The 57671-nt window shown below is 64.6% G+C and carries 56 protein-coding genes and 3 pseudogenes (1 of these 59 running past the window's edge); 37 read left to right on the forward strand and 22 right to left on the reverse strand.

Features of this window, described 5'->3' with window-relative positions; translation table 11 throughout:
- The 5 genes and pseudogenes from ASG84_RS26925 to ASG84_RS12730 form a co-directional block, all read right to left on the reverse strand.
- Positions 1–537: ATP-binding protein (locus ASG84_RS26925; RefSeq protein ID WP_442970946.1), on the reverse strand; the 537-nt coding region annotated here is incomplete at both ends.
- A 1-nt stretch (position 538) separates the two neighbouring features.
- Positions 539–1260 (reverse strand): annotated as a pseudogene (locus ASG84_RS12725) (biotin carboxylase N-terminal domain-containing protein); the annotation flags it as partial.
- 1 nt (position 1261) lies between these two features.
- Positions 1262–1384: pseudogene (locus ASG84_RS28745) on the reverse strand (biotin carboxylase N-terminal domain-containing protein); the annotation flags it as partial.
- A 14-nt stretch (positions 1385–1398) separates the two neighbouring features.
- Positions 1399–1623 (reverse strand): acyl-CoA carboxylase epsilon subunit, encoded by a 225-nt coding sequence (locus ASG84_RS28195; RefSeq protein WP_235581648.1) that lies wholly within the window; start codon positions 1621–1623, stop codon positions 1399–1401.
- 102 nt (positions 1624–1725) lie between these two features.
- Positions 1726–3316: pseudogene (locus ASG84_RS12730) on the reverse strand (acyl-CoA carboxylase subunit beta); the annotation flags it as partial.
- A gap of 238 nt (positions 3317–3554) precedes the next feature.
- Between ASG84_RS12730 and ASG84_RS12735 the strand changes: the two are divergent.
- The 4 genes from ASG84_RS12735 to ASG84_RS12750 are packed head-to-tail and all read left to right on the forward strand — an operon-like array spanning position 3555 to position 7075.
- Positions 3555–4382, forward strand: coding sequence for a biotin--[acetyl-CoA-carboxylase] ligase (locus ASG84_RS12735; protein ID WP_057477734.1), 828 nt, complete (start codon positions 3555–3557; stop codon positions 4380–4382).
- A gap of 47 nt (positions 4383–4429) precedes the next feature.
- Entirely contained in the window at positions 4430–5029 is a 600-nt protein-coding gene (locus ASG84_RS12740; RefSeq protein ID WP_057477447.1) for a PH domain-containing protein, read from the forward strand.
- A gap of 39 nt (positions 5030–5068) precedes the next feature.
- Positions 5069–5749: a response regulator transcription factor gene (locus ASG84_RS12745; protein ID WP_032378125.1), complete on the forward strand. Its 681-nt coding sequence runs from the start codon at positions 5069–5071 to the stop codon at positions 5747–5749.
- A gap of 6 nt (positions 5750–5755) precedes the next feature.
- Positions 5756–7075, forward strand: a complete 1320-nt coding sequence (locus tag ASG84_RS12750; protein ID WP_057477448.1) for a sensor histidine kinase — start codon at positions 5756–5758, stop codon at positions 7073–7075.
- Positions 7076–7081: 6 nt separating this feature from the next.
- On the opposite strand, the gene ASG84_RS12755 is transcribed toward ASG84_RS12750, so the two are convergent.
- Complete coding sequence (locus ASG84_RS12755; RefSeq protein ID WP_057477449.1) at positions 7082–7642, reverse strand: GtrA family protein; 561 nt, start codon at positions 7640–7642, stop codon at positions 7082–7084.
- Positions 7643–7788: 146 nt separating this feature from the next.
- Here ASG84_RS12755 and ASG84_RS12760 point away from each other — a divergent pair, with 146 nt between their 5' ends.
- From ASG84_RS12760 to ASG84_RS12770, 3 genes are all read left to right on the forward strand, one after another.
- Entirely contained in the window at positions 7789–9042 is a 1254-nt protein-coding gene (locus ASG84_RS12760; RefSeq protein ID WP_057477450.1) for a 5-(carboxyamino)imidazole ribonucleotide synthase, read from the forward strand.
- Between the two features lie 76 nt (positions 9043–9118).
- Positions 9119–9592 carry a 5-(carboxyamino)imidazole ribonucleotide mutase gene (gene purE / locus ASG84_RS12765; protein ID WP_057477451.1) on the forward strand — a complete coding sequence of 158 codons (474 nt, stop codon included), beginning with the start codon at positions 9119–9121 and terminating at the stop codon, positions 9590–9592.
- Positions 9589–9978 (forward strand): hypothetical protein, encoded by a 390-nt coding sequence (locus tag ASG84_RS12770; RefSeq protein ID WP_057477452.1) that lies wholly within the window; start codon positions 9589–9591, stop codon positions 9976–9978. The genes purE and ASG84_RS12770 overlap by 4 nt, the downstream gene beginning before the upstream one ends.
- Before the next feature lie 31 nt (positions 9979–10009).
- On the opposite strand, the gene ASG84_RS12775 is transcribed toward ASG84_RS12770, so the two are convergent.
- Both ASG84_RS12775 and ASG84_RS12780 read right to left on the reverse strand, forming a co-directional pair.
- The gene (locus ASG84_RS12775) at positions 10010–10729 is read right to left on the reverse strand and encodes a TIGR03089 family protein (RefSeq protein WP_442970933.1); all 720 of its coding nucleotides are present in this window, start codon (positions 10727–10729) and stop codon (positions 10010–10012) included.
- A gap of 67 nt (positions 10730–10796) precedes the next feature.
- Positions 10797–12197 (reverse strand): LCP family protein, encoded by a 1401-nt coding sequence (locus tag ASG84_RS12780; protein WP_442970947.1) that lies wholly within the window; start codon positions 12195–12197, stop codon positions 10797–10799.
- 474 nt (positions 12198–12671) lie between these two features.
- On the opposite strand from ASG84_RS12780, the gene rfbD reads away from it, so the two are divergent.
- From rfbD to ASG84_RS12795, 3 genes are read left to right on the forward strand one after another with little or no spacing between them, the layout of a single operon-like run.
- Positions 12672–13517: a dTDP-4-dehydrorhamnose reductase gene (gene rfbD, locus ASG84_RS12785; RefSeq protein ID WP_057477736.1), complete on the forward strand. Its 846-nt coding sequence runs from the start codon at positions 12672–12674 to the stop codon at positions 13515–13517.
- 43 nt (positions 13518–13560) lie between these two features.
- The gene (locus tag ASG84_RS12790) at positions 13561–14472 is read left to right on the forward strand and encodes a glycosyltransferase family 2 protein (protein WP_057477454.1); all 912 of its coding nucleotides are present in this window, start codon (positions 13561–13563) and stop codon (positions 14470–14472) included.
- Positions 14462–15556, forward strand: a complete 1095-nt coding sequence (locus ASG84_RS12795; protein ID WP_032376891.1) for a sugar phosphate nucleotidyltransferase — start codon at positions 14462–14464, stop codon at positions 15554–15556. Before ASG84_RS12790 ends, ASG84_RS12795 begins: the two co-directional genes overlap by 11 nt.
- A gap of 16 nt (positions 15557–15572) precedes the next feature.
- Here ASG84_RS12795 and ASG84_RS12800 read toward each other — a convergent pair whose 3' ends face one another.
- From ASG84_RS12800 to cofD, 3 genes are all read right to left on the reverse strand, one after another.
- Positions 15573–16034 (reverse strand): NUDIX hydrolase, encoded by a 462-nt coding sequence (locus ASG84_RS12800; RefSeq protein ID WP_156399517.1) that lies wholly within the window; start codon positions 16032–16034, stop codon positions 15573–15575.
- Positions 16035–16140: 106 nt separating this feature from the next.
- A complete protein-coding gene (locus ASG84_RS12805) occupies positions 16141–17493 on the reverse strand; it encodes a coenzyme F420-0:L-glutamate ligase (RefSeq protein ID WP_057477737.1) in 1353 nt (450 codons plus the stop codon).
- Between the two features lie 23 nt (positions 17494–17516).
- The gene (gene cofD / locus ASG84_RS12810) at positions 17517–18491 is read right to left on the reverse strand and encodes a 2-phospho-L-lactate transferase (protein ID WP_057477456.1); all 975 of its coding nucleotides are present in this window, start codon (positions 18489–18491) and stop codon (positions 17517–17519) included.
- Positions 18492–19208: 717 nt separating this feature from the next.
- Here cofD and ASG84_RS12815 point away from each other — a divergent pair.
- On the forward strand, positions 19209–19442 hold the full coding sequence (locus ASG84_RS12815) for a WhiB family transcriptional regulator (RefSeq protein WP_027496498.1): 234 nt from the start codon (positions 19209–19211) through the stop codon (positions 19440–19442).
- Between the two features lie 36 nt (positions 19443–19478).
- On the opposite strand, the gene ASG84_RS12820 is transcribed toward ASG84_RS12815, so the two are convergent.
- On the reverse strand, positions 19479–19964 hold the full coding sequence (locus ASG84_RS12820; RefSeq protein WP_057477457.1) for a metallopeptidase family protein: 486 nt from the start codon (positions 19962–19964) through the stop codon (positions 19479–19481).
- Positions 19965–20036: 72 nt separating this feature from the next.
- Between ASG84_RS12820 and ASG84_RS12825 the strand changes: the two genes are divergently transcribed.
- From ASG84_RS12825 to secA, 14 genes are all read left to right on the forward strand, one after another.
- The gene (locus ASG84_RS12825) at positions 20037–20444 is read left to right on the forward strand and encodes a DUF3499 domain-containing protein (protein ID WP_170944848.1); all 408 of its coding nucleotides are present in this window, start codon (positions 20037–20039) and stop codon (positions 20442–20444) included.
- Positions 20445–20628: 184 nt separating this feature from the next.
- Positions 20629–22011, forward strand: coding sequence for a phosphomannomutase/phosphoglucomutase (locus tag ASG84_RS12830; RefSeq protein WP_057477458.1), 1383 nt, complete (start codon positions 20629–20631; stop codon positions 22009–22011).
- A gap of 70 nt (positions 22012–22081) precedes the next feature.
- The gene (locus ASG84_RS12835) at positions 22082–23224 is read left to right on the forward strand and encodes a hypothetical protein (RefSeq protein ID WP_057477459.1); all 1143 of its coding nucleotides are present in this window, start codon (positions 22082–22084) and stop codon (positions 23222–23224) included.
- A complete protein-coding gene (gene manA / locus ASG84_RS12840; protein ID WP_057477460.1) occupies positions 23224–24453 on the forward strand; it encodes a mannose-6-phosphate isomerase, class I in 1230 nt (409 codons plus the stop codon). Before ASG84_RS12835 ends, manA begins: the two co-directional genes overlap by 1 nt.
- A 164-nt stretch (positions 24454–24617) precedes the next feature.
- A complete protein-coding gene (locus ASG84_RS12845; protein ID WP_057477461.1) occupies positions 24618–26126 on the forward strand; it encodes an amino acid permease in 1509 nt (502 codons plus the stop codon).
- A gap of 253 nt (positions 26127–26379) precedes the next feature.
- A complete protein-coding gene (locus ASG84_RS12850; RefSeq protein WP_235581649.1) occupies positions 26380–27483 on the forward strand; it encodes an alkane 1-monooxygenase in 1104 nt (367 codons plus the stop codon).
- 102 nt (positions 27484–27585) lie between these two features.
- The gene (ahcY, locus tag ASG84_RS12855; RefSeq protein ID WP_057477462.1) at positions 27586–29070 is read left to right on the forward strand and encodes an adenosylhomocysteinase; all 1485 of its coding nucleotides are present in this window, start codon (positions 27586–27588) and stop codon (positions 29068–29070) included.
- Positions 29071–29076: 6 nt separating this feature from the next.
- Positions 29077–29742 carry a dTMP kinase gene (locus ASG84_RS12860; RefSeq protein ID WP_057477463.1) on the forward strand — a complete coding sequence of 222 codons (666 nt, stop codon included), beginning with the start codon at positions 29077–29079 and terminating at the stop codon, positions 29740–29742.
- A gap of 4 nt (positions 29743–29746) precedes the next feature.
- Positions 29747–30424, forward strand: a complete 678-nt coding sequence (gene mtrA / locus ASG84_RS12865) for an MtrAB system response regulator MtrA (protein WP_027496508.1) — start codon at positions 29747–29749, stop codon at positions 30422–30424.
- Complete coding sequence (mtrB, locus tag ASG84_RS12870; protein ID WP_057477464.1) at positions 30421–32121, forward strand: MtrAB system histidine kinase MtrB; 1701 nt, start codon at positions 30421–30423, stop codon at positions 32119–32121. The genes mtrA and mtrB overlap by 4 nt, the downstream gene beginning before the upstream one ends.
- A complete protein-coding gene (gene lpqB, locus ASG84_RS12875) occupies positions 32118–33899 on the forward strand; it encodes an MtrAB system accessory lipoprotein LpqB (protein WP_057477465.1) in 1782 nt (593 codons plus the stop codon). Before mtrB ends, lpqB begins: the two co-directional genes overlap by 4 nt.
- Positions 33900–33943: 44 nt before the next feature.
- Positions 33944–34627: a ComF family protein gene (locus ASG84_RS12880; protein WP_200936570.1), complete on the forward strand. Its 684-nt coding sequence runs from the start codon at positions 33944–33946 to the stop codon at positions 34625–34627.
- 200 nt (positions 34628–34827) lie between these two features.
- The gene (gene hpf / locus ASG84_RS12885; RefSeq protein WP_057477467.1) at positions 34828–35496 is read left to right on the forward strand and encodes a ribosome hibernation-promoting factor, HPF/YfiA family; all 669 of its coding nucleotides are present in this window, start codon (positions 34828–34830) and stop codon (positions 35494–35496) included.
- Positions 35497–35848: 352 nt separating this feature from the next.
- On the forward strand, positions 35849–38755 hold the full coding sequence (secA, locus tag ASG84_RS12890; protein WP_057477468.1) for a preprotein translocase subunit SecA: 2907 nt from the start codon (positions 35849–35851) through the stop codon (positions 38753–38755).
- A gap of 34 nt (positions 38756–38789) precedes the next feature.
- On the opposite strand, the gene ASG84_RS12895 is transcribed toward secA, so the two are convergent.
- Positions 38790–39356 (reverse strand): Rv3235 family protein, encoded by a 567-nt coding sequence (locus tag ASG84_RS12895; protein ID WP_156399507.1) that lies wholly within the window; start codon positions 39354–39356, stop codon positions 38790–38792.
- Positions 39357–39553: 197 nt separating this feature from the next.
- Between ASG84_RS12895 and ASG84_RS12900 the strand changes: the two genes are divergently transcribed.
- From ASG84_RS12900 to ASG84_RS12920, 5 genes are all read left to right on the forward strand, one after another.
- A complete protein-coding gene (locus ASG84_RS12900) occupies positions 39554–40999 on the forward strand; it encodes a WS/DGAT/MGAT family O-acyltransferase (protein WP_057477470.1) in 1446 nt (481 codons plus the stop codon).
- 11 nt (positions 41000–41010) lie between these two features.
- Positions 41011–41535, forward strand: coding sequence for a DUF6912 family protein (locus tag ASG84_RS12905; RefSeq protein ID WP_057477471.1), 525 nt, complete (start codon positions 41011–41013; stop codon positions 41533–41535).
- A gap of 120 nt (positions 41536–41655) precedes the next feature.
- Positions 41656–42771 carry a ferredoxin reductase gene (locus ASG84_RS12910; protein WP_057477739.1) on the forward strand — a complete coding sequence of 372 codons (1116 nt, stop codon included), beginning with the start codon at positions 41656–41658 and terminating at the stop codon, positions 42769–42771.
- A 108-nt stretch (positions 42772–42879) separates the two neighbouring features.
- Entirely contained in the window at positions 42880–44181 is a 1302-nt protein-coding gene (locus ASG84_RS12915) for a fatty acid desaturase family protein (protein WP_057477740.1), read from the forward strand.
- Between the two features lie 122 nt (positions 44182–44303).
- On the forward strand, positions 44304–45554 hold the full coding sequence (locus ASG84_RS12920; RefSeq protein WP_057477472.1) for a fatty acid desaturase family protein: 1251 nt from the start codon (positions 44304–44306) through the stop codon (positions 45552–45554).
- 45 nt (positions 45555–45599) lie between these two features.
- Here the strand turns inward: ASG84_RS12920 and rsgA are convergent, their stop codons facing one another.
- The 3 genes from rsgA to ybaK are packed head-to-tail and all read right to left on the reverse strand — an operon-like array spanning position 45600 to position 48400.
- Positions 45600–46634, reverse strand: a complete 1035-nt coding sequence (gene rsgA, locus ASG84_RS12925; protein WP_200936587.1) for a ribosome small subunit-dependent GTPase A — start codon at positions 46632–46634, stop codon at positions 45600–45602.
- Complete coding sequence (gene aroA, locus ASG84_RS12930) at positions 46586–47902, reverse strand: 3-phosphoshikimate 1-carboxyvinyltransferase (protein WP_057477474.1); 1317 nt, start codon at positions 47900–47902, stop codon at positions 46586–46588. The genes rsgA and aroA overlap by 49 nt, the downstream gene beginning before the upstream one ends.
- A gap of 6 nt (positions 47903–47908) precedes the next feature.
- Positions 47909–48400: a Cys-tRNA(Pro) deacylase gene (gene ybaK / locus ASG84_RS12935; RefSeq protein WP_057477475.1), complete on the reverse strand. Its 492-nt coding sequence runs from the start codon at positions 48398–48400 to the stop codon at positions 47909–47911.
- Between the two features lie 90 nt (positions 48401–48490).
- Between ybaK and ASG84_RS12940 the strand changes: the two genes are divergently transcribed.
- Both ASG84_RS12940 and rsrA read left to right on the forward strand, forming a co-directional pair.
- Positions 48491–49273 (forward strand): sigma-70 family RNA polymerase sigma factor, encoded by a 783-nt coding sequence (locus ASG84_RS12940; RefSeq protein WP_156399508.1) that lies wholly within the window; start codon positions 48491–48493, stop codon positions 49271–49273.
- Positions 49270–49566, forward strand: a complete 297-nt coding sequence (gene rsrA / locus ASG84_RS12945) for a mycothiol system anti-sigma-R factor (RefSeq protein WP_057477476.1) — start codon at positions 49270–49272, stop codon at positions 49564–49566. Before ASG84_RS12940 ends, rsrA begins: the two co-directional genes overlap by 4 nt.
- Before the next feature lie 92 nt (positions 49567–49658).
- On the opposite strand, the gene ASG84_RS28750 is transcribed toward rsrA, so the two are convergent.
- Positions 49659–49733, reverse strand: a complete 75-nt coding sequence (locus ASG84_RS28750) for a 50S ribosomal protein bL37 (protein WP_370878772.1) — start codon at positions 49731–49733, stop codon at positions 49659–49661.
- A 119-nt stretch (positions 49734–49852) separates the two neighbouring features.
- On the opposite strand from ASG84_RS28750, the gene ASG84_RS12950 reads away from it, so the two are divergent.
- Complete coding sequence (locus ASG84_RS12950; RefSeq protein ID WP_057477477.1) at positions 49853–50068, forward strand: biotin/lipoyl-binding carrier protein; 216 nt, start codon at positions 49853–49855, stop codon at positions 50066–50068.
- Between the two features lie 21 nt (positions 50069–50089).
- A complete protein-coding gene (locus ASG84_RS12955; protein WP_057477478.1) occupies positions 50090–51568 on the forward strand; it encodes a sensor histidine kinase in 1479 nt (492 codons plus the stop codon).
- A gap of 112 nt (positions 51569–51680) precedes the next feature.
- Here ASG84_RS12955 and ASG84_RS26935 read toward each other — a convergent pair whose 3' ends face one another.
- Positions 51681–51935, reverse strand: a complete 255-nt coding sequence (locus ASG84_RS26935) for a WhiB family transcriptional regulator (protein ID WP_032366305.1) — start codon at positions 51933–51935, stop codon at positions 51681–51683.
- Positions 51936–52200: 265 nt separating this feature from the next.
- Positions 52201–53154, reverse strand: coding sequence for a diacylglycerol/lipid kinase family protein (locus tag ASG84_RS12960; RefSeq protein WP_057477742.1), 954 nt, complete (start codon positions 53152–53154; stop codon positions 52201–52203).
- A gap of 164 nt (positions 53155–53318) precedes the next feature.
- On the opposite strand from ASG84_RS12960, the gene ASG84_RS12965 reads away from it, so the two are divergent.
- On the forward strand, positions 53319–53750 hold the full coding sequence (locus tag ASG84_RS12965) for a hypothetical protein (protein WP_057477479.1): 432 nt from the start codon (positions 53319–53321) through the stop codon (positions 53748–53750).
- Between the two features lie 10 nt (positions 53751–53760).
- On the opposite strand, the gene ASG84_RS12970 is transcribed toward ASG84_RS12965, so the two are convergent.
- Positions 53761–54237 carry a GNAT family N-acetyltransferase gene (locus tag ASG84_RS12970; protein ID WP_057477480.1) on the reverse strand — a complete coding sequence of 159 codons (477 nt, stop codon included), beginning with the start codon at positions 54235–54237 and terminating at the stop codon, positions 53761–53763.
- Entirely contained in the window at positions 54234–54875 is a 642-nt protein-coding gene (locus tag ASG84_RS12975) for an acid phosphatase (RefSeq protein WP_156399509.1), read from the reverse strand. The genes ASG84_RS12970 and ASG84_RS12975 overlap by 4 nt, the downstream gene beginning before the upstream one ends.
- A gap of 199 nt (positions 54876–55074) precedes the next feature.
- Between ASG84_RS12975 and ASG84_RS12980 the strand changes: the two genes are divergently transcribed.
- Both ASG84_RS12980 and ASG84_RS12985 read left to right on the forward strand, forming a co-directional pair.
- Positions 55075–56541, forward strand: a complete 1467-nt coding sequence (locus ASG84_RS12980) for a DHA2 family efflux MFS transporter permease subunit (protein ID WP_057477482.1) — start codon at positions 55075–55077, stop codon at positions 56539–56541.
- Positions 56542–56600: 59 nt separating this feature from the next.
- Entirely contained in the window at positions 56601–57395 is a 795-nt protein-coding gene (locus tag ASG84_RS12985; protein ID WP_057477743.1) for a ParA family protein, read from the forward strand.
- 42 nt (positions 57396–57437) lie between these two features.
- On the opposite strand, the gene ASG84_RS12990 is transcribed toward ASG84_RS12985, so the two are convergent.
- Positions 57438–57671 carry the 3' end of an Rv3212 family protein gene (locus ASG84_RS12990; protein ID WP_057477483.1) on the reverse strand. Its footprint extends 1020 nt past the window's final position, so 234 of the gene's 1254 nt are visible here — the last part of the coding sequence; the start codon falls outside the window, past its right edge; it ends in the stop codon at positions 57438–57440.

A 57671-nucleotide genomic window follows, 5' to 3' on the forward strand; every position in this document is an offset into this window, starting at 1 on the left:
GATTCGACACCGGAATCCACGCGCACTCCCGGACCGGACGGGGCGGTGAAGGTGGTGACCGGTCCGGGGGCGGGCAGGAACCCACGGCCGGCGTCTTCACCGTTGATCCGGAACTCGAACGAATGCCCCCGCGGTGCAGGGTCTTCGGTGATGGACAGCTCGTCACCGTTGGCGATCGCGAATTGTTGCAGGACGAGGTCGATGCCGGAGGTTTCCTCGGTGACCGGGTGCTCGACCTGCAGACGAGTGTTCACTTCCAAGAACGAGACGAGGCCGTCTTGGCCGACGAGGTATTCGACCGTCCCGGCACCGTAGTAGCCCGCTTCGAGGCAGATGGCTTTGGCGGAGGCGTGGATTTCTTTGCGTTGGGCGTCGGTGAGGAACGGGGCGGGTGCCTCTTCGACGAGTTTCTGGAAGCGGCGTTGCAGGGAGCAGTCGCGGGTGCCGGCGACGATGACGTTGCCGTGCTGGTCGGCGATGACCTGGGCTTCGACGTGGCGGGGCTTGTCGAGGTAGCGTTCGACGAAGCATTCCCCCNTCTTCGACGAGTTTCTGGAAGCGGCGTTGCAGGGAGCAGTCGCGGGTGCCGGCGACGATGACGTTGCCGTGCTGGTCGGCGATGACCTGGGCTTCGACGTGGCGGGGCTTGTCGAGGTAGCGTTCGACGAAGCATTCCCCGCGCCCGAATGCCGCGACTGCTTCGCGGGTGGCGGAGTCGAACAGTTCGGGGATTTCCTCGCGGGTGCGGGCCACTTTCATGCCGCGGCCGCCGCCACCGAACGCGGCTTTGATGGCGATGGGGAGGCCGTGTTCGTCGACGAACGCGAGAATCTCGTCGGCGTCTTYGACCGGTTCGGAGGTGCCGGGGACCGAGGGTGCTTTGGCGCGGGCGGCGATGTGGCGGGCGGTGACCTTGTCGCCGAGGTCGCGGATCGATTGTGGGGAGGGTCCGATCCAGATCAGGCCTGCGTCGATGACGGCTTGGGCGAAGTCGGCGTTCTCGGAGAGGAATCCGTAGCCGGGGTGGATGGCGTCGGCTCCGGAYTTGGCGGCGGCATCCAAAATTTTGTCGATCACCAAATAGGATTCCGCCGAGGACKSYCCGCCGAGTGCGAATGCTTCGTCGGCCAGGCGGACGAACGGGGCATCGGCGTCGGGTTCGGCGTAGACAGCGACACTGGCCAACCCGGCATCAGCGGCCGCCCGGATCACCCGCACCGCGATCTCACCACGATTGGCAACAAGAACCTTGGTGATCTTNGGCGTAGACAGCGACACTGGCCAACCCGGCATCAGCGGCCGCCCGGATCACCCGCACCGCGATCTCACCACGATTGGCAACAAGAACCTTGGTGATCTTCCGATGAGAATTGGACGTAGTCATAGAGTGGAGTTCCTTCACTGGCCGTATCGGGCATTGACGAAAAGAGCTGGGGCGCTGGCGAGTCCATATCGATGCATATCTTCCGGTCGACCCCACAGATCGAGCACCGGCGGAGATTCTTGAACCACGGAAGTCTGCGCAGCAGTCAGCACGGCGACAACCGCGGCGATATCGGCATCGGTCGGACGCCCACTGAACGTCCAACTACCCTGAACAGCAACATGATTCGCTTCGCTCATAGTGGGATGTTTCCGTGTTTCTTGGGTGGGAGGGTGACTTGTTTGCGTTCGAGCAGTCGTAGCGCGGTCACGATCTGCCCGCGGGTGTGACTGGGCGGGATNTGGGATGTTTCCGTGTTTCTTGGGTGGGAGGGTGACTTGTTTGCGTTCGAGCAGTCGTAGCGCGGTCACGATCTGCCCGCGGGTGTGACTGGGCGGGATGACGGCATCGAGGTASCCGCGTTCGGCCGCGACGTACGGGTTGACGAGGGTGTCCTCGTACTCCTGCTGCAACGTCAAACGCAACGCATCGACGTCCTCACCGTTCTTCGCGGCCTCGAGCAACTGCTTGCGATAGACGAACCCGACCGCACCCGAAGCCCCCATCACCGCGATCTGCGCCGTCGGCCACGCCAAGTTCACATCGGCACCCATGTGCTTGGACCCCATCACGTCGTACGCCCCGCCATACGCTTTACGGGTGATGACGGTGATCTTCCCGACCGTCGCCTCCCCGTAGGCATACAACAACTTCGCACCCCGCCGAATGATCCCGTTGAACTCCTGCCCCGTCCCGGGCAGGAACCCCGGCACATCGACCAACGTGATGATCGGAACGTTGAAACAATCACACGTACGCACGAACCGCGCCGCCTTCTCCGAGGCATCGATATCCAACGTCCCCGCGAACTGSGTSGGCTGGTTGGCCACGATCCCCACCGACCGGCCGTCGACCCGCCCGAACCCGACGATGATGTTGCGGGCCCGCCCCTCCTGCACTTCCAAGAATTCGTCGTCGTCGAGGATCCGGCGAATCACCTCGTGCATGTCGTACGGAGTGTTCGGCGAATCCGGAATCAACGTATCGAGCTCGAGATCCTCCGCCGTCAGACAATCCTCGATCGCCCCCACAACCGGGTCCGAGGGCACCGTCCGCGGCGCATCGGCACGATTGTTCGACGGTAGGTACGACAGGAGGTCTCGTACGTACTCGAGGGCGTCGTGCTCCCCGGACGCGACGTAATGCGCGACCCCGGAYTTCTCCATGTGSGTGTGCGCGCCACCGAGTTCTTCCATGGTGACGTTCTCCCCGGTGACGGTCTTGATGACATCGGGTCCGGTAACGAACATCTGGGAMGTGCCGTCGACCATGACCACGAAATCGGTCAACGCCGGCGAATACACGTGCCCACCGGCGGCGGGGCCCATGATCAGCGAGATCTGCGGGATCACCCCGGACGCGCGGACRTTGCGGTGGAAGATCTCCCCGTACAACCCGAGSGAGACCACCCCTTCCTGGATGCGKGCTCCGGCACCTTCGTTGATCCCCACCAGSGGSCGGCCGGTCTTGACGGCCAAATCCATGACCTTGACGATCTTCTCGCCGTAGATCTCCCCGAGGGAGCCACCGAAGACGGTCGCGTCCTGGGAGAACACGCACACATCACGGCCATCGACCGTGCCGTAGCCGGTGACGACACCATCGCCGAGGGGACGGTTGTCGCCCAACCCRAAATTCTGGGACCGGTGCCGCGCCAACGCATCGAGCTCGACGAACGAGCCCTCGTCGAGCAACGCCGTGATCCGCTCCCGCGCAGTCAACTTGCCCTTCGCGTGGACCCGCTCCACCGCCGCCTCACCCGAGGGATGCTCCGCACCCGCGAGACGTTTACGAAGATCGGCCAATTTACCCGCAGTGGTATGGATATCGGGTNTGGACCCGCTCCACCGCCGCCTCACCCGAGGGATGCTCCGCACCCGCGAGACGTTTACGAAGATCGGCCAATTTACCCGCAGTGGTATGGATATCGGGTGTTTCGGCCGACCCGGGTGCAGTGGAATCCTGGACGCTGGTCATGGGGCAACACTTTAACTGCGGGTGTGATCTGCGACCCGACCGAGGGTGGTTCGCCGACGATGTCCGTCGTTGCCGAGCCCATATGCTGGTGCTCATGTGGACAAACCTCGATCGCCCACCCCTCGACGTCCGCGCACTTCGTCGGGCACTGGTGGACGGACCGCAGGCGTCATGGTCACGTCTGGACGTCGTGGCCGAGACCGGTTCGACCAATGCCGACCTGGTGTCCGGGGTAGCGAACTACGCCGACCGGACCGCACTGATCGCCGAGCACCAGGACAACGGGCGCGGTCGGCACTCGAGATCGTTCTCCGGTGCGCCCCGGTCGCAGATCCTTTTGTCGATGCTGCTGAAGTTCCCGGGGATCGATCCAGCGGTACTCGGATGGCTGCCGTTGATGACCGGAATCGCGCTGGTAGACGCGTTGCGGACCGTCGGCGAAGTCGATGCGCGACTGAAGTGGCCCAACGACGTACTCATCGAAGGGAAGAAGGTCTCGGGCATCCTTGCCGAGGTTGCTGCGCACGGACCGTCCCCGACGGTGGTCATCGGGCTCGGAGTCAACGTGTCGATGACCGCGGGCGAGTTGCCGGTGTCCACGGCCACGTCGCTCGCTCTCCAGAACGCAGCGGTTCTGGATCGCGACACGTTGGTGCGCGCGATTCTTCGCGGGGTGGCCGCAGAAGTGGACTCGTGGCGTGACTCGAACTGGACGACCGATGCGCTCGCACACCGGTACCGGGATCGGTGCGGCACCATCGGTCAACGCGTTCGAGTCGATCTTCCCGGCGGCGAGGAGAAGTTCGGCACTGCCGTCGACGTCGACGAGCACGGCAGAATGGTCATCGAGTTGGAGCACCCCGGCGCAGGTCGGCTGGCGGTCGCGGCCGGTGACGTCACTCATCTCAGGCCCGTCACGTGAGACCATCTCAGCTCGACGGATGCAGTAGCGAGTAGTCAGGAGTGCACGTGGGGTATCCACAAAGTGCGTTGGCAGACGAGGAAGAGCTCCTGCTCCATCATCACCCGCACTGGAAGATGCTGATCCTCCCGTCGATCACGTTCGTACTCGTCACAGGCGTCGCCGGTGTGGCGCTGGGCGTCGCGAGTGCGCGGCTCCAATCGACCGCCGCGAACATCGCCATGATCGCGGCAGCGGTGGTGTGGGCGGCAATAGTCGGGTGGCGTTGCTTGGTACCGCTGATCAGTTGGAAGTGCACCCACTTCATCGTCACCGACCGGCGTGTGTTGATTCGCCAGGGCGTGTTGACTCACTCCGGCATCGATATTCCGATGAGTCGAATCAGCAACGTGCAGTTCCGCCACGGCCTGCTCGACCGGATGCTGGGCACCGGAACACTCATCATTGCCTCGGCATCGGACGATCCACTCGAGTTCGACGACATTCCGCACGTCCAACGTGTCCATTCCTTGCTCTACCAGCAGGTATTCGACTCGATGGAGTATCGCCGCGAGTCCGTGCACGGTCGAGAGGCTGCATTCGAGCCGATGGTCGACGATGTGCCCGCAGAATCCAAGCCCGGATGGCGCGTCGGGAAACGCAGGTAACACAGGCTGTTCTCACTTTCGATCCGTAGGGTGACCGATGTGACCGACGTGCTGCTTGCCGAAGACGACGAAGCTATCGCTGCGCCCCTGTCCCGTGCTCTCGGGCGGGAGGGGTACACGGTGACCGTCGAACAGACCGGCCCTGCCACCCTCCAACGCGCCTTGGATGGAAAATTCGATCTGCTGATCCTCGACCTGGGGCTACCGGGTATGGACGGGCTCGAGGTGTGCCGGCAGGTGCGAGCCAACCGATCCGAGCTCGCCGTACTCATGCTCACCGCGCGAACCGACGAGGTCGATTTTGTGGTCGGCCTCGATGCAGGCGCAGACGACTACGTGGGCAAGCCCTTCCGGCTCGCCGAGCTCATGGCGCGTGTGCGTGCGCTACTCCGCCGCCGAGGAGCGGGGGAGGACTCGCCGATCGAGGTCGGAGCCATTCGCCTCGAGCCGGCGGCCCGCCGCGTCCTCGTCGGTGGCACCGAGATCTCGCTCGCGAACAAAGAGTACGAGCTGCTGAAGGTCCTCCTCGATCACGCGGGCCAAGTGGTCTCCCGCGATGTGATTCTGCGCGAGGTCTGGGGCGATGCCGAGCTGCGCGGATCCAAGACTCTCGATATGCACATGTCCTGGTTGCGTCGCAAGATCGGCGACGAGGGACCCGTTGCCGAGCGGCGTATCGCGACGGTGCGCGGCGTCGGATTCCGCATCAACAGCGACTAGTCGTCGATGCGGCGTCGAATTCTGGTCTCGATTCTTGCTGTCGTCGTGATGACGGCACTGTTGCTCGGCTTACCCCTGATGTACACGGCGTGGTTGTGGGTCGAGGATTTCACCCGTAACGACCTGCAGGCCCGTCTCGACCGGATGGCGAACGAGATCATCTCGCAGGAGGGCTCGGCAGGTCTGATCGAAGGCCAACTCGACATCGGGTCACTGCGGTTGGCGATCCCCCAGGGGGGACGGCTGGTGGTCATCTACCCGACCCCCGAGGATGCCGCCTCGCGAGCGGACATCGGTCAGGCCTTCGTGGATCGCCCGCTCGTGGAGTCGTTGTCGATGGGTACCTCTGGTTCACTGAGACTCGAAGTGCCGTCCGACGACATGCGTTCCCTTCAACGCCAGGCGCTCGGAGCGGTGACTCTCGTGGTACTCGCGTCCGCGATGGCAGGCACGGTTGTCGCGGTTCTGACGGCCAAGCGATTGGCCGATCCGCTACAGGACGTGGCCCGGCGCGCCGCTCGACTTGCCGAGGGTGACTTCCGGCCGGACCCACGACGGCACGGGATTGCCGAGCTCGACCGAGTCTCGGAAGTACTCGATTCGGCCACCGTCGAGATCGCCGGCCGTCTGCAGCGTGAACACACGCTGGTCGCCGACGTCTCTCACCAGCTTCGCAGCCGCTTGACGGCGGTCCGGCTACGGCTGGACGAAATCTCCACGTACCCGGATCCGGCGGTGGTGGACGAGGCAAACGAGGCGATGGACCAGGTCGATCGGTTGACGCTCGCCATCGACGAGCTCGTTCGGTCTTCCCGCAGTGACGGTGCGGCCGGCGCACACGAAGTCTCGGTCATCGAGGAACTGACCGGCACCGTCGTCGAATGGCAGCGCAATTTCGAGGACGCTGGCCGCAGCCTGGAGCTCAAGGGCGATACGGACCTCAAGGCGTCGGTGACGGGATCACGCCTGCGAGAGGCGGTCTCGGTGTTGGTCGACAACTCCCTGGTGCACGGCGACGGTACCTGCACAGTCGCGGTGAGGGCAGTCTCGGCGGTCGAAAGCACCGATCGACGGAGGGAACGACTGGTCTGCGTGGAGGTATCCGACGAGGGGCCGGGCGTGAGCAACGAACTCGCGCCCCACATCTTCGATCGCGGATTTTCCGGTGCCGGATCCACCGGTGTCGGGCTGGCGTTGGCCCGGGCTCTGATCGAAGCGGACGGCGGGAGGCTGGAATTGCAACGTCGTCGACCAGCGCTGTTCTCGGTGTTCATACCTGCGTGGCGTGAACCGTCGCCTGCGGTCGCGCGCCGAGAACCGCGTTGAGACCGGTCAGGGCTGGTCGAGTGCGTCTGCAGCGCCGGTAGGGTCATCGTTGCGTTCGGCATCGATCTCGAGGATCGTGCGCGCATTCTCCTCGGGAAATGCGAAACGCCTCAGCGCCCAGAACCGGAACGCCATCTGGAGAAGATTGCCGATGATGTAGTTCAGGACGAAGTCGATGATGACGACCATCGTCAGGGACTCGCTGGTGTCGCGGATGTCGAAGATGTTGTTCGCGATCCACAGGGGACCGGCAGCAATGAGCACACCGACTCCGCTGATGCCGAAGAAGAGCAGGGCTTCGTGGTGTCTCTCGCGTCCGCCGCGGTGTTTGAAGGCCCATTCGCGGTTGAGGAAGTAACTCAGCAGGGTCGCGAGCACGCCCGAGATGATCTTGGCGATCACCGGCTTCTGCTCGAGCACCGTCAGACTCAGCGAGTAGAAGATCACGAGGTCGAAGACCATCGTCGTGCCACCCACGATGGCGAATTTGATCAGCTCGCTGTGCCGAATCGCAAGGTCCCTGATGGGCTTGGGTAAGCGTCGAAGCACGCTGTCGATCGTCGGCACAACGGTGAAGTCTACGAAACGTACGACCGATCCGACGAACCGACGCTCTGATCATCAGGGTTTCCACAGGTCCCCGCCGAGTCGGCACTCTCGTGTCCGGCTGCCGGTTCGGACCGAAGGCGCACGACATGACACCATGGTGAGCCGTGACAGGTACCGAACCTCGCCCCACAGCTGCGCGCCCGTCGTCGACCGGAATGCCAGTGGTCACGATGATCGGCGGCGGTCAGCTCGCACGAATGACCCATCAATCCGCCATCGAGCTCGGGCAGACGCTTCGGGTTCTGGCCGCGGGCTCGGACGAGCCGGCGGCGCAGGTGAGCCCCGATGTCGTATTCGGGCATCACGATGACCTCGACGCACTGCGCACTGCGGCGACCGGTTCCAACGCGCTCACGTTCGACCACGAGCACGTGCCGACCGAGCACCTCGAGACTCTCGTGGCCGAAGGCGTCAACGTACAGCCGCCACCGAGCGCGCTGATCTTCGCGCAGGACAAACTGAGGATGCGGCGCAAGCTGGCAGAATTGGGCGCGCCCGGCCCCGCCTACGAGGAGGTCGCGTGGGCGCAGGACGCCATCGCGTTCGGGGACGAGCACGGGTGGCCGGTGGTCCTCAAGGCCGTCCGCGGCGGATACGACGGGCGCGGTGTCTGGATGCCCGCAGACGCCGAGGAAGCAGAGGCGATCGTCACCGCTCAGCTCGACCTGGGTGTACCGCTCATGGTGGAGGAGAAGGTCGCCATGCGCCGCGAGTTGTCGGCCATGGTCGCGCGATCGCCGTTCGGCCAGGGTGCCGCGTGGCCCGTCGTGCAGACCGTGCAGCGCAACGGCCAGTGCGCCGTCGTGCTGGCACCTGCTCCCGATCTGGACGAGGACGTGGCCACCTTCGCCGGCCGGCTCGCACTCGACATCGCAGGTGCGCTCGGTGTCGTAGGAGATCTAGCGGTCGAGCTGTTCGAGACCACCTCGGGCAAGCTGCTGGTCAACGAGCTCGCCATGAGGCCGCACAATTCCGGACACTGGACCATGGACGGGTGCCGTACCTCGCAGTTCGAGCAGCATCTACGTGCGGTGCTGGACTATCCACTCGGAAACACCGACCCACTTGCTCCGCTGACGGTGATGGCCAACATTCTGGGCGCGCCGGAGGCACCCGAGATGACGATGGACGAACGGCTGCATCACCTGTTCGCCCGCATGCCCGATGCGAAGGTGCACCTGTACGGAAAGGGTGAGCGCAAGGACCGCAAGATCGGCCACGTCAATATTTTGGGCTCGTCGTCCGGTTCCCTCACCGATCCCGCATACGTGGCCGCGGTGCGTGAGCGGGCCGAACGTGCCGCGCACTGGATGTCGCACGCCGAATGGACCGACGGATGGGATCCACACGATGACTGACAACTCCACTATCGCTGAGGCCGGGCCTGCACATGAGGGTCGTTCCGCAGGCTCCACTCCTGCCGTAGGCCTGATCATGGGCAGCGATTCCGACTGGCCGACCATGGAAGCGGCAGCAGAAGCACTGGCGGAGTTCGGTATTCGGTTCGAGGTCGGTGTCGTCTCGGCCCACCGAACCCCGCAGCGGATGCTCGACTATGCCCGCGAGGCCGCCGGTCGTGGCATCAGGGTGATCATCGCCGGTGCCGGGGGAGCGGCGCACCTGCCCGGCATGGTGGCGTCGGCGACGCCACTGCCGGTCATCGGGGTGCCGGTACCGCTGAAGTACCTCGACGGTATGGATTCGCTGCTCTCGATAGTGCAGATGCCTGCGGGCGTTCCCGTGGCCACGGTGTCCATCGGCGGTGCCCGCAACGCGGGGCTGCTCGCTGTACGGATTCTGGGTGCGTCCGATCCCGCGCTGCAAGAACGAATGTCCGCGTTCCAGGCGTCACTCGAGGCCATGGTGTTGGAGAAGGACAAAGCTCTCCGCACCACGTTGTTGGGATGAGTGCGGCTGTGTCTCGGCACGAGCTGATTCGGCGAGCCGGACGGGGCCGGTGGCAGTCGATGCTGGTGACACGGCTGGCGTTGGTCTACGCGCGTGTATGGCGCGGAACCGCGCACTTCGACGACGAGTTCTCGATTTTCGTCTGCACCGGCCTGCGCGGCGGGTTCGGTCGTGGCGGAACGACATTCGGTGGTGCCTACCTGACGAAAGGCAACACCGGCCGTCGGGTGTTGCGGCACGAGGCCGTGCATGCGGATCAGTGGGCGCGTTTCGGGTTGACGTTCCCATTTCGATACCTCGCCGAGGAAACGCGGCATCGTGGGGCCGCGAACAAGTACGAAATCCAGGCGGGTCTCGCAGACGGCGGTTACCGGAAGCCCGGGTGAGTACTGCGCTCGCGCGGTGAGGGCCGGACAATCAGGTCAGGGTTGCGGTGACCTTCTCGGTTTCCGTGCGTCGCTCGGACTTCTCCTCGTCCGCATTGGTCACCTGAACCAGCGAGGCTCCCGCGACGAGCACCGACACCAAACCCTCGATGATCTCGTCGGGGGTGTTCCAGGACGCAGTCGACAGCACCCGATCGGCGGCTGTCCACGAATGCGTGTCGGCGGCCGCGCGGGCGGCAGTGAGCACCTCGTCCACCGAACGACCGTCCAGTGCCGCTGCCCCGCCGTCCGAGATCCGGAACTGATCTCCGTGCACCCGCACCGAGGTTGCGTAATCGGTCATTCCGATCGGCAGGTCGGGTACAGCCTTACCGAACGCGTCGAGTGAGAAGGCCAACACCTCGTCGACATCCGGGGCCTCGGCAAGGCGATCTGCCGCCACCATGGCCAGGTCTGCGGAATCGTCGGCGCCGAGCACCACCTCGCCGCCGGCCCACCATGTACCCAGCAGTACCGCTGCCGTCTGCCAGTGTGCGGGCAACAGCACGCTCACCTTGCCGCCGACCTCGAAGGCGAACTCGTCGCGCAGCAGGTTGGCGGTCTTGGCGGCCCAATTCGCGAGTGTCACCGCCGAGACCTCCACCCGCTCGCCGGTCGCATCGTCGTAGAACGTGATGCGCGGACCGGCCGGGTCAGCGGCGAGAATCGGGTCGAGCAGGGTCTGAGTCAGATTCGAGGCCACACCACGCACCCTAGATGACGACTCTGCGCGCCTTCTCACGCGCCGTGAACAGCCGCCGCCGAAGTCGAAGACCGTGTCAGTTGACGCACATCGGGCCGGTGGAGCCGGCGTCGATCGGAGCCGCCGGCTCCTCGGGAACGGCCGTACCGGATTCGGGTGCAATGGTTTCGGCTGTGGCCGCCTGCCCGGAACCGGGGCCTGCGTAGTCGTCGGCGAGCACCACACGAACGGTGTCCGACCCCAGAGTGTCGTCCGCGGTGATCTGCAGTCCGCCCAGTGCGGCCGACACGGCGCGCGCTGCGTCACTGTCGACGTCGGCGGACTGGATGCGGCTCGCCGAGATGGACGAGCCCTCGTAGTTTCCGATGGTCCCGCCGAGGTAACCCAACGCCGCCAGGGAACCGGCGACGCCGTTGGCGAGTCCTTCGATACCGCTGTCGTTCGCGACGTCCACGGTCACCGTCGACGGATCGACCGCCGGGGCCTCGGCATTTTCGGCATTGGCCTCCGCCGAATTGCCGTCGCCGAGCAAACTCGCGACGTACTTCTTCACCGCGGCAGGATCGACCTGGACGATCGATTCGCCGTAGTCGGTCGTGGCGTTGATGTCGACAGCGGGAATGGTCTCGAACTTGACCTTGCCACCGGCGAGATCCTGGAGTCGAGTAGCGAATTGCAATATGTCCCAGTCGGAATCGAGCGTCACCGAACGCTGTACCGCGGTGCTGAGTTGACCCAGTTTGCTGGGATTGCTCAGGGTCTTGGCGCTCAACACACTCCGCACGAGCGAGGCCATGAACACCTGCTGGCGCACGATACGGTCGAGGTCTCCGCGGGGAAGATCGTGCCGCTGTCGCACGAAGCTCAGAGCCTGTGATCCGGCCAGCTTCTGTACCCCGGCCGGGAAGTTCGCACCCGAGAGTGGTTCTTGCACAGGGTTGTTGAGGCACACCTCGACGCCGCCCACAGCATCGGTCAACAATACGAAGCCGAGCAAGCCCACCTCGGCGTAGTGATCGACGGTGATGCCGGTCAAGTTGGCGACGGAATCGATCAGAGCCTCGCGCCCGGCCTCGGTGGCCTGGGACTCCGCATCGGCGTCGGCGACACCCTGCTCCACCAATTCGAGTCTCTTGTTCTCCTTGGTCGCGCCGTACGCGGCGTTGATCTTCGACATCCCGATGCCCGGTACCTCCACGTACGAATCGCGTGGGATGGAAATGGCCGTGGCCGACGATCCGTCGTTCGGGACGCGGATCAATACGATCGTGTCGGTGTTCGATGCCACCTCTTCACCGGCGTTGAGGGACGCGAGCTCATCTGACGACAACGCGTTGCCGTGGGCGTCGGTGCGGCTGTCGGTGCCGACCATCAGGATGTCGACTGCCCCGTCTGCCGCGCCGCCGAGACCGAGGCCACTCGCAGTGGCGATGTTCGATCGAAGACTGTCGACACTGCGCCACGCGAAACCTGTCACCAGCAGAACAAGTACCGACAGGACTGCTGTCGCGACGTGCGTGGCGGGCCAACGGCGTCCGCCGACGCGGGTAGGGGCGCCGCCCTCGGGTTGTGCTTGCCCGACGGGACCGCGGGGATCACGCTGCCTCGTCCGGTGCGTTCTGGCCGTCGATTCGCCGCGGCTTCGCTCGCGGGACCGGCGCTGACCGCGCTGTTCTTCGTCGGGGTATCGACGCGCGGCACGTGCTTCGAGATCCTCGGAACGGTGGGCACCGCCTGCATCGGAACCGTCGGGTCGCCGGTGAGTGCGCCGCCGCGGCGGGGGAGTGCGCTCACCTCCGGGCGTGCCTGAATCTCGTGGCACCGTTCACGACCCTCTCGTTCCGGCCGACTTCGACAGCCGACTGCTTCGTTCTCCCCCCGCCGTTCGAAGGTTACTTGTCGGCGGTCGCTGCCTCGCCCAACCGAACCCGGCGTGCCACACTTGGCAACCGTGAATGCGATCCTGGTAACCGGTGCACACGGCCAGTTGGGCCGAAGGGTGGTGGCTCTCGCCGCCGAGCGGGGCAGCGGTGCGAAGGTTCTCGCGTATTCGTCCGCCGACCTGGACATCACCGACTCCGCTGCGGTCGCTGCCGTGGTGACCGCAGGAGCAACGGTGATCAACTGCGCTGCTTACACCGCGGTCGACGCCGCCGAAGCCGATGAGGCCAGGGCCATGGTCGTGAACGCGGACGGCCCCCGAAATCTCGCACGCGCCTGCGGGCGTGTCGGTGCCCGGTTGATCCACGTCTCCACCGACTATGTGTTCGACGGCACAGCGACCGAACCGTACGAGGTCGACGCGAAGCCCGCGCCGCAGTCGGCGTATGGACGCACCAAATTGGCCGGCGAGCTCGCCGTGCGCGACGAGTTGCCCGAGGCCGTCGTCGTGCGGACCGCGTGGGTGTACGACAACACGGGTAAGAATTTCGTGACCACGATGCAGCGGCTCGAAGGTGAGCGCGACACCCTGTCGGTGGTGAACGACCAGATCGGGTCGCCCACGTTCGCCCTCGACCTGGCGTCGGGCCTGCTCGAGATCGAAGCCGACCCGTCCGTGGCCGGACGGACCCTGCACTACACCAACGCGGGCCAGGCCAGCTGGTTCGACCTCGCGCGCGCGGTGTTCACTCACATCGGTGCCGATGCAGAGCGAGTGCAGCCGTGTTCGAGCGCCGAATACGTCGTGCCCGCACCCCGGCCGGCCTACTCGGTACTCTCGCCGGCCGCCTGGATCGACGCAGGCCTCACGCCGGCGCGCCCGTGGTCGGCTGCACTGACGGCTGCCTTGACGTAGTCGAGGTGAGGGATTCCGTCACTCTCGGGCTAGTCTTGCCCGCGTGAGTTCCGAGCTGGCCGTAGTGACGGTGACCTATTCGCCCGGCGAATACCTGGATCAGTTTCTGACGTCTCTGCGTGAGGCCACAACGCGCCCCTATCGGGTGATCATGGCCGACAACGGCTCTGTCGACGGCACCCCCGAGGCGGCCGAGGCAGCTTTCGGCGAGGCCGAGTTGCTGCGTACCGGTGCGAACATCGGTTACGGAGCAGCGGTCAACCGCGCGGTGGCCGCCGTCGACCCGGCTGTCGAGTTCGTCGTCGTGGCCAACCCCGACGTCCGCTGGCATCCCGGTTCGCTCGACGGACTCCTCGACGCAGCCGCCCGGTGGCCACGCGCAGGTTCTCTCGGTCCGCTCATCCGCGAGCCCGACGGCTCTCGTTACCCGTCGGCTCGGTCGGTGCCCGATCTGACGTCGGGCGCGGGACACGCGATACTGGGCAAGCTCTGGCCGAAGAACCCGTGGACTCAGCGGTATCGCCAGGAGAACGAGACGGTGACCGAGCGCCCCGTGGGGTGGCTGTCGGGATCGTGCCTACTGCTGCGGCGGTCGGCGTTCGATTCGATCGACGGATTCGACTCGCGCTACTTCATGTACATGGAGGACGTGGATCTCGGTGACCGGCTCGGCAGAGCGGGTTGGCACAACGTCTACGTTCCCGGTGTCGAGGTCACCCATTCGAAAGGCCATGCAGCAGGACGGCATCCGGAGGTGATGTTGCCTGCGCATCACACCAGCGCGTACCGCTTCCAGGCCGACAGACACGCGCGGACGTGGCAGGCTCCCTTACGATTGGCTCTGCGCGGTGGTCTCGGTCTTCGCTCGAAGATCGTTGTGAACTCGGCGCTTCGGGCCCGCGCAGTGGACGGACGACTCACGGACGAGAGAACAGAGGCTGGACATGTCGGATAGTTCCCCATCGGTCGCCGCACGTACCGATGCAGTCATTCTGGTCGGCGGCAAGGGAACTCGGCTCAGGCCCCTGACGCTCTCGGCACCCAAGCCGATGCTTCCGACCGCCGGACTGCCGTTCCTGACCCATCTCCTGGCCCGCATCAAGGCCGCGGGAATCGAGCACGTCGTGCTCGGAACGTCGTTCAAAGCCGAGGTGTTCGAGCAGCATTTCGGAGACGGATCCTCGCTCGGCATCGACCTCGAATACGTCTTCGAGACCGAACCGCTCGGCACCGGCGGAGGCATCAGAAACGTCCTTCCGCGACTGCGCGCCGAGAACGTCATGGTCTTCAACGGGGACGTGCTGGGAGGCACCGATCTGACAGCAGTTCTCGATACGCACCGCACCACCGACGCCGATGTCACCTTGCATCTGGTTCGCGTCGGCGACCCGCGCGCGTTCGGTTGTGTGCCCACCGACGAATCCGGCCGCGTGACAGCGTTTCTCGAGAAGACGCAAGATCCGCCGACCGACCAGATCAACGCCGGTTGCTACGTTTTCAAGCGCGAGATCATCGAGTCGATCCCGGCCGGCCGGCCGGTGTCGGTGGAGCGAGAGGTGTTTCCTGCCTTGCTCGCCGAGGACAAGAAGGTCTACGGACACGTCGACAGCGCGTACTGGCGTGACATGGGTACGCCGGAAGATTTCGTCAAGGGCTCGGCCGATCTGGTCCGCGGCATCGCGCCGTCGCCCGCGCTGCACGGAGATCGTGGTGAGTCCCTGGTTCACCCGAGCGCAGGAGTGGCACCGGGCGCACTGTTGATCGGCGGAACCGTCGTCGGCCGCGGGGCCGAGATCGGAGCGGGAGCTCGCCTGGACGGTGCCGTCGTGTTCGACGGTGCGGTCGTCGAAGCGGGGGCCGTCGTCGAGCGATCCATTCTCGGTTTCGGTTCTCGCATCGGACCCCGCGCCCTCGTGCGTGACGCGGTCATCGGCGACGGTGCGGACATCGGCGCTCGCTGTGAGCTGCTCCGCGGGGCGCGCGTGTGGCCCGGAGTCAAGCTGCCCGACGGCGGAGTGCGCTTCTCCACCGACGTCTGACCCGTTCTGCTCGTCGCTAGCGGCGGCGAGCAGCGAGGGCGACGAGACGGTCGATCGTCTCGTGCTCGGCGTTGTCCGGCAGAGCGTCGACCGGCCACCATCGAAGATCCGTCGACTCCTCGCTGCGCACGGCCCGGGCACCGTCCGGGGCGCGGACCAGGAACCTCAGGTCGAGGTGCCGGGTGGCCTTACCCAGCGAGCACGTGATCGGGTGCGTGTGGGCCGAGAGCAGTACCGGATCGATGACCAGGTCGTCGATCCCCGATTCCTCGGAAGCCTCACGCAGGGCGGCGTCGACCACCGTGTGGTCCGTCGGTTCGCAGTGGCCGCCCAGCTGAATCCACCGGCCGACCTTCGGATGAAGGGTCAGCAGCACATGGGTCCCCGATTCGTTCAGTACCAGCGAGGACGCCGTGAAGTGGCCGGCTTCGTTGGCGCGCAGACATGCATCGAGGTTGCTGTGCAGGAACGCCAGCATGGTGTGGCGGAGCGATTCGTCGTTCGAATCCGACGGTGCCCAGCGGTCGAGTGACGCTCGGACCGAATTCCACAGAGTCGAATGAGGCGGCGTCGACGCTGACACGTCAGAGCTCCAGCAACGACGACCCGGGGAGCACCGGATCTCGAACCGTCGACGGCTCGCTGGGGTGCCCTATTGCAATGGCTCCCATGGCTTTCCAATCTGCACGCAGTCCGAGTTCGGCGCGCACGGTATCGGCGGCGAAAATGGTCGAGCCGATCCAGCAGCTGCCCAGTTCGCGGACCGCCAGAGCGACCAGCAGACCCTGGACGGCGGCACCGACCGCCACGGTGAACATCGTGTCCTCCGCGGCTCGACGCCTCTCGTCGGGGTACGAATGCGCGCCGTCGGGCACACAGAACGGAACGATGATTTCCGGTGCGTCGAACAGAATGTCGCCGCGGCTCAGTCGCGCGGCGATCCGGTCCTCACCGAGGCCGTCGGCGGTCAGGTCGGCGCGCCACTGCTCGCGCATCGTCTCGAGGAGCCGACGCCGCAGCGCCGGAGTCCTGACCCACACGAATCTCACCGGTCGGGTGTGGTGCGGGGCAGGGGCGGTGAGGGCGTCGGCGACCGATGCGCGAACGAGTTCGGGATCGACCGAGTCCGAGGAGAACGAGCGCACCGACCGTCTCAGCAGCAGAGCCTCCTTGCGGCCGCGATCGAGCGCTTCGGCGGTGCCGAGCCAGAACAGGTCGTCCTCGCCGCCGCGCAGGAGAGCGGCCGCAGTGGAACCGTCGTCGACCGGTGCCAAGCCGCGTACGACGGCGATCGGGACACCGCCCAGCTTGCCCTTCACCAGATCGCCTGCGGCCGCGAGTTCGTCTGCGATCGCGACCTCGGTCACCACGAGCTCGTTGCCCTGACCGTCTTCGGCCCCGGCGTAGGCGTGCAGAACCGGCAGGCCCGCAGCGCCGATGGCGGCGTCGGTCTGGCCGATTCGCCACGCCCGCCCCATGGTGTCCGTGACCACCACGGCCACCGTCACTCCCAGTAGGTCGCCGAGAGCTGCGCGCAGGGCCGCGGCACTGGCATCGGGGTCCTCGGGCAGCAAGGCCAGTTCGCCGCCGTCGACGTTGGAGCCGTCGATGCCCGACGCGGCCTGCACGATGCCCAGCCGATTTTCGGTGATGAGGGTTCGGCCCTTGCGCGCGACGATGCGCACAGCTTCCTGCTCCACCAGCACTCTGCGGGCAGCGTCTCGCTCGTCCGCGTCGCGCGGAGCCTGCACCAACCGACCCTCGACCTTGGAGACGATCTTGCTGGTGACGATCAAGATGTCGCCGTCGCGCAACCATGGCGCTCGCTCGGCGATTGCCGACGCCAGGTCGTCACCCGGTCTGAATTCCGGGAGCCCGGTGATCGGCAGCATTTCGATCGAACCGCCCGGTGCATGATCGCTCGGTACCGGAGACATCGAACCGCTCTCGCCCGGATCGATCACAGGTCGAGTCCGGCCGCGAGCAGCGCGGTACGCGCCATCACCGCGGTGGTCTCGGGGTCGGTCATCAGCAACGGGACCGACTGCACGTCCACGCCGTCGACAACCGCGGAGTCGGTGGTGTGTACCAGCCACGCATCGAGAATTCCTGTCCCGCTTCGGCTTCCGTAGTGACGGCCGACCGCCTCTGCCGTGGTGTCGACACCGATGACGGACAGACACTCGTCGGCCATGCCGCGTAACGGCTTACCGTCGACGACGGGGGAGAGGCCGACCACCTTGGCCGCTGTGGTCCGGAGCGCCCCACGAATACCCGGCACCGCAAGGATCGCGCCGACACTCACCACTGGATTGGACGGTGCCAGGACGACCGCGTCGGCTTCGGTGATTGCGTCCACCACTCCTGGTGCCGGAGTTGCCTGTTCGGCACCGATATTGGCAAAACTGTGGGTCGGAATCTGAGCTCGGTAACGAACCCACCACTCCTGGAAGTGAATTGCGCGTTGCTGTTCACCGCTCGGGTCGTCGGGATCGGTGATGACGACGTGGGTCTCCGACCGATCGTCGGTGACGGGCAGCAACCGGACGCCCGGTTGCCACCGGTTGCACAGAGCTTCGGTGACGGCCGACAAGGGAAAACCGGTGCGCAGCATGCGACTGCGAATCAGGTGGGTGGCGATGTCACGGTCTCCGAGTCCGAACCAGTCGGGATCGGCACCGTAGGCCGCGAGCTCGTCGCGAGCGTTCCAGGTCTCGGCGATACGGCCCCATCCGCGTTCGGTGTCGATTCCAGCACCGAGGGTGTACATGCACGTGTCGAGATCCGGGCAGATGCGGAGGCCGTGCATCCACACGTCGTCGCCTACATTGACCACCGCAGTTATCTCGTGCTCGGGGTTGTCGCCGAACAAGGATTTGAGACCCTGAAGGAACCGCGCGCCGCCGACGCCACCGACCAGAACAGTAACTTTCACAACGCACGAGCCTAGTGGGGTTGCAGCAGTGCCGGGCGAGCGCCCACCCGGTGCTGAGCCCGACGAGCGGACCGTGTGCAGGTGCCATAACAGCCGCGACACGCACGGGACGGGCTCCGATTCGGGGAGACAGCCGATTTCGGGCATGGGATGGTATTGGATTTGCGCGATCGGCTTGACCGCGACACACCTGTGCGTGTCTAATCACAGGTATGTCATTCAGTGTTCGCAGCACGAGTTCGATTGCAGCGAACCTGGTTTCGAACACTCGTTCCCTTCCTGCTCGTCCTCGCGTGGACGTCGAGTAGAGGTCGAGAGTTGGACGAGCGCATGTGCGCTCGGACTCGCCAGTTCGACCGAATACCTGCGCGGGGCAAGGTATCCGAGCACACGAAGACCGAAAGTATCTGCGCTACCACAGGTGAGGAGGCGGAAGCGATGTATGACGAGCACGTGACACGTGATCAGCGGGGCGGACCCACTGCACACCTCAGCGCAGTCGACGACGCGCCGCAGACCGAGTCCGTCGACGGGGCAGATTCGAGCGTCACGTCCGACGCGGGTTCTGCGTACGTGGCGCGAACGACCGAGACGCACATCGAGACCGACACCGATACCGACAACGATGTCGAATCCGATGCCGACCTGATGCCGTTCGTTGCCGAGTCGGTTCCGCCGGCCAAGCCGTTCCTCAGTCTCGTTGCAGGTTTCGACGAGATGTTCGAGGAGATCGAGGATCAGTGGCAGGAGCGCGCACTGTGCGCGCAAACCGATCCAGAGGCCTTCTTCCCGGAGAAGGGTGGCTCGACCCGCGAGGCGAAGCGAATCTGTCTCGGCTGCGAGGTCAAGGACGAATGCCTCGAGTACGCACTCGCCAACGACGAGCGGTTCGGAATCTGGGGTGGGCTGTCGGAGCGGGAACGGCGTCGACTCAAGCGCGGTATCGGCTGAGCCCTGCGCAGTCATTCGGTTGTCCTCGGCCCGTAGTCATTCCGGGGCGCTGTTCGGATCCACCTCGTCCGGATCGATCCCGAGATACGTTGCTACTTGCTCCACCAGAACCTCGAACAACAGGTCTTCCAGATCTTCGGGGTGTTTTGCGCGACGTTCGAGCGGTCGCCGGAACAACACCACCCTGGCGCGTGTCGTCTCTCCGCGCTTGTCTATCCCGGCGGGCACCAACCGCGACAGCGGCACCGGACCTTCGGCCACGACTTCGGGTGGCCATGTCACGGACTCCGGGTCCAGCGCTCTGATCTTGGGCACGTCGTCGACGGCGATGTCCAGCTTCGAGAGCTTGTCGTGCCACCGATGATCGATTCGCGCGAACGCGTCGAGCACCAGTCGGTCGAACTTCTCCGCCCGTGAACGTCTGGCCGGGATGTCCTCGGGCAGAACCGGTCCGCGGATGCCGCGGCCGTGCCGTGCCACGGACCGAGAGGTGATCCTGCGCGCGGAGGGGAATCGAGGCATGGGGGGAGGTTATCGCGCGCGTCCGGTGTGTCGGTCGTTCGGTCGGTTGCACCTACCGGATAGTCTGCATTCGTGAGATCACTGCGTGGCTGCTGCAGGCCTGGTTGCAACCGTTCTGCTGTCGCAACGCTCACATATGTCTACTCCGATTCCACCGCGGTCGTCGGGCCGCTGGCCACCGTGGACGAGCCTCATTCGTGGGATCTGTGCGAGATACACGCGTCGACGACCACCGCGCCGAAGGGCTGGGAGCTCGTACGGTACGAGGGCGGCTACTCGACGTCGACACCCGACGAGGACGACCTGACGGCACTGGCCGAGGCGGTTCGTGAGGCCGGCCGCGGCGATCGCGTCCGCTCCGAGGACCGTGAGATCGATCGGTCCGCGTCTCGTCCGTCCGACGGTGAACGTCGATCCGCCCCGGCCGTCCGGACCGGCAGGCGCGGCCACCTTCGAGTTCTTCCCGATCCCACGTCCTGAGCCACCGCGCGCACCGGTGTGGTGTAGCGACGTCCGACTGGCCGGTCCGACTGGCGTCTGGCAAGGTTTTCCAGCAGAACCGAAACGGTCGGTGCCGTTCTGCCGATACTGGTGCGGACGCACCGTCACACGCTCGACGACGCCGGTGTGCGGCGTCGCAAGAACGATCACCAGGAGAATCTTCGTGGCCCGAACCGCAGAGTCCGTCAACGCCGTCATCAAGGCCTACGACGTCCGTGGCGTCGTCGGTGAGCAGATCGACGAGGCGTTCGTGCGAGACGTCGGAGCCGCGTTCGCACGTCTCGTGCGCGACGAGGCGGGGGCCGCACGGTCGGTCGTGATCGGCCACGACATGCGTGATTCGTCGCCCGCACTGTCCCGGGCCTTCGCCGATGGTGTCACCGCCCAGGGTCTCGACGTGGTGCACATCGGCCTGGCGTCCACCGATCAGCTGTACTTCGCCTCGGGCCTGCTCGAATGCCCGGGGGCGATGTTCACCGCCAGTCACAATCCGGCGAAGTACAACGGGATCAAGCTGTGCCGCGCAGGCGCGAAGCCGGTGGGGCAGGACACCGGTCTGGCCACCGTCAAGGCCGAACTGGTGGACGGGGTACCCGAGTTCGACGGCCCGGCCGGAACCGTGACCTCCCGCGACGTCCTCGACGAGTACGCACAGTTCTTGCGAGACCTGGTCGATCTGTCGGGAATTCGCTCCATGAAGATCGCTGTGGACGCGGGCAACGGTATGGGCGGGCACACCGTCCCAGCAGTGTTCGGCCCGTTGCCGGTGACGATCGAGCCGTTGTTCTTCGAGCTGGACGGCAGCTTCCCCAACCACGAGGCCAATCCGCTCGATCCGGCGAATCTGGTGGATCTGCAGCGTTTCGTCGTCGAGACCGGCTCCGCTATCGGGCTCGCGTTCGACGGCGACGCCGATCGCTGCTTCGTCGTCGACGAGAATGGCGACCCGGTGTCGCCCTCTGCCGTCACCTGTCTGGTGGCCGAGCGCGAACTGGCCAAGGAGCCGGGCGCGGTCATCATCCACAACCTCATCACCTCCCGTTCCGTACCTGAGCTGGTCACCGAGCTCGGTGGCACGCCGGTACGAACCCGTGTCGGCCACTCCTTCATCAAGCAGCAGATGGCCGATACCGGAGCCATCTTCGGGGGAGAGCACTCGGCCCACTACTATTTCCGCGACTTCTGGGGTGCCGACTCCGGCATGCTCGCCGCGTTGCATGTGCTCGCCGCTTTCGGTGCACAGGACCGCCCACTGTCGGAGATGATGGCAGCCTACGAGACCTACAGTGCATCGGGCGAGATCAACTCGACCGTCGACGACGCGGCAGGTCGCACCGAGGCCGTTCTGGCGGCGTTCGCCGATCGAACCGCGAACATAGACCGACTCGACGGCGTGACGGTCGATCTCGCCGACGGTTCCTGGTTCAATCTGAGGGCCTCGAACACCGAACCGCTGCTTCGACTGAACGTGGAAGCTCGCACCGGTGCAGGTGTGGATGCACTTTCGACCGAGATATTGGGCATCGTTCGCGCTGGACTGGAATAGTGGTTACCAAGGGTTCATGAGTGGGTAAGCGTTCGTTTCCGGTCGGTGACGAAGGGGAGGTGTCGCAGCCATGACAGCAGTGTCGTCTCTGGTCGATCTCGACGATGCCGATGCTCTCATCGCGGCCGATCGCGAGGGTGCGTTGCGCAGTGCTGCTCTGGCGGGCGCGCAGGTTCGTGCCATCGCGACGGCGGTGGACGAAGCGGTGCTCGCTCGGTTGGCCGATCTGCGTCCCAGAAGTGTGGTCATCGTGACCGGTGACGGTCGCAGCAGCCGGGCGGCGTCACTTCTCGTCGCAGCGCTCGGAGACCGACTCGGTGTGCCGCTGGTTCGAAGTACCGGAACTCCGCCGTGGATCGGCCCGCTCGATGTGGTCGTGGTGGCCGGCGACGACGCCGGCGATCCGCGCCTTGCCGAGTCCGTGGATGCCGCAGCCCGTCGCGGCGCGGAAGTGGTGGTGGTGGCACCAGAGGAAGGGCCGCTGCGTGCCGTCCGAGGGGCCAGGGTCATGTGGCTGCCGCCGCGTATTGCTGTCCGCGACCACAACGCCCTGATGCGCTATCTCGCCGCATTCGTCGCCGTTCTCGGTGCGGTCGCCGGTGGATCGTGGAAAACGTTGCTACCCAATCTGTCTCGTCTGGCCGACCTGCTCGATGCCGAGGCGGTTCGAAACAGTCCGTCCAACGAGGTCTTCCACAACCCGGCCAAGGCCCTCGCCAGCGGTATGAACGGTCGGCGGGTGGTGCTGTCCGGCAGTAGCGCAGCAGCCGTCGAGGTGGCTCGGCACGGCAGTGAGGTGCTACTACGTGTGGCGGGTGTGCTCGTCGGTGCCGGCGAACTGGGTGATGTCATCGCGGCGTCCGTTCGTGCTTCGACTGTCCAATCCTCTGGCACGGCAACGGCATTCGATTCGTTCTTTCACGACGAACAGCTCGACGGCCCGCCGCCCGCTCTGCCGATGCGTGTCATCGTCGTCGCGTCCGACGTCGAACGGGCCATGACCGAACGACGATTGGCCGGTGTGGCCGAATCGGAACTGTTGCTCGCCGAGTCGAGTGAGGCGCTGTTCGGCGGTGCGAGGCCGGGATCCGATCTCGACATCACCGTCGCGCCTGCCGGTCCGGTTACACTTTCGGTGCTCGACACCATGTCCGTGTTGGCGACGCGGTTGGACACGACTGCCGCGTATCTGTTGTTGATGGGCGGTAGCTAGTGCAGCTCTTGCGAGGTGCGGTTCGGTCTTATGCATGGGGGTCGCGAACCGCTCTGGCCCGAATTCAGGGTCGCCCGGTTCCGTCCGATCATCCCGAGGCCGAGATCTGGCTCGGTGCGCACCCGGCCGATTCGGCGCAGGTGCTGCACGAGGGTGGTAGCACCCCACTGCTCACGTTGATCGACGGGGATCCGGCGACGCAGCTGGGAGGCTCGGCTCAGCAGTACGAGTCCCGACTGCCGTACCTGTTGAAACTGCTTGCCGCAGAAGAGCCTTTGTCGTTGCAGGCCCACCCCAGCAGTGCACAGGCCCGTGAAGGCTTCGCGCGCGAGAATGCGGCCGGTGTCCCCATCGATTCTCCGGTGCGTAACTATCGGGATCCCAATCACAAGCCGGAACTGATCGTGGCGCTGACGGAGTTCGAGGCGCTGGCCGGCTTTCGGAGCCCCACCGAGACCGTCGAACTGCTCGACGCGTTGGGCGTCGCCGCGCTCGGCGGGTACCGCACATTGCTTGCCGCACAACCCGACGCGTCCGGACTCCGTACGGTGTTCACTTCCTGGATCACGCTTCCCGGGCAGTCGCTCGACAATATTCTGCCGGCCGTTGCCCAGGGTTGCATCGATTACCTTTCCGGTCCTGCGCGTACCGACGGCGGCCGATTCGCGGCCGAGGCCAGAACCCTGCTCGAGCTCGGCGAGTCCTATCCCGGCGACGCCGGTGTGCTTGCAGCGTTGCTGCTGAACCGGGTGACCTTGGCTCCCGGTCAGGGCCTGTACCTGGACGCCGGAAACTTGCACGCATACCTGCGCGGAACCGGAGTCGAAATCATGGCCAATTCCGACAACGTGTTGCGCGGGGGACTGACTCCCAAGCACGTCGACGTCCCGGAACTCCTGCGGGTCCTGGACTTCGAGCCGGCCGACATCTCTCCCATCACTCCCGGTGAGGGTGATCGGCCCACCTACCTGTACCGCACGCCCGCACCGGAATTCGCGCTGAGCCGGACGGCGGTGCCACCGGGGGAGACGGTCGAAATACCCGGATCCGGCCCTCGAATTCTGCTGTGTACCGGCGGAACCGTCGTGGCGAGTGCCGGTGGACGCTCGCCCGGGTTGACGGTGTCGCAGGGCAGCTCGGCGTGGATACCGGCTGCGGATCGATTCGTCACCGTGACTGCTGATTCGGACGCGGCCGAGGTGTTCGTGGCCTCCGTCGGTCGCCAGTAGATCCCTTCCGTCCGGCCGCACCCGTCCGGCCGCACCCTGCGGCGGTCTTTTCGAAGAGCGGAAGTGCGCAATCGACGTGCCCGAAGGCAATAGTCTGATGTCACAGTGAACTCTGCGACGGGTGTGATCCGTGGGCAGAGGCGAATACGCATTATGGAGGCCCGATGAGCAGAGCAGACCGGCCGGCCAAGACTCCGCGCACGACGGGGTGGTTCCGGACCAAATCGATCGAGCAGTCGATCGAGGACACCGACGAGCCGGACACCAAACTCCGGAAAGAACTCGGTTCCTGGGACCTCACAGTGTTCGGCGTCGCCGTTGCTGTCGGTGCGGGCATCTTCACCCTGACCGCGCGCACCGCCGGAAACGTAGCGGGACCGGCGGTCTCGGTGGCGTTCGTGCTCGCCGCGATCGCGTGCGGGCTGGCGGCGCTGTGTTACGCGGAGTTCGCCTCGACAGTTCCCGTTGCCGGCAGCGCGTACACGTTCTCGTATGCCGCGTTCGGTGAGTTCATCGCGTGGATCATCGGCTGGGATCTGATCCTCGAGTTCGGCCTCGCGGCTGCCGTCGTGGCCAAGGCGTGGTCGTTGTACCTGGGAGATCTGCTCGGGACGGCCGCACCGGTACTCCAGATCGGTTCGCTGAACTTCGACTGGGGCGCACTGCTCATCGTGGTGGTGCTGACGGTGCTGATCGCATCGGGCACCAAGTTGTCGTCGCGGGTCTCGCTCGTGATCACTGCGATCAAGGTGATCGTCGTTCTGTTCGTCGTCGTCCTCGGTGCCTTCTACATCAAGGTCTCCAATTACGACCCGTACATTCCTCCGTCGCAGCCCGGCACCACCGGCGAGGGCCTCCATCAGTCCTTGTTCTCGTTCGTCACCGGTGCGGGCGGCAGCACCTTCGGCTGGTACGGACTTCTGGCCGCGGCGTCGCTCGTGTTCTTCGCGTTCATCGGCTTCGACGTGGTCGCGACGACGGCGGAGGAGACCAAGGAACCGCAGAAGGCACTACCGCGCGGCATCCTGGGTTCCCTCGCGATCGTGACCGTGCTCTACGTTGCAGTCACCCTGGTGCTGACCGGAATGGTGAAGTACACCGATTTGGCCGGTGACAGTTCGACGCTGGCCACGGCGTTCGAGCTGAACGGTCTGACCTGGGCCAAGAACATCATCTCGTTCGGCGCGCTTGCCGGTCTCACCACAGTGGTGATGGTGTTGATGCTGGGCCAGACACGAGTGCTCTTCGCGATGTCGCGGGACGGATTGGTGCCGCGCGGATTGGCCCACACCGGAAAGAAGGGCACGCCGGTTCGGACGACGATTCTGGTGGGCGTCATCGTCGGACTGCTCGCGGCCTTCGTTCCGCTGGGCACGCTCGAGGAGATGGTGAACATCGGAACCCTGTTCGCGTTCGTGCTCGTGTCGGCGGGTGTTCTGGTCCTGCGCAAGACTCGACCGGACCTCGAACGCGGCTTTCGGGTGCCGTGGGTTCCGCTGGTACCGATCCTCGCTGTCCTCGCGTGCCTGTGGTTGATGCTGAACCTGTCGGTCGAGACCTGGCTGCGCTTCCTGGTCTGGATGGCCGCGGGTGTCGTGATCTACGTTCTGTACAGCAGGCGTCATTCGGTGATGGGTCTGCGGGAAGCAGACAAGGGCAACAAGGGGAAGTGACCGGGTGCCGTATTCGGTGCTCGTCCTACGATGCACGGGCCGAAATCGGTCGGCGTCACATCGGACCTCGAGAATGTTATACCCTCGAAAACAGACTTGGAGGACTTCTACAGTTCGATGAGAGGGTGTTGACACAGTGAATGCGAACGGCCGAATCACTTCCACGAGGGATTCGGGTGTCGCTTTCGGGGGGCGGGATTCGAAGGTCGGCGGACGGTCGGTTCGCTGGCAAGACAGCAAACGCTATTTGTGGATGCTGGGGCTCTTGGCACCGGCATCGGCGCTGCTGCCGTCACAGTTGGTCTACTGGACGGGCATGGGCATCTTCTGGTGGAGCGGCGTCCTGGTGTTCTTCGTGATCATTCCGGTGATCGACGTGATCGCCGGCGAGGACGGGCACAACCCGGACGAGTCGGCGAGCGAGAAGCTTCAAAACGATCGCTACTACCGCTGGTGTACTTACCTTTTCCTACCCATTCAGTTCGTCGGGCTGATCGTCGCATGTTGGATGTGGGCGTACGGAAACCTGACGGTGGTGGACAAGATCGGACTCGCTGTGACGGTGGGTCTGGTCGCTGGAACGGGGATCAATGCTGCTCACGAGCTGGGTCATCGGATCGAACGGCACGAGCGGTGGCTGGCCAAGATCGCCCTGTCTCAAACGCTCTACGGGCACTTCTTCGTGGAACACAACCGCGGCCATCACGTTCGGGTCGCGACCCCGGACGATCCCGCAAGCGCGCGACTCGGCGAGAGCGTGTGGACCTTCGTGCCCCGCAGCACGGTGTTGGGGCTCGTCTCCGCGTGGAAACTCGAAGCGCAGCGTCTACGGCGCAAGGGTCGCTCCGTCGCGAGCCCGACCAACGCGCTGCTGCACACCTGGTTGCTGAGCGCAGTGCTGTTCGGGACGTTGCTGGTCGTGTTCGGCCCCGCCATTGCGCCCTATCTCCTGCTGCAGGCCGTCGTCGGATTCGTGTTGCTCGAGATGGTGAACTACGTGGAGCACTACGCCTTGCTCCGCGAAACGAACGACCGAGGCAAATACGTTCGATGCTCGCCCCGACACAGCTGGAACAGCGACAGAATCTGCACCAACATATTTCTGTATCACTTGCAACGACACAGTGATCACCACGCCAATCCAGGTAAGCGCTACCAGACCCTGCTCTCGTGCGACGAAGCTCCGCAGCTTCCGGCCGGATACGCGTCGATGGTGATACTCGCCGCAATTCCGCCGCTATGGCGTCGAGTGATGGACCCGCGGGTACTCGCGCACTACCAAGGCGATGTCTCCCGTGCCAACATTCTTCCCCGCAAGCGTGCCCGAATTCTGGCGCGAGCCGGACGAAACGGATAGTGCACACGGTCGGTGCGGGCTCGTCCCCCCGGGCAGTCGGTACTTCCGCCGCGCGGACCCGATAGCCTGGTGGACAGACACTCAGTCAACAGGAGAGGCAAGATGACGACCTCAGTTACGTCAGGATCGGCACTCACCGTGGAACACCGCGGTGGAATCGACTTCAAGGTCGCAGACCTGTCGCTGGCAGAATTCGGCCGCAAGGAGATCAGGCTGGCCGAGCACGAGATGCCCGGTCTGATCGCGCTGCGTCGCGAATACGCGGACGTGCAGCCGCTCAAGGGAGCGCGGGTTTCGGGATCGCTGCACATGACGGTGCAGACCGCCGTTCTCATCGAGACCCTGGTGGCACTCGGGGCCGAGGTCCGTTGGGCGTCGTGCAACATCTTTTCCACCCAGGATCACGCGGCTGCGGCTGTGGTGGTCGGACCGTACGGGACCGTCGAGGATCCGAAGGGTGTACCGGTGTTCGCTTGGAAGGGTGAAAGCCTCGAAGAGTACTGGTGGGCTGCCGAGCAAATGCTCACCTGGCCTGACCAGCCGGCCAACATGATCCTCGACGACGGCGGCGACGCCACGATGCTGGTGTTGCGCGGCGCGCAGTTCGAGAAGGCGGGCGTGGTTCCGCCGACCGACGACGATCACGATTCGGACGAGTACAAGGTGTTCCTCGGCCTGCTCCGTCGTTCGCTCGAAGCGTCGACGACCAAGTGGACCGAGGTGGCCGCGTCCGTTCAGGGCGTCACCGAGGAGACCACGACCGGTGTGCTCCGGCTCTACCAGTTCGCGGCTGCGGGAGAACTCACGTTCCCGGCCATCAACGTCAACGACTCGGTGACCAAGAGCAAGTTCGACAACAAGTACGGCACCCGGCACTCGTTGATCGATGGCATCAACCGGGGAACCGACGTCCTCATCGGCGGCAAGGCCGTTCTGGTCTGTGGCTACGGCGACGTGGGCAAGGGTTGCGCCGAAGCACTCAAGGGCCAGGGTGCACGGGTGACCGTCACCGAGGCCGACCCGATCAACGCGTTGCAGGCTCTCATGGACGGCTTCGACGTGCGCACGGTCGAAGAATTCATCGAGCAGGCCGACATCGTGATCACCTCGACGGGCAACCTGTCGATCATCACGTTCGAGCACATGCGCAAGATGAAGCACCAGGCAATCCTGGGCAACATCGGCCACTTCGACAACGAGATCGACATGGCCGGGCTGGAGAAGGCCCCCGATGTCACGCGCATCAACATCAAGCCGCAGGTCGACGAGTACCAGTTCAAGGACGGGCACTCCATCATCGTGCTGTCCGAGGGCCGGTTGCTGAACCTCGGCAACGCCACGGGTCATCCGTCGTTCGTCATGAGCAACAGCTTCTCCAACCAGGTCATTGCTCAGATCGAACTGTGGACCAAGCCGGACGAGTACGACAACGAGGTCTACCGCCTGCCCAAGCACTTGGACGAGAAGGTCGCGCGTATTCACGTCGAAGCACTCGGCGGCTCGATCACCAAGCTCACCAAGGAGCAGGCCGAGTACATCGGCGTCGACGTCGAGGGCCCGTACAAGCCCGAGCACTACCGCTACTGACCTGCGGTGGGGCGGCTTTTCGTCATCGAAGGAGTCGACGGTGCGGGCAAGAACACGCTCGCCCGTCGGCTCGTTTCGTCATGGGAACGCGACGGCCTCGACGTCGCGCGGATCGGATTTCCCAGGTACGGCCGGTCGGTACACGCCGATCTTGCGGCGGAGGCGCTGCACGGTGAGCACGGCGACACCGCTGCCAGTGTGCACGCGATGGCTCTGCTGTTCGCGCTCGATCGCCGGGATGCGGTCGACGAGGTCCGAAAGCTGCTCTTGCACAACGACGTAGTTCTTCTCGATCGGTACGTGGCGTCCAACGCCGCGTACACGGCTGCTCGGTTGGAACAGACCGCAGACGGCGGGGCCGTCGAATGGATCAGGGCGCTCGAATTCGAACGCTTCGCAGTTCCGATTCCGGACATTCAGATTCTGCTCGACGTACCCGTGGCGCTCGCCGCCGAGCGGGCCGCGGCACGGGAGAGTGCGGACGTCACCAGAACCCGGGATGCATACGAACGGGACGGCTCGCTGCAGAGCCGAACCTCGGACGTGTACGCCGCTCTCGCGGCGGCGAACTGGGTGTCGCCGTGGGAGGTGGTGACCGCCGACGTCGATCCCGATCGACTCGCCGCCGAGTTGTCCAATCAGCCATCAGGCGAGCCGAGAGTGACACGATAGAGCCATGAAGCCTCGGATTCTGGTTGTGGACGACGATTCGGCTCTGGCGGAGATGCTCACCATCGTGCTGCGTGGTGAAGGATTCGAGCCCTTCGTGGTCGGCGACGGCACCCAAGCGTTGGCGGCCGTGCGCGAGAACCGGCCGGATCTGGTGCTACTGGACCTGATGCTTCCCGGGATGAACGGCATCGACGTATGCCGCGTACTACGGGCCGATTCCGGTGTCCCGATCGTGATGCTGACGGCCAAGACCGACACCGTCGATGTTGTGCTCGGCCTCGAATCCGGTGCAGACGACTACATCATGAAGCCGTTCAAGCCGAAGGAATTGGTCGCACGGGTTCGGGCGCGCCTGCGCAGGACCGAAGACGAACCTGCCGAATTGCTGTCCATCGCAGACATCGTGATCGACGTGCCCGCGCACAAGGTGAGCCGCGGCGATGAACTGGTGTCGCTGACACCACTCGAATTCGATCTGCTGGTGGCACTGGCCCGCAAGCCACGTCAGGTGTTCACCCGAGAAGTGCTGCTCGAACAAGTGTGGGGCTACCGCCACGCGGCCGACACTCGACTGGTCAACGTGCACGTGCAGCGGCTACGCGCAAAGGTCGAGAAGGATCCGGAAAACCCCGAGGTGGTGTTGACCGTGAGGGGGGTCGGGTACAAGGCCGGACCGCCGTGATCGGTTTCTCCCACTCTCGGCGACGAATCAACGGCAAGTTCTCTCCTCTGCTGCGGTGGTTTCGTTCGCTGAGTACCTCGCTCGGTCATGCCTGGCGACGGTCCTTGCAGCTTCGCGTCGTCGTGTCGACGTTGACGTTGTCGCTGGTGGTCATCCTCATCCTCGGGGTGGTGTTGACCTCTCAGATCACCGATCGGTTACTCGAGGCCAAGTTGTCTGCGGCCACCGAAGAACTCGACAGATCCCGAACCACCGTCGAGGGCAACCTCGCGGGTGCCGACGATTCGAGTGGGCTCGCGACGCGCCTCGAACGAGCCCGGGCAGCACTGACGAATCAGGACCTGGATGCGGCGTCGACCACCGGGTCGGCGGGATCGTTCGATCCGGTGTTGATCGTCGAGGGTGACGCCACGCGGGCCGAGGCGTCGGTCGGGCCGGTGGATCAGATACCGAACAGCTTGCGCGACTTCGTCAAGAAGGGCCTCATCAGCTCGCAGTACGCCACCGTGACCGACAGTGACGGCGGGTATTCCGGATCGGCGCTCATCATGGGATCGCCCACCGGATCCGATATCTCGGCGCTACAGCTCTACCTGATCTTCCCGCTCGCCAGTGAGGACCGGACGCTGTCGTTGGTACGCGGCACATTGTTCATCGGAGCAGTGGTGCTCCTGGTTCTGCTCGCGGCGATCGCGATGCTCGTCGCACGGCAGGTGGTGTTGCCCATTCGATCCGCCTCGCGCATCGCAGTGCGGTTCGCCGACGGCAGGCTCAAGGAGCGCATGCCGGTTCGCGGTGAGGACGACATGGCCAGGCTCGCGATGTCCTTCAACGAGATGGCCGAGAGCCTGTCCAAACAGATCACCCAGCTCGAGGAATTCGGTAACCTGCAGCGCCGGTTCACCTCCGACGTCAGCCACGAACTGCGGACCCCGCTCACTACGGTGCGGATGGCGGCCGATCTCATCCACGACGCCAGTGACGACCTCGAACCGGCACTCAAGAGATCGTCGGAGCTGCTGGTGAACGAGCTGGATCGCTTCGAGACCTTGCTCGGTGACCTGCTCGAGATCAGTCGACACGACGCGGGTGTGGCCGAACTGGCTGCCGAACAGCTCGATCTTCGGATGTGTGCGCGTGCAGCGGTGTCCACCGTTCGTCACCTGGCGCGCGAAACCGGCACCGAAGTGATCGTCGACATGCCCGAGACCGCGGTCGTCGCCGAGGTGGACCCCAGGCGAGTGGAGCGGATTCTGCGGAACCTGTTGGCCAACGCCCTCGATCACGGCGAAGGCAAGCCGGTGCTGCTGCGTCTGCGGTCGGATGCCGACGCGGCAGCATTCGTGGTGCGCGACCAGGGAATCGGTCTGCGCCCCGGGGAGGAGAAGCTGGTGTTCAACCGGTTCTGGCGTTCGGATCCCTCGCGTGTCCGTCGCTCCGGCGGCACCGGATTGGGGCTGGCGATCAGCGTCGAGGACGCCCGCTTGCACGACGGTAAGCTCGAGGCGTGGGGTGCAGTGGGAGAAGGCGCATGTTTTCGACTCACACTGCCGCTCGTGCGCGGGCACAAGGTGATCGGATCTCCTTTGCCCCTCAAGCCCAGCACCAAGAAGTACGCGCAGGGGCAGCCGATTCCGGCGATCACCGCCCAGAAGTCGTCCGCGCAGAAGACGTCGTCACCGGAGTCGGTGACGTGATTCGGTCGGCTCGTCGCGTCAGTCTGGTATTGGCAATCTGCGCACTTGCGATCACGCTCGTCGGGGGATGCGCCAGCCTGCCCGAGTCCTCCAGCCCCCAGGCCATCGGAACCCTCACCGACGGTGCCGTGCCGACGAGTGCCCCGGCCCCCGAGCCCGGACGCGAACCGGATCGCTTGCTGGACGACTTCTTCGAGGCCAGCGCCGTGTCCGCCAACAGGCATCAGGCAGCGCGGCAATTTCTCACCGAGGAGGCGTCGAGCACCTGGGACGACGGGGCGCGAACCGTCGTCGCGGACCGGATCGACACCCTGTCCGGCCCACGTACCGCCGATGCCGCACAGTTCACGATTCGTTCGACGACGGCCGGGATGCTCGCCTCGGGCGGGGAGTATCAGGCAGGTTCGGACACCTTCGACGTTGCGATCGAGATGATGCGGGTGGACGGTCAATGGCGCATCTCCAAGCTTCCGCCCGGTGTCGTCATCGACCGGTCCGCATTTCTGAACACCTATCAGCAGCGCTCGCTCTACTTCGTCGATCCTCTCGGCGGTGTGCTGGTGCCCGATGTGCGCTGGACGAGCGGATCGCAGGACCAGCTGGCCAATCAACTCGTACAGCTGCTCATCGACGGTCCCAAGTCGGCTCTGTCGGCGGCAGTGAGCAACGAACTGTCCGACGACGTGAGCATTCGCGGGCCCATCACCAAGGCCGACGGTCAGACCTCTCAGGTGGGGGTGGGGCTCGGCGGTATCAAGATCGACTTCGGCGGCCTTCAGAACAAGAGTGACCGCGATCGCGAACTCCTTGCTGCTCAAGTGATCTGGACTTTGGCGTCGGCCGAGGTGGCCGGCCCGTATGTGCTCCTCGCCGACGGTCAACCGATAGATACGACCAAGCCCGACGGGTGGACGACCGCGGGCGTCGACTCCTTCGATCCACTCGGCGGCACCGACTCCAGCATCGGTCTGCACGCACTGGCGTCCGGCGGGTTGCTGAGAGTGGACGAGGCCGAGACCACGCCCGCCCCCGGGTACTTCGGACAGGCCCGCAATCTGCGCTCGGTGGCGTTGTCCAACGACGGCACCCTCGTGGCAGGAGTCGCCGACACCGGGCGACCCGCACCGGCCCCGTCGAGCACTCTCATGGTGGGCAGCTACGACGGTGGCGCGTTTCCGGTGGCCGAAGGGCAGTCGATCACGCGACCCACGTGGGGATCCGACGACAATGCGGCCTGGGCGGTGATCGACGGCACCAATGTCATCCGAGCCGCTCGTGATCCCTCCACCGGTCAGGTCTCGGTGATCCCCGTCGACGCCACCGCCGTAGCGGCCTTGGGGACCCGAATCACCGAACTGCGACTGGCCCGCGACGGTGTACGAGCCGCGGTCATCGTCGACGGCGTCGTGTACGTGGCGACCGTGGTGCGTGATCCCACGGGCGTGTACTCGTTGACCTCACCCCGCGCGGTGGCCATCGGACTCGGCAGTGACGCCACCAGTTTGGACTGGTCCACCGGAGACACCATCGTGATCGCGAGAGTCGCCACGGACACACCGGTCGTGCAGGTGACCGTCGACGGATCCAGGATGGACGCCCTACCGTCGCGCAACCTGACCACACCTGTGCTGGCGGTCGATGCGTCGCCGGAAACGGAGTACGTGGCCGACGCGCGTGCGGTTTTTGCGCTCAACAACGCCGATCCGGTCGGCGACCGTTACTGGCGTGAGGTGACCGGCCTGGCCGGCGTGAAAGCAGTGCCGATCCTGCCCGGCTGATGTCGCGAGTCGGGTGTCGGTGGGTGCGGGCAGACTCGTCACTCATGCGCACACTCCTCGATCTGGTCCTCCCGCTCGAGTGCGCGGGTTGCGGAATGCCGGGTGAGGACTGGTGTCGAGTGTGTCGTGAAGCGTTGTCCGTCCCACCCATCCCCGTTCGTCCGCGTGTCGATCCAGGTGTGCCGTGTTGGGCTCTCGGCACGTACACCGGGCCGCGTAGAAGCGCCGTCATCGCGGTCAAGGAACGGGGGCGTCGGTCGGTGGCACGGCCACTGGCACGTGCGTTGGCAGCGGCCGTCGGACATCTGCGCGAGGCGGGAGAAATCGATCCCCCGGAGCTCGGCTCACTGATTCTGGTCTGCGCACCGTCTCGGGCCCGTGCTGCCCGGGCGCGCGGAGGTGACCCTGTCCTGCGATGCGCTCGGATCGTCGCCGAAGAACTGGCACCGGAGCGAGTTCTCGTGCCCGAGCTGCTACGAATGTCCGGTGGAGCCCGAGATTCGGTCGGGTTGTCGGCCGGACAACGTCAGCACAATGTGGCGGGTCGGATCGAGGCCGTCGGAGTCCGTCGTTCACGGTTTCGTGGAGGTTCGTCGCAGGCAGTGGCTTTCACTGTCCTACTGATGGACGACGTCGTGACCACCGGTGCCACTCTGGCCGAATCGGCAAGAGTACTAGGTGATTTCGGCGTACCCATCGCCGGCGCACTCGTCGTGGCGAGTGCTTGATCACTCCCGAGAAGGACACGCCGACAACCAATTCGCGGTGAACGGTGGCACACGAGTCGATGACCGACTAACGTCGCGGACACGCACCCACTGGACAAGATGCGAGGTGATGCCCCGGATTCTGATGCCGGAAGGTTCCCCATTCGGCATGCACACTTGCCACGTCCAACAGTGGGCGTGGCCGATATCGGGAGGTACGCGTGACGACCCCTTCACAAGCCTCGGTTTTCTTCGACGAGAAGCCTTCGGAAGAATCCGCCAAGAGCAACGCGGACGTTGTGGTCAAAGGCCGCAACGTCGAGATACCGGATCATTTCCGGATATACGTCTCCGAAAAACTGGCTCGCCTCGAGCGTTTCGACCCCTCCATCTACTTGTTCGATGTCGAATTGCAGCACGAACGAAATCGCCGTCAGGCCAAAGCATGTCAACGCGTGGAGATCACCGCGAAGGGCAAGGGCCCGGTTGTTCGTGCGGAAGCGTGCGCCGACAGTTTCTATGCCGCACTCGAAGCGGTGACGTCGAAACTCGAGAGCAGACTCCGGCGAACCAAAGACCGTAGGAAGGTTCACTACGGAGAGAAACGGCCCGTCTCCGTGGCCGAGGCCACTGCCGAACTCGCCGAGGACGACACGCTGGCACTCGACCCCGAGACGAAGCTCGACTCCTTCGAGGACGATCAGAGCGGCCCCGGGCACATCGTGCGCACCAAGATTCACTCGGCCGCCCCCATGAGCGTCGACGATGCACTGTACGAAATGGAACTCGTCGGCCACGATTTCTTCCTGTTCCACGACAGCGCTACCGACCGACCGTCGGTGGTCTATCGACGGCACGCCTTCGATTACGGCTTGATCAGACTCACCTGACCCGCCCGATCGCGGCGGCCGAGTTCGTTCGCCGTCCGTGAAATCTCGTCACCGCTGCAGGCTCGATGCCGGAGGACATGATCCCCACGTCGAGCCTGCAGTGCTGTGTCGCGGCCGTGTCGGTGTTGTCCGGATGGCCGGCCCGGGATGTCCGACGACCGACACTCGGTTTGCCGCGCCCGCAGCGCCACCGCCTACCATGGACCCGTTCGGGTCACCCGCCGCGCAGATGCCATGGTGATGGACCCGTGAGCTCGTACAGTGATGCAGTGTTGTTCGCAACGCAGCGTTGCTCGTGTTGCAGTTGTTCGTGTCAGTACCCGTGAACCGAGGATCGAGGACGAGAAAGCCCGTGCCGTCGCTGTCGTTTTCCAAGCTGCTCCGTGTTGGTGAAGGTCGCATGGTCAAGCGGCTCAAGAACATCGCTGACCACGTCTCGACCCTGTCTCCCGACGTCGAGAGCCTTTCCGATGACGAGCTGCGCGGCAAGACCGCGGAGTTCAGGAAGAGGTACTCCGAAGGGGAAAGCCTGGACCAGCTGCTACCCGAGGCCTTCTCCGTTGCGCGTGAGGCGTCGTGGCGTGTTCTCTCGCAGAAGCACTTCGATGTGCAGGTCATGGGCGGTGCCGCGCTGCACTTCGGCAACATCGCCGAGATGAAGACCGGTGAGGGCAAGACACTGACCTGTGTTCTCCCTGCTTACCTCAATGCCATCTCGGGTGACGGTGTGCACGTGGTGACGGTCAACGACTACCTGGCCAAGCGTGACTCCGAGTGGATGGGCCGCGTCCATCGCTTCCTCGGTCTGTCGGTCGACGTGATCCTCTCCGGTATGACGCCGGTGGAACGCCGCGCCGCGTACGCCGCCGACATCACCTACGGCACCAACAACGAGTTCGGGTTCGACTACCTGCGCGACAACATGACGCACTCGCTCGACGACCTCGTGCAGCGTGGGCACAACTTCGCCGTGGTGGACGAGGTCGACTCGATCCTCATCGACGAAGCGCGAACGCCGCTGATCATCTCGGGCCCGGCCGACGCGTCGAGCAAGTGGTACGGCGAGTTCGCCCGAATCGCGCCGATGTTGAAGGTGGACACCCACTACGAGGTCGACATCCGCAAGCGCACCATCGGTGTGCACGAGGCAGGCGTCGAACTGGTCGAGGACCAGCTCGGTATCGACAACCTGTACGAGGCGGCCAACTCGCCCCTGGTGAACTACCTGAACAACGCGATCAAGGCCAAAGAGCTCTACACCAAGGACAAGGACTACATCGTCCGCGACGGCGAGGTCATCATCGTCGACGAGTTCACCGGCCGCATCCTGGTGGGACGCCGCTACAACGAAGGTATGCACCAGGCGATCGAGGCCAAGGAGAAGGTGGAGATCAAGGCCGAGAACCAGACTCTGGCCACAATCACACTGCAGAACTACTTCCGCCTCTACGACAAGCTCTCGGGCATGACCGGTACGGCCGAGACGGAGGCCGCCGAGCTCCATCAGATCTACGGATTGGGCGTCATTCCGATTCCGACGAACCGCCCGATGGTTCGCGTGGACAACGGTGACCTGATCTACAAGACCGAAGAGGCCAAGTTCGACGCCGTCGTCGACGACGTGGTCGAGCGGCACGAGAAGGGTCAGCCGGTGCTGATCGGTACCACGAGCGTCGAGCGCTCGGAGTACCTGTCGAAGCAGTTCACCAAGCGGGGCGTGGCCCACAACGTGCTGAACGCGAAGTTCCACGAGCAGGAAGCGACCATCATCGCCGAGGCCGGTCGGCAGGGCGCGGTGACGGTTGCCACCAACATGGCCGGTCGCGGCACCGACGTCGTGCTCGGCGGCAACCCGGACATCCTCGCGGACCTGAAGCTGCGTAAGCAGGGCTTGGACCCGGTGGAGACACCCGAAGAGTACGAGGCTGCGTGGGAGCCTGCTCTGGAGGAGGTCAAGGCGCAGGTCAAGGCGGACGCGGATACCGTTCGCGAGGCGGGTGGCCTGTACGTTCTCGGAACCGAGCGCCACGACTCACGCCGTATCGACAACCAGCTTCGAGGACGCTCCGGTCGCCAGGGTGATCCGGGTGAATCTCGTTTCTACCTTTCGCTCGGCGACGAGTTGATGCGCCGATTCAACGGCGGCGCACTGGAGTCGATCATGACTCGGCTCAACCTGCCCGACGATGTGCCGATCGAAGCCAAGATGGTGTCCAAGGCCATCAAGAGTGCTCAGACTCAGGTCGAGCAACAGAACTTCGAGATCCGCAAGAACGTCCTCAAGTACGACGAGGTGATGAACCAGCAGCGCACCGTCATCTACGAGGAGCGACGACGCATCCTCGAGGGTGCCGACATGGAGGGTCAGGTCGAGGGCATGATCACCGATGTGATCACCGCCTACGTCGATGGTGCGACCGCGGATGGCTACGTGGAGGACTGGGACCTCGAGCAGCTCTGGACCGCGCTCAAGACCCTGTACCCGGTGGGGGTCGACCACAAGGTCCTGGCCGAGGAGAACGAGGACGGCGAGAAGGGTGACCTCAGCCGTGACGAACTACGTGAGGCACTGCTCGACGATGCGCGGGCGGCTTACGCGAACCGGGAAGCCGAGATCGACGGCATCGCAGGCGAGAACGGAATGCGCGAACTCGAGCGGCGGGTGCTGCTGTCCGTGCTCGACCGCAAGTGGCGTGAGCACCTCTACGAGATGGATTACCTCAAAGAAGGCATCGGCCTGCGTGCCATGGCGCAGCGCGATCCGCTGGTCGAGTACCAGCGCGAGGGTTACGACATGTTCCAGGGCATGCTCGACGGGCTGAAAGAGGAGTCGGTCGGCTTCCTGTTCAACCTGCAGGTCGAGGCGACGCCTGCACCTGCAGGCCCTGCGACCTCGGCAGGTCTCGCCGTGGCTCCGGGGCTGGCCTCTCCGGTGGGCTCCGGCCGCCCGGCACCGACGCCCGCCGTAGCACCGGCCCCGACGGCACCGGTACCCGCTGCTCCGGCATCCAGTGCTCCGGCCCCTGCCGCTCCTGCAGTGCCCTCGGCTCTGCGAGCAAAGGGTCTCGACGAGCAGGAAGAGCAGAGATTGACCTTCTCCGGTCCGGCCGAGGGTGGCGGCACCGATGTCCGCCGATCGGGTGCGTCGGCCGGCGGCAGCGATTTCACCGCCGATGGAACGCGCCGCGAGCGTCGCGAAGCGGCGAGGGCGCAGAGCAAGGCCCCGAAGAAGACGGCTCGCTCGAAGCGCAAGAAGTAGGGGATTTCGTCTCGCCTCACCTCGAGGCGATCTCTCAACCCACTCGCAACGACGTGACCGTCCACCCGGGACGGCGTGGATCGACGGCCAGCTCTATCCGGCCGGCGAAGGCGAACATTCGCGGGCCACGGGTGTACGAGCCGAATACTTCCGCGGAGACATCCGACTGGTACACGACGTGCACCCGGTGTACCGCTGCGAACCCGAGCCGTCGCCCCGGCGGCGGATTGCGAACGATGGTGCGCACCAGGTCGATCATCGGGGTGCTGAACAGCCCCGAGAGTTGATCTGCGCTTCGGCGGCGGTCGATCACTTCGATCAGCATGCGCATCGCGCGGTCCGCCGACGACTTCGCGTCGGCGGGCACGACCGGCCGACCTGCCGGGTCGGCGCGTCGTCGAGAGCGGTTGCTGCGCACCGATGTTCGGTGTACTACCGGCTTCGGCTCGGCGGTGGCCGCCGGATCCCACGTGTGGACTGCTGCCGACGACAGCGGCGGCTCGAAGGGAGCGGCACGCGAAAGGAAGCAGTGCGGCTCGGCAGGTAGCCGATGACTCGTCCCGGGAATGCTGGGGGTGTCCGGCGGTTCGTTCGTTTCCATGACGCTCACACCGACATTGACGGTCCCCGGCGGCGTTCGGTTCCCCGACGAAGCAGGTCTGCTCCCGCGACACGAGTACTCGACCGACCCCGCGACCGGCGTTCGTCCGCCCCGTACTCTAGGTTCGAGCCACACCGCGCGCTCGACCTACTCGAACGGGTGCGAACTCCACGCAAGGACGGAGACTGGAACACGCGATGGCGACCAGACTGACAGCGCAGGATGCGTCGTTCTACTTTCTCGAGGCCAGCAGCAGTCCCATGCACCTCGGCTCGCTCGCGATCTTTCGGACCCCGCGCAGCGGGTTCAGTTACGACCGTCTGCTGTCGTTGGTCGAACAGCGATTGGCGCTGGTTCCCCGGTATCGGCAGAAGGTCCGTGAAGTCGCATTCGGTCTGGCCAGGCCGGTATGGGTCGACGACACGGATTTCGACATCACGTACCACATCCGACGCTCGGCGCTTCCGAAACCTGGTTCGGATGATCAGTTGCACGATCTGATCGCACGGTTGACCTCGCGACCCCTCGACCGCACTCGGCCGCTGTGGGAGATGTACCTCGTCGAGGGATTGTCGAAGAACCGTTTTGCGATCTTCACCAAGTCTCATTCGGCGCTCGTCGACGGCGAACACGCACTCGATATCGGTCAGGTCATCCTCGATGCGAGCAAGAATCCACCGCCGGTTGCGGAGGAGCTGTGGATGCCCGCTCGCGAGCCCAAGGACTCGGCGCTCGTCATCGACGCGCTGACCGAGCTGGTCGTGCGGCCGGGGGAGAGTCTCGAGGCGCTGCGCGGCGCAGTGAACGGTATGGCCGGTGTCGCGGGTGACGCGGTGCGTGCTGCCGGGAAGGTTGCGGCCTTGCTGCGCACCGCAACCCAGAGCGCTCCGTCGAGTCCTCTCAACGCTCCGATTTCGCGCAACCGCAGATTCGCGGTAGCCAAGACCGAGCTGTCGGACTATCGCAAGATTCACAATCGCTTCGGTTGCTCGATCAACGATGTGGTGCTCGCGGTCGTCACCGGCGCGTTGCGAAACTGGTTGCTGTCGCGCGGCGAACCCGTGACCGCCTCGTCGACTGTGCGGGCCATGGTGCCGATGTCGGTGTACGTCTCGGCCGATCGGGTCGGTTTCGGCGATGTGGGCGACAGACCCACCGAGCCGACCGAGGAGGAGCGTAGCGAGATCTCCTCTTTCCTCGTGGACCTGCCCGTGGGTGAGTCGAACGCGGTGGTCCGGCTCTCGCACATCGCACACGCCACCGAGGCGCACGCCAATCAGAGTCGCGGCGTCACTGCACAGACATTGATGCGTATCACCGGATTCGCGCCTGCGAGTCTGCACGCCATGGGCGCGCGGGCAGGCAGTCGACTGTCTCAGCGGGTGTTCAATTTGATCGTCACCAATGCTCCAGGACCACAGTTTCCCCTCTACGTCGGCGGCGCACGCATGCTCGAGATGTATCCGGTCTCGCCCTTGTTCGAGAACCAGGCGATGAGCATCGGCTTGACGTCGTACGACGGTTTCGTGTTCTTCGGGCTCAATGCCGATCGAGGTGCCATGCCCGACGTGGATGTGATGACGGCATTGCTACACGAGGCGCTGGAAGAATTGGTCGACGCGAGTAACGAATCGAGAGTGTGAGGTCTTCTGCCATGCGTGTCTACGTTCCAGCGACGCTGGAGTTCCTGAGAGTGTTGTCTGCAGACGGTGAGTTCGGCCCGGTCTCGCGGACGGCGTTCGCGGTGACGCCGACTCTGCGTGAGGCATACTCCTCCGGCGACGACGAGGAGTTGGCCGAAGTGGCGATGGGGGAGGCTGCGCGGGCTTCGCTGCGCTTGATCGCAGCGGCCGTCGACGACGAAGCCGACACCGGCACGGTCGCCGAGGGAGTGGTGTATCGGCGAGCAGTGATCGCGGCCGACGTGGACGACCCCACCCTGCGGCCCGATCTCGATGATGCCGTCGTCCGGTTGAAAGAACCCCTCCGGATGGATCAGGTCGCGTCGGTCCACGTCGATCTCGAAGGTGCCGAATCGGCAGTCGCCAAGGCTGCGGCGGCCGTGGATGCTGCCGACATGGGTGACGCCGACGCGGAGTTCGTGCTCGGGGACGCCGAGGATCACACGCTGGCGTGGTACGCCCCGCAGGAGTTGTCGTTTCTCCTCGAACTGCTGTGATTACGCTGTGATCGTCCCCGCACCATTGCGGCGAAGGTGAACCCGACCGCGAACCTACGGTAGCGTAACCTCGATGGCCGGATGCGGCGCGGAGTCTCGATCGAGGGGATGGAACACCCGATGGATCTGAAGAAATGGCTGGAAGCTCCTACGGCCGGCGTCTCGTCGCCCAGGCGTCCCAGACTGAACATGGTGCGTGGTGCTTTCACCCGCATCACCACTCCCTTGTTGCCCGACGACTACCTGCATCTGGCGAACCCGCTGTGGTCGGCGCGTGAGTTGCGAGGTCGCATCGTGCGAGTGGAGCAAGAGACGGCGACCGCGGTGACGCTGGTGATCAGGCCTGGTTGGGGATTCAATTTCGACTATCAGCCGGGCCAGTACATCGGAATCGGCCTGCATCTCGGTGGGCGGTGGCATTGGCGGTCGTATTCGTTGACCTCGCCGCCGAACTGGGAAGACAAGCTGATTTCCATCACGGTCAAGGCGATGCCCGAGGGCTTCTTGTCCTCGCATCTCGTCGGCGGCGTGCCGCAGGGGACGATCGTTCGCCTGGCCGCGCCGAAGGGAAATTTCGCGCTGCCGGTTCCACCGCCGAACAAGATCCTCTTCGTCACTGCGGGCAGCGGCATCACTCCGATCATCTCGATGCTGCGGGCGCTCGATCGACACGGCGACATGCCCGACACGGTGCACATCCACTCGGCTCCCACCGAGGACGAGGTCATGTTCGCCGCCGAGCTCTCCGCGTTGGAGAAGTCGCATCCCAACTTCACCTCCCACGTGCAGTTGACGCGATCCGACGGCAAGTTCGCGCTCGCCTCGCTCGACGAGCTGTACCCGGATTGGCGGACGCGTGATACCTGGGCCTGTGGCCCCGCGGCGCTCCTCGAAGAGATCGAGAAGACGTGGAAGCGCGAGGGTATCGAGGACAGGCTCCACCTCGAGAGGTTCGAGATCTCCAGGGCCGACACTTCGGGTGCGGGCGGCACCGTGACGTTCTCCAAATCGGACAAGAACGTTGCGGTCGACGGGGCCACGAGCCTTCTCGAAGCGGGGGAGAGTCTCGGAGTTCAGATGCCGTTCGGCTGCCGGATGGGCATCTGCCAGACGTGTGTGGTCCCGTTGACCGCAGGGCACGTCATCGACCTTCGCTCCGGCAAGGAGCACAGCGAGGGTGATCGTGTGCAAACGTGCATTTCCGCTGCTGCGGGCGACTGCACACTGGAACTGTAGGTCTGTTTCTCGCACACCGACTTCTCAGGCTGTTCGGTTACGCTTACGTAGGTTGCCCATGACGAACCACGATATTTCGGGCACTGCACTCAACTGTTGGAGGACCCGGTGGCCATCACCGATATCAAAGAATTCGCGCACCTGAGCGAAGAAGACATGGAAGCCTTCGGGCGCGAGCTGGACGCTATCCGCCGCGACGTCGAGGACAGCCGCGGTGAACGCGACGCCGCGTATATTCGCCGTACGATCCGGCTGCAGCGACTACTGGAACTCGGTGGGCGCGCAGTGTTGCTCGGTAGCAAGTATCGACCGGCCTGGCTTGCCGGCACCGCGATGCTCAGCGTCGCGAAGATCATCGAGAACATGGAACTCGGCCACAACGTCATGCACGGCCAGTGGGACTGGATGAACGACCCGGAGATTCATTCCGTGTCGTGGGAGTGGGACCAGACCGGGCCGTCCGAGCAGTGGAAACGAGCGCACAACTACTCGCACCACACGTACACCAATATCGTCGGAATGGACGACGACATCGGCTTCGGCATCCTGCGCATGACCCGGGACGAGCCGTGGAAGCCGATCAACCTGATTCAACCGCTCGCGAACATCGTGCTGGCCACTACGTTCGAGTGGGGTATCGCGCTGCACGATTACGACGCTCAGAAGGAGTTGGACGGCGCCGACGAACAGGGTCTGTTCAAGTCGCCGGCGAGCCGCGCGTTCGCGCGCAAGATTGCCAAGCAGGTCGGTAAGGACTTCGTTCTGTTCCCGGCGTTGACGGGTCCGGCGTGGAAGTCGACGCTGACTGCCAACGCCACGGCCAACTTGATCCGGAACCTCTGGGCGTACGCGGTGATCTTCTGCGGACACTTTCCGGACGGTGCCGAGAAATTCACGATCGGCCAGTTCGAGACCGAGACGCGCCCCGAGTGGTACCTGCGTCAGATGCTGGGCAGTGCGAACTTCGAGGCCGGTCCGGTCATGGCCTTCATGAGCGGCAACCTTTGCTACCAGATCGAGCACCACATGTTCCCGGACCTGCCGAGCAACCGTTACTCGGAGATCTCCGAGAAGGTGCACGCCTTGTGCGAGAAGTACGATCTGCCGTACACGACCGGCTCGCTGGGCAAGCAGTACCTGCTGGCGCTGCGGACCATCCACAAGCTGTCGCTTCCCGATTCGTGGTTGCGTGCCACGTCCGACAACGCTCCCGAGACGTCGTCCGAGCGGCGATGGCGGGTGGGAGATTCACCGGCCGTTCATGCACTCCGGATCGATCCGCTGACCGGCCAGCGTCGAGGCCTACGTTCGGCGATGCAGGAAGCGCGAGTGAGCTTGCGCAACGCCAAGAAGGAAGCCAAGCGTCAAGCGAAGGCGCTTCGACGTTCGGGCGACCGCACATCGTTGTGAATCGTCACACAGATTTCCGCCGCTAACCTACGGGACCGTAAGTTACGTTACGGTAGGTGATGAAATTGCACATGGCCTGATACGCGAGCTGTGTGTTCACGACTGCCAGGAGGTTGTTTCCCATGGCGATTACGGACGTCAAAGAGTACGCGCATCTGACCGATGCCGACATCGAGTCGTTGGGCCACGAGCTCGACGCCATCCGGCGTGACATCGAAGCGTCCCGCGGTGAGCGCGACGCTCGGTATGTCAAGAACACCATTCGCTTGCAACGATCCCTCGACATCGGTGGCCGGGCCGTGCTCTTCGCCAGCCGCAGGCGCCCGGCATGGCTCGTCGGAACCGCCATGCTCGGGGTCGCGAAGATCATCGAGAACATGGAACTCGGCCACAACGTCATGCACGGCCAGTGGGACTGGATGAACGACCCCGAGATCCACTCCACCTCGTGGGAGTGGGACAACACGGGTCCGTCGGCGCACTGGAAGCAGACGCACAACTACATTCACCACAAGTACACCAACGTGTTGGGAATGGACGACGACGTCGGCTACGGCCTGCTCCGCGTCACCCGAGATCAGCGTTGGAAGCCGTTCAACCTCGGTAACCCCGTCTACAACCTGCTGCTGCAGCTGTTCTTCGAGTACGGCGTGGCCCTGCAGCACCTCGAACTGGGCAAGGTCGCCAAGGGACGGGTGCCGCGCGAGGAGTTCGAGCAGAAGCGACGCGAAGTGCTCGAGAAGGTCGGCAAGCAGATCGGCAAGGACTACGTCCTGCACCCCTTGCTCACCGGTCCGGCATGGAAGAGCACGTTGACGGCGAACATCGTCGCCAACATGATGCGCAACGTGTGGACCAACACGGTCATCTTCTGTGGTCATTTCCCGGACGGGGCGGAGAAGTTCACCAAGTCCGACATGGAAGGCGAGACACAGGGGCAGTGGTACCTGCGTCAGATGCTCGGCAGTGCCAACTTCAATGCCGGCCCCGTCATGGAGTTCATGAGCGGTAACCTGTGCTACCAGATCGAGCACCACCTGTTCCCCGACCTTCCCAGCAATAGACTGCGGGAAATCAAGGTTCGGGTTCTCGAGCTCGCCGAGAAGTACGACCTGCCCTACACGACCGGTTCCATCGTGCACCAGTACTTCTTGTCGTGGCGCACCATCGCCAAGCTGTCGCTGCCCAACAAGTACTTGAAGGCAACGAGCGACGACGCTCCCGAGACCGCGTCGGAGCGTAAGTGGGCCGACGCTCCCGCCGGCTTGTTCGCCGTCGATCCCGAGACGGGAAAGCGTCGCGGGCTCCGAACGGCGATCGCAGAAACCAAGAAGCGCAAGGGAATTCGCAAGCTGGTCGGCAAGGCAGCCTGACCGCCACCGATTCACGAGTGAAGCCTGGTAGAGACCCGTGGGTGTCTACCAGGCTTCGTTCGTTCGAACGGCTTCGAGGAGTAGGCGCACGGCACCGACGCGTCGTGCCGCATCACCGGTGAGGGAGTCGAGGGCACATTCGGGATCGGCCGGCGGGCCGAGGTGGGTGCACCCACGCGGGCAGTCTTCGATGGTGTCGGCCAGATCGGAGAACGCAGCGACGACGTTCTCGGGGGAGATGTGCGCCAGTCCGAACGATCTGATGCCCGGTGTGTCGACCACCCAGCCGCCGCCCGGCAGCGGTAGCGCCACCGACTGCGTCGAGGTGTGACGGCCCTTCCCGACACCTGAGACGACCCCGGTGGCCCGATAGGCATCGGGCACCAATCTGTTGACGAGTGTCGACTTTCCGACGCCCGAGTGGCCGATGAGGGCGGTCACCCGGTTCGTCAGCATCGCGGTCAATTCGGTGAGGTCCTCGGACTGACCTGCCAACACCACGGGGACATCGAGATCGGCGAATGCCGCGGTGAATTCCTCGGGGGCGGCCAAGTCGCTCTTCGTCAGGCACAGCACGGGTTCGAGGCCACCGACGTAGGCGGCAACCAGCGCTCGCTCGACGAAACCGGTGCGCGGCGGCGGGTCTGCGAGTGCCGCGACAATGAGCAACCTGTCTGCATTGGCCACGACGACGCGCTCGAACGGGTCGGTGTCGTCGGCGGTACGCCGCAGGACCGTGCGGCGTTCGGCCACGCGCACGATCCGGGCCAGGGTGTCGACCTTGCCCGACAGATCTCCGACGATGCCGACCTCGTCGCCCACCACGATCGGGGTTCGGCCCAGCTCGCGGGCGCGCATGGTCACCACGGGCCGGTTGGGGTCGCCGCCGAGTACGCAGCCCCATCGGCCGCGGTCGACCGATACGACCATTCCCGATTCGGCGTCGTTGTGTTCCGGTCGAGTCTTGGTGCGTGGGCGAGAACTCTTGCCGGGTCGAATGCGGACGTCGGATTCGTCGTAACGACGGGCGGTCAGGAGCCGACCTCGCTCGGTGTGGTGGTGGACAGCATTGCGTCCCAGAGCTTCTCGAAGCCCGGAAGGGTCTTGGCGGTGGTGCCGATGTCGTCGACCTCGACGCCGGGGACGCACAATCCGACGATGGCACCGGCCGTGGCCATTCGGTGGTCGGCGTAGGCGCGCCAGCTGCCGCCGTGCAGCGGTGCCGGATCGATCCTGATGCCGTCGTCGGTTTCCACCGCGCGCCCACCGAGCCGGACGATTTCGGTGGTGAGCGCCGCGAGTCGGTCGGTCTCGTGGCCACGTAGATGTGCGATGCCACGGAGAATCGACGGTCCCTCGGCGAGGGCGGCGAGCGCCGCGACCGTCGGTGTCAGCTCGCCGACATCATGGAGATCGAAGTCTATGCCGCGCAACGTGTCCGGACCCTCCACAGTGAGGGAGCCGGCAGTCAGATCGACGCGAGCTCCCATCAGTGCGAGGATCTCCCGGATCGCGTCACCGGGCTGGGTGGTCGACTCCGGCCAATTCGGAACGCGCACTCTGCCTCTCGTGACCGCTGCAGCGGCCAGGAACGGAGTGGCATTGGACAGATCAGGCTCGATGGTCCACTCGATCGGTGTGATCGGACCCGGGTACACCCGCCAGGTGTTCGCATCGCCGCCGGATTCGGGAGTGTCGACGCGAACTCCGGCTCGCCTCAACATCTCCACGGTCATGTCTATGTGCGGCATGGACGGAACGGGCTTGCCGGTGTGGTGGATTTCGATTCCCTCGTCGAAGGCTGCCGCCGAGAGCATCAGGCCGGAGACGAACTGCGAGGAGCCGGAGGCGTCGATCTCCACGGATCCGCCGCGCAGCGAGCCCGTACCGCGCATCGTGAACGGAAGCGCGCTGCCTCCGATCTCGGCACCCACGGCGCGCAACGCGTCGAGGATCGTGTCGAGAGGGCGAATGCGTGCCTGCTCATCGCCGTCGAAGGACACTTCGCCGTCGGCGAGTGCGGCGAGTGGCGGAACGAAGCGCATGACGGTACCTGCCAGCCCGCACTCCACCGATCCGCCGTGCAGTCGGGCCGGACTGACTCGCAGTGTCGTTTCGTCGTCGTCTGCGGCAACGATCTCGATCCCGAGAGTCCGCAGAGCGTCGATCATGAGGTCGGTGTCGCGGCTGCGAAGGGCACCGGTGATCGTCGACGCGCCGGATGCGAGAGAGGCGATGATCAGTGCGCGATTGGTGATGGATTTCGATCCCGGCAGGGTGACTGTCGCATCGACGGGTGCGGCCGCGACGGGTGCTGTCCAATTGCTCACGCGTCCATCTTCGCTCATTCGCGATCAGCGCGCGGCGATGGGCGCGGTTGTGGCGCGGGTGAGTCGGACGAGGTCGGCCGGGGCGAGTTCGATTTCCAGGCCGCGGCGTCCCGCGCTGCACAGAATCGTCTCGAACGTCAGAGCGGAGTCGTCGATGGCTGTGGGGAGGGACTTGCGTTGGCCGAGAGGTGAAATTCCGCCGAAGACGTAGCCGGACGAACGCTCCGCGGCAGCCCGCTCGGCCATGGCGATCTTTCTGGTGGACAGTGCTGCCGCCGCGGACTTGAGCGAGAGCATCGTCGTGACGGGAACGACCGCGACGCCGAGCGACCGGTCCGACCGTTCGACGATCAGAGTCTTGAAGACTTGTTCCGGTCGCACTCCGAGTCGCTCGACGAGTACCTGTGCCGCCTCCTGGCCGAAGGATTGCGCGCTGGGATCGTGGTCGTACGAATGCACGATGTGCGCCACCTTTCGTGCGGTGAGCAGCGCGAGAGCGGGGGTCGACGCAGCCATTCGCCGAACTCTAGTTGCGGCGCGGGAACACGGCGGCGGTGACCTGTGTTGTGTAACCACAGATACGGATGCAGGCGGAAGGAATGACGAATGGCAGTGCTGACCGCGGGACGTCCCCTCGCATTGAAGGGGGTGATCTCTTCGCATAAGTCGACTTCGGGCGCGGTAGCCTGGGCGGCGGAAGCTATCGAAGGGATCAGCGTGACAGAAGCCAGCAATCCCGTCGCTCCAGTGGACGACGAGAAGGCGATCGCGGAGCAGAGGGCAGCCGAGACCGAAGTGCAGTTGACCGAGCGCTTCGAGCGCGACGCGTTGCCGATGCTCGATCAGCTGTACGGCGCGGCGTTGCGGATGACGCGTAACCCTGCCGATGCCGAGGACCTGGTTCAGGAGACGTTCGTGAAGGCCTACTCGGCTTTCCGCTCGTTCCGCGAGGGTACGAACCTGAAGGCCTGGCTGTACCGGATCCTCACCAACACCTATATCAACTCCTACCGCAAGAAGCAGCGCCAGCCCGCGCAGTACCCCACCGACGAGATCAGCGACTGGCAGCTCGCTGCGACCGCCGAGCACACGTCGACCGGGCTGCGTTCTGCGGAGGTGGAGGCGCTGGACGCGTTGCCGGACGACGACATCAAAGCGGCGTTGCAGTCTCTTCCCGAAGAGTTTCGGATGGCCGTCTACTACGCCGACGTGGAAGGTTTTCCGTACAAGGAGATTGCCGAGATCATGGGAACTCCCATCGGAACCGTCATGTCGCGTCTGCATCGCGGGCGCAAACAACTTCGAGGACTGTTGGCCGACGTGGCGCGCGAGCGTGGTTTCAACCGTGGCGGCGCAGTCGACCGGCACGAGCAGGAGGTAGTCCAGTGACCCGCACCGGCAACACCGACGGAGACGAGCAGTTCGAGCGACTCGATTGCTCTGCGGTCATCGCGGACGTGTGGATCATGCTCGACAACGAGTGCGACGAGGCCAGCCGGACGCGCCTGCAGAAGCACATCGACGAGTGTGGCTCGTGCTTCGAGGCCTACGGAATCGAGGAAAAGGTCAAGCGGCTGATCTCTCGCAAGTGTGGAGGGGACCAGGCACCGGCCGGTCTGCGCGAACGGCTGAGCGTCGAGATCCGCCGGACCGTGCTGACTCGCCAGAGCGACTCCGAATAAGCGAAGAACGGGTCAGCGAACCCCAGACCCGCAAACCGACGAGGGGCCGAGAAGCATCCGCTTCTCGGCCCCTCGTGGCGTGTGGCAAACCGTCAGCTGTTCGGACGTTTGCCGTGGTTGGCCTTGTTGCCCTTACGAGCACGCTTCTTACGTCCACGCTTTCCCATGATGGGCTCCTCTCGTTTGTTCACTACAGTCTCCCACGTGTGATTGGCTTACTGTGACGGGCCTGGTCTCCGGTAGGTGTCCAGCGCAGTTCGTGGTGACGTGAGAGAGGGGTTCGCCGATGTCCGAGGACGTTCGCGCGGAAATGGTGTCCACGGTGTTTCAGGTGGTCGTGACCAGAGGCGACGCGGTCCAGGTGGGTGACACCCTGGTGATCCTGGAGTCGATGAAGATGGAAATTCCGGTGCTGGCCGAGACCGCGGGCACCGTCACCTCCGTGGACGTGGCCGTCGGCGACGTCATCCAACAGGGCGACCTCATCGCCGTCGTGTCCTGAGCCACGGCCCACCGATATCTCGTGTCGACCCTCAGTGACCTGTTGGCCGAACACACCGACCTCCCTGGCGTCGCGGTAGACCACCTGCAACGTGTCGTGGGGGAGTGGCAGCTGTTGGCCGATCTCTCGTTCGCGGACGTGTTGCTGTGGGTCGGTACCGACGACGTATCCAGCGGAACCGCCGACGTGCTGTGTGTTGCCCAGTGTCGGCCGACCACTGCGCCGACGGTCTTCACACACGACATCGTGGGCACGGCGATATCGGAGTCGGAGCACCCGGATGTGATGATTGCGCTGCAGCAGCAGGAGATCGTCCAGGGAGGCGTCCTGACGCGAACCGAGAGCATTCCGGTGCGCTGCGGCGAGCACGTGATCGCGGTGCTCACGCGAGACACCCATCCGGCGCAGCTTCGACCGCCCAGTGCGCTCGAGGTGGCCTACCGTGAATGCGCCGACGATCTGTGTCTGATGATCAGCGAAGGAACGTTCCCCACACCTGAGGAACGCACCGACGTGAACTCGTCTCCCCGAGCAGGCGACGGCTTCATTCGCGTGGACACCGAGGGCCGGGTGGACTACGCGAGCCCCAATGCGCTCTCGGCCTATCACCGGATGGGACTGACGACGGAACTGTCCGGCCGAGATCTCGCGTCGGTCACGAGATCGCTGGTCACCGACCCGTTCGACTCGCAAGAGGTTGCCGACCACATTCGGTCGTCTCTCGGTGGCAATGTGGGCCATCGTATGGAGGTCGACGCCCGCGGTGCCACCGTTCTCGTACGTACTCTCGCGCTTCAGCCCCGTGGGCGGTCGGCAGGTGCTGCAGTGCTCGTTCGTGATGTCACCGAGGTGAAGCGACGCGATCGGGCCCTGCTCAGCAAGGACGCGACCATTCGAGAGATCCATCATCGAGTGAAGAACAATCTGCAGACCGTTGCGGCCCTGCTCCGGCTGCAGTCTCGGCGACTGGAGAACGAGGAGGCACGCACCGCGCTGGCAGAGTCGGTTCGTCGGGTGACGTCCATCGCGCTGGTACACGAAATGTTGTCGATGTCGGTGGACGAAGAGGTCGACCTCGACGAGATAGTCGACCGATTGGTGCCGATAATGCTCGATATCGCGACGGTCAATCCGCGGGTCCGAGTGATGCGCGAAGGCAAGCTCGGAGTCTTCTCGGCAGAACGAGCAACACCGCTGGTGATGGTGCTGACCGAACTGGTGCAGAACGCAATGGAGCACGGTTTCGACGCCGGATCTGCCGGAGTGGTGAGAATCAGCGCCGATCGCTCCGCAAAATGGCTGGACGTGGTCATCCACGACGACGGGCGTGGGTTACCGAGCGGGTTCTCGCTGGAGCGGTCGGACGGACTGGGCCTGCAGATCGTCCGCACCCTGGTGTCGGTGGAGCTGAACGGATCGCTCGGCCTTCATCCCGCGGCCGGCGGGGGAACGGACGCGATGCTCAGGGTTCCACTGGGCCGACGCGTTCCCAGACCGTGATGCGAAGGCTCGATGAACAATGCGTAACGTCGTTCGGACACACAGGACACAGAGAAGCCCGGTACTCGCGTGAGCGAGTACCGGGCTTCTCTGTGTTGTCGTGTTGTGCGTCCTAGACGGAGCTGCGTGCGCGCGTACGTGCGTTGCGTCGCTTGAGTGCACGGCGCTCGTCTTCACTCATTGCGCCCCATACTCCTGCGTCCTGGCCGGATTCGAGTGCCCAGGACAGGCATTCAGCGGTGACGGGGCACCGAGTACAGACGACTTTGGCATCGGCGATCTGCGCGAGCGCCGGGCCACTGTTTCCCACCGGGAAAAATAGTTCCGGATCTTCATCGCGACAAATTGCCTTGTGGCGCCAGTCCATCCTCTGCTCCTTACCGGGCGCCGAAGCGCCGTTTCGTTTCTCTTCTGTTCACGAGTGGGTAACCAATGTTTCCGCACTGTTGCTTGTGAATGCTTTCACGAACTCGGGCGAAGTCAAGGGATACGCGCGTGTCCGTGGTCAAGCTCACTCTGTTAGGCTCGCTTTAGCCTTCTGCGCTCCTTTGTACCCCGACTCGAGACTTTTCGCTCGTAATTGCGAAGGAAAGTGCTCAAAACCGCTGCTCGCGCCCTGGTGGCGGCGGCATTCAGGTGTTCGGAGCCACAACTTCCAACGCGTCCGGGGTGGAGAAGAACTCTGCTTCGGTGCGTTCGCCCAGGTAGTCGCCATCCATCTGCAGGCCTACCGGCGCGGTCGAGGATATGCGAACACTCGGAACGTCGTCGATTCGAATAAGCTTGCGCGCCTTGGGTTCTGCACCCTTTGCCAACAGCTGACGAGATACCCGAAGCGTCGGGAAAAGGGCTGTGGAGCGCATGCCGAACACGCCGAGACCCGACTCGAAACTCGTACCGGGATTGGTGTGCACCGGGCGCTGGTTCAGATACGTCCACGGGCTCGAGTTGGACACGAACGCATAGTGCACATCGTCGAACGGATCCTCTCCGGGAACCTGCACCGTCAACTGAGCCGGACGCCGCTTGTGCTTGAAGAATTCCTGCACCGCAGACCGGACGTACCTGGTGGCCGACACCGGCTTGCCGTCCTTGCGACCGGCATCGATCGCCCGACATACATCGGCATCCAAACCCATACCCGCATTGAATGTGAACCACCGATTGTCGCAGTGACCCAACCCGATCCTCCGGCGCGCACGGGCGTCGAGCAGGCCGATCAGCTGATTCGTCGCCGCCACCGGATCCGCCTCGATACCCAGAGAACGAGCGAACACGTTGGCACTGCCGCCGGGAACGACGGCGATCGGCGGAATGGCACCTATCGTCACCGCCTGCATCGACGTCGGTAACGGCACACCCAGCAATCCGTTGATCACCTCGTTGACAGTCCCGTCGCCACCGTGAACGATCACCAGGCCCATCCCGTCCTCACGGGCACCCCGGGCCAGCTCGGACGCATGGTCACGATGAGTAGTCTGCGCTACCGTCACCCGCACCCGACTCGACAACGCATGGGCCAACAGATCCCGAGCCGCAGCCGTCGTGGAAGTCGCATTGGGGTTGACGATCAGCAGCGCACGCACGAGGACCAACACTATCGGGGCCGTTCCACAGGCTCCACTCCCGCCTCGAGCGGGTCGTTCCGCAGGCTCCACTGCGGGGTTGAGTGGGTCGTTCCGCAGGCTCCACTCCCGCCTCGAGCGGGTCGTTCCGCAGGCTCCACTCCCGTGTTGCCTAGGCTGGTCGCGTGCCCACATCGACACCCGAGAACATCGTTCCGCCGGCCACCTTCCGATCCGCTGGGGTCCTCGTCGCGGCGCAGGGCGCGGCTTCGTTGATTGCCGCGTTCGTTCTACTGGTTCGGGCGATCTCCGGCGAAGGAGACAACGCTGTTGCCAACGGCTACGGCACCGCCGGGTGGTTCGGCGTACTGGGTATGGGAGTCGGGGCTGCCGGCGTCGCACTCATTCTCGGCAAACGCTGGGGCAGAGCCGTTGCCACCGTCGTGCAGTTGCTGTTGCTGCCGGTCGTCTGGTCGCTGTTGACCGGATCGCACCAGACCGTCTACGGCGTCGTTCTCGGCATTGTCGTGATCGGTGTGCTCGTTCTGCTGTTCAGCCCACCCTCGTCGCGGTGGATGGCGGCCGAATACAGCGACGTCGACGACGAACTCGGCTGAATCCGACCCGTCACCGCGCCGTCGCGGCCAACTCGGCCAAGGCCCCCTCGGCCAACCGGTACGTGGTCCACTCGTCCTGCGGCTGCGCACCCAACGATCGGTAGAAGCCGATCGACGGGGTGTTCCAGTTCAGAACCGACCAGGTCAGCCTCGTGTAATCGTGGGCTACGCACTCGGCAGCCAACGCGGCGAGCAACCCTTTTCCGAAGCCTCCTCCGCGCGCGGCCGGCTGTACGTAGAGGTCCTCCAGGTAGATGCCGTTGACGCCGTCCCACGTGGAGAAGTTCAGGAACCAGAGTGCGCACCCCACGACGACCCCCTCCTGGTCGGCGACGTGCGCGAACACCGACGGCTGGGCACCGAACAGCGCACGACGAAGGTGCTCTTCACCGACGGTGCACAGAGACGACGACTTCTCGTACGCAGCGAGTTCGTGCACCAAACCGGTGATGGCGGGAACATCGGACTCGGTGGCCCGGCGGATCATCGACGGTCCTCTTTTCGAACGGACGCTGCGGTCAGAATCGAGGGGTGCACGTTGTGTGCGACCAGCTGGCGGAAAGAATGCTCGAATCCGAGAAGCGAGTACGCGGCGGGCGAGAGCGCAAACCGCTTGCCCTCGGTGATCGAAGCCTCGGTCCAGCCGGCGATGAGTGCACGGGAGAAGTGGCCGTGACCGACCAACACGACGTCACGATCGGACAGCAGCGGTAGGACGACCGAGAGCACCAGCTCCACTCGCACGGCGATGTCGCCGATCGACTCTCCGCCGGGACAGGGATGCGTCCACACCGTCCAATGCGGAACCGTCTCGTGTATCTCCGTTGACGTGATGCCCTCGTAGTCCCCGTAGTCCCACTCCGACAACGCATCCCACGTTCGGTCGATGTGTAGGCCAGCGAGGTCGGCGGTCCTACGGGCACGCTCCCGCGGACTCGAGATCACCAGAGGATCCCGCAGGTTCAACAACTGCAGCAGTGAGCCGGCGTCGACAGCCTGTTGCTCGCCGACGCTCGTGAGCGGGACGTCCGTGTTGCCGGTGTGTTTACCGGCCAGGGCCCATTCGGTCTCCCCGTGCCGGAGAAGAACAACTCTGCCGGCCTCGACACCGCCGTGTGTGGTCATGAACACGATCATGCCTGTAGTCGTGATGTGGCCTTTGTCATAGGCACCCTGAACATGTGTCCGAAAATTCCATTGAGCACAGACCTACCGGCCGGTTACCCTCACTTCAATCTTTGCCGCCGTGCGCCTCAGCCAGCTCCGAAACTCTGCGCGCGGCCTCGGCATGCCTCGTAGCGTTCGATCACCGATCTGGAGAACAATGACCGACCTGAGCAAGCCCGCGGCGACCGACGCACCGCAGAAGCTCGACGGAGCGCTGCTGAAAATTGCCGGCGTCGTGGTGCTCGGCGCGATCATGTCCATCCTCGACGTCACCGTCGTCAGCGTCGCTCTCCGCACATTCACCGACGTGTTCGACACGACGTACGCCAACGCCGCGTGGACCATGACGGGCTACACGCTCGCTCTGGCGACCGTCATACCCCTGACCGGCTGGGCCGCCGATCGCTTCGGAACGAAACGCCTCTACATCACCGCGCTCGTGCTGTTCGTGCTCGGTTCGGTGCTGTGCAGCTTTGCCTGGGACATCACCTCGCTCATCGTGTTCCGAGTGTTGCAAGGCCTCGGAGGCGGCATGCTGATGCCGCTGGGCATGACGATCATGACCCGCGCTGCCGGTCCCGAGCGCATCGGCCGAGTGATGGCCGTGCTGGGTGTTCCCATGCTCATCGGGCCCATCGCCGGCCCCATTCTCGGCGGCTGGCTGATCGAGGCAGCGAGCTGGCACTGGATCTTCCTCATCAACCTGCCGATCGGCATCGTTGCGCTGATTGCCGCGGTGGCCATCTTCCCCAAGGACAACCCGACTCCGTCCGAATCCTTCGACTTTCGCGGCATGCTGATGCTCTCGCCCGGTCTGGCACTGTTTCTCTACGGCGCGTCCTCGGTCGTCGAGACGGAAACCGTCCTCGCTGTGAAAGTGCTGGCTCCGGTCCTCGTCGGCCTGGTGTTGATCGTCCTGTTCGTCTTCCATGCACTCCGGGTGGAGCACCCGTTGATCGATTTGCGCCTGTTCAGGAACCGATCGCTGTCCGTAGCCGTGATCACCACGACGCTGTTCATGGTGGCCTTCATGGGCGCGGGCCTGCTGTTCCCCAGTTACTTCCTGCTGCGCGGAGAATCGACTCTGTCGGCTGGGCTCCTGCTCGCCCCGCAGGGCATCGGCGCGATGATCGCGATGCCGATCGCGGGGGTGATCGCCGACAGAACCGGTCCCGGCAGAATCGTGCTCGCGGGCATGGTGCTCATCACTGCGGGCATGGCGGTGTTCACACAGGTAGGCACCAGTACGTCCTACACACTGCTGATCGGCGCTCTGTTCGTCATGGGACTCGGACTCGGTTCGACGATGATGCCGATCATGACGGCGGCTCTGCAGACATTGACCAACGACACCGTCGCTCGCGGCTCCACCTTGATGAACATCGTTCAGCAGGCCGCCGGCTCGATCGGTACGGCCCTGATGTCGGTGGTGCTGACAGCTCAACAGAAGCCCGCACTGACCGCCACCGACCAGGTCGAAGCGTTCGACATCTCGGCCAGAGCCTTCGGTACCACCTTCACGGTTGCCCTGGTTCTCATCGTTGCCACGTTCGTTCCCGCGTTCTTTCTGCCCCGAACCAAGCACGTGAGCGAGGGGGCGGCGGCACCGATCGTCGTGCACTGACGCGCCCGAGAGATGTCGAACTCTCGCTGATCCGCGGAATGTACGCAAGGATCGAAGCCGTGACGACAATTCTTGCGGTAGCGAATCAGAAGGGCGGCGTGGCCAAGACCACCACGGTGGCCTCGCTCGCAGCAGCGCTCCACGCGCTCGACCGACGTGTCCTGGTGGTCGACCTCGACCCGCAGGGCTGTTTGACGTTCTCTCTGGGGCACAACCCCGACAAGCTCGAATCCTCGGTACACGAGGTTTTGACCGGGGACGCCAAGGTGGAGGATGTGCTGATCGAAACGGCGGAGGGAATCGTCCTGTTGCCGGCCACGATCGATCTCGCCGGTGCCGAGGCGCTGCTGCTGATGCGGGCGGGTCGCGAATTCGCACTGAAGCGTGCGCTCGCTCCCATACTCGACGACTTCGATGTCGTCGTCATCGATTGCCCGCCGTCACTGGGGGTGCTGACTCTCAACGGCCTCACCGCCGCGCAGTCGGTGTTGGTACCTCTGCAGTGCGAAACACTCGCCCATCGGGGAGTGGGTCAGCTGTTGCGAACGGTGTCCGAGGTTCAGCAGATCACCAACCCCGACCTGACGTTGCTCGGTGCGCTCCCCACGTTGTTCGATGCTCGAACCACCCACAGCAGGGACGTACTCGGTGATGTCTCCGACCGATACTCGCTCCTGGTCCTCGCGCCGCCGATCCCGCGGACCGTTCGCTTCGCCGAGGCGAGCGCGTCGGGCGCGACCGTACTGTCGGGACGAAAGAACAAGGGCGCGCAGGCGTATCGAGAACTGGCCGAGAACCTCCTGGCGCACTGGAACGACGGAGCCGAGCTGAAGACCTACGATCCAGCCTCGTAGCACCGAATCCAGCCTTGTAGCACCGGTAGTACGACGGCCTGATCAGCCCAGCGCGACCAGGTCGTCGCCGCGCTGCTCGACGATCACATCGCCGATCACCGACGTCTGCACCGGACCGACGTAGTCGCCCCGGTCGACGGGTATGTCGTCGATCGACACGCCGGTGGCGAGATCGACCACCGCGATACCGTCGGGTACGGGGACGATGAGCCGGCCGGCCATGACGGTGCCGCTTCCGAGGGCCCCGGGGATGGACCACACGGGGGACAAGCCGGT

The sequence above is a fragment of the Rhodococcus sp. Leaf278 genome (genome assembly GCF_001426085.1).
Classification (GTDB): Bacteria; Actinomycetota; Actinomycetes; order Mycobacteriales; family Mycobacteriaceae; genus Rhodococcoides.

Excerpts from the sequence above, each read along its gene's own strand:
- ASG84_RS28195 (WP_235581648.1), bottom strand. The coding sequence starts at position 1,623 with ATGAGCGAAGCGAATCATGTTGCTGTTCAGGGTAGTTGGACGTTCAGT.
- ASG84_RS12735 (WP_057477734.1), top strand. The coding sequence starts at position 3,555 with ATGTGGACAAACCTCGATCGCCCACCCCTCGACGTCCGCGCACTTCGT.
- ASG84_RS12750 (WP_057477448.1), top strand. The coding sequence starts at position 5,756 with ATGCGGCGTCGAATTCTGGTCTCGATTCTTGCTGTCGTCGTGATGACG.
- purE (WP_057477451.1), top strand. The coding sequence starts at position 9,119 with ATGGGCAGCGATTCCGACTGGCCGACCATGGAAGCGGCAGCAGAAGCA.
- ASG84_RS12770 (WP_057477452.1), top strand. The coding sequence starts at position 9,589 with ATGAGTGCGGCTGTGTCTCGGCACGAGCTGATTCGGCGAGCCGGACGG.
- ASG84_RS12795 (WP_032376891.1), top strand. The coding sequence starts at position 14,462 with ATGTCGGATAGTTCCCCATCGGTCGCCGCACGTACCGATGCAGTCATT.
- ASG84_RS12800 (WP_156399517.1), bottom strand. The coding sequence starts at position 16,034 with ATGCTGGCGTTCCTGCACAGCAACCTCGATGCATGTCTGCGCGCCAAC.
- ASG84_RS12805 (WP_057477737.1), bottom strand. The coding sequence starts at position 17,493 with ATGTCTCCGGTACCGAGCGATCATGCACCGGGCGGTTCGATCGAAATG.
- ASG84_RS12815 (WP_027496498.1), top strand. The coding sequence starts at position 19,209 with ATGTTCGAGGAGATCGAGGATCAGTGGCAGGAGCGCGCACTGTGCGCG.
- ASG84_RS12820 (WP_057477457.1), bottom strand. The coding sequence starts at position 19,964 with ATGCCTCGATTCCCCTCCGCGCGCAGGATCACCTCTCGGTCCGTGGCA.
- ASG84_RS12835 (WP_057477459.1), top strand. The coding sequence starts at position 22,082 with ATGACAGCAGTGTCGTCTCTGGTCGATCTCGACGATGCCGATGCTCTC.
- ASG84_RS12845 (WP_057477461.1), top strand. The coding sequence starts at position 24,618 with ATGAGCAGAGCAGACCGGCCGGCCAAGACTCCGCGCACGACGGGGTGG.
- ASG84_RS12850 (WP_235581649.1), top strand. The coding sequence starts at position 26,380 with ATGCTGGGGCTCTTGGCACCGGCATCGGCGCTGCTGCCGTCACAGTTG.
- ahcY (WP_057477462.1), top strand. The coding sequence starts at position 27,586 with ATGACGACCTCAGTTACGTCAGGATCGGCACTCACCGTGGAACACCGC.
- mtrA (WP_027496508.1), top strand. The coding sequence starts at position 29,747 with ATGAAGCCTCGGATTCTGGTTGTGGACGACGATTCGGCTCTGGCGGAG.
- ASG84_RS12880 (WP_200936570.1), top strand. The coding sequence starts at position 33,944 with ATGCGCACACTCCTCGATCTGGTCCTCCCGCTCGAGTGCGCGGGTTGC.
- ASG84_RS12895 (WP_156399507.1), bottom strand. The coding sequence starts at position 39,356 with ATGGAAACGAACGAACCGCCGGACACCCCCAGCATTCCCGGGACGAGT.
- ASG84_RS12900 (WP_057477470.1), top strand. The coding sequence starts at position 39,554 with ATGGCGACCAGACTGACAGCGCAGGATGCGTCGTTCTACTTTCTCGAG.
- ASG84_RS12905 (WP_057477471.1), top strand. The coding sequence starts at position 41,011 with ATGCGTGTCTACGTTCCAGCGACGCTGGAGTTCCTGAGAGTGTTGTCT.
- ASG84_RS12910 (WP_057477739.1), top strand. The coding sequence starts at position 41,656 with ATGGATCTGAAGAAATGGCTGGAAGCTCCTACGGCCGGCGTCTCGTCG.
- ASG84_RS12920 (WP_057477472.1), top strand. The coding sequence starts at position 44,304 with ATGGCGATTACGGACGTCAAAGAGTACGCGCATCTGACCGATGCCGAC.
- aroA (WP_057477474.1), bottom strand. The coding sequence starts at position 47,902 with ATGAGCGAAGATGGACGCGTGAGCAATTGGACAGCACCCGTCGCGGCC.
- ybaK (WP_057477475.1), bottom strand. The coding sequence starts at position 48,400 with ATGGCTGCGTCGACCCCCGCTCTCGCGCTGCTCACCGCACGAAAGGTG.
- ASG84_RS12940 (WP_156399508.1), top strand. The coding sequence starts at position 48,491 with ATGGCAGTGCTGACCGCGGGACGTCCCCTCGCATTGAAGGGGGTGATC.
- ASG84_RS12950 (WP_057477477.1), top strand. The coding sequence starts at position 49,853 with ATGTCCGAGGACGTTCGCGCGGAAATGGTGTCCACGGTGTTTCAGGTG.
- ASG84_RS26935 (WP_032366305.1), bottom strand. The coding sequence starts at position 51,935 with ATGGACTGGCGCCACAAGGCAATTTGTCGCGATGAAGATCCGGAACTA.
- ASG84_RS12970 (WP_057477480.1), bottom strand. The coding sequence starts at position 54,237 with ATGATCCGCCGGGCCACCGAGTCCGATGTTCCCGCCATCACCGGTTTG.
- ASG84_RS12975 (WP_156399509.1), bottom strand. The coding sequence starts at position 54,875 with ATGACCACACACGGCGGTGTCGAGGCCGGCAGAGTTGTTCTTCTCCGG.
- ASG84_RS12980 (WP_057477482.1), top strand. The coding sequence starts at position 55,075 with ATGACCGACCTGAGCAAGCCCGCGGCGACCGACGCACCGCAGAAGCTC.